A 57,671-nucleotide genomic window follows, 5' to 3' on the forward strand; every position below is an offset into this window, starting at 1 on the left:
CAAACCATTAGGCGCCGTTAAGCCGTTTGTTTTGCCATCTTGATTCACTGCGGCGCCAGTGATTACTGCATAGACTTTGTCCTTGTCCTGTAATGCCTTGGCAAGCGGTTTCAAAATAATGGCGCCTGCACCTTCTCCTTGCACGTAACCGTCTGCTTTGGCATCAAAAGTATGGCATTGTCCGGTAGGAGAGAGCATGGTTGCTTTGGCTAAAACTGAATGAATGGAAGGTAAAAGGTTGATATTCACTGCACTCACTAAGGCAGTATCACATAATTTTGCGTGCAGGTTTAAACATGCTAATTGAATGGCGATGAGCGAAGACGAACACGCCGTATCTAGTACCAGGCTGGGGCCACGCAAATCGAATAAATACGATAATCGATTTGCTGCCATGCTGATGGCGCTTCCTGTAGGAATAAATAAAGCATCCATATCTGAATCCAGTTTTTGCAGGTGGCTAAACTGACTTGCATACAAACTGGAAAAAACACCCATATTGGAGCTTGCTAAGGCATCAACGGTCAAACCTGCATCTTCAAGTGATTCATAGGCTACCTCCAATAAAATGCGTTGTTGTGGATCCATTCGCGTTGCTTCACGTGGGCTAATACCAAAAAAATACGCATCGAACGCGTCAATCTGGGGTAAATAACCACCCCAATAAGGCAAATTAACATCACGTTGTGCCATTTCTCGAGTTCCTTTCAGGAGCTCCCAGCGTGTGTCAGGAAGTGGTGAAATGACATTTTTGCCTTGGCATAATAATTCCCAAAATTCTTGAGGATTATTGGCTTCAGGTAAGCGACAGCTCATTCCAATAATCGCAATGGGATCAAATAATTTTTCATTCTGCTCTTGTAAAAGCTTCTTGAGCTTTTGGATCATTAACAATGATTTTTTTAAGGTAGTTGTATCATTCATAAGTCAGCTCTAATTCGTTTAATTCCAACTCAAGCAGTTCATTGAGCTGTGCTTCATTTAACAGATCCAGATCCATGCTCCCTTCCGCATTAATAAGTGGCGCAGGCACTGGTGCACAGTTGACTTGCACGCGTTGCATGATGTAATCAATTAATTGGTTTAAAGTAGGATAGCGATATAAATCCATCGGTGCGACGACATCAGGGAAATGTTTACCCAGTTGTTCGGTATAATCGATACCCGTAATTGAATCCATTCCGTACTGTTGGAAAGGTGTTTCTCTATCAATTTCAGTGACTTCTAATCCTAATACTGATGCAAAGCAATTCAAGACTAATGCAGTAATTTCTTCCTGATTCAATGAGGAAACAAATGCTGTTTGAGTGCTTGAGGCATACTCGGCAACAAAATGGGTAAAGAAATCAAGTTGCTTGGCTGTGGCATTCACGTGTAAAAATTTTTTCCATTGAATGTTACATACTGTAATTTCAGCGGGGTTAAGTCTCAGCAAGGCATTCAATAAAGCAATTCCTTCTTTAATACTTAGAGAGGCCATCCCTACAGCATCTAAAAATGCATCATGATTGTGTCTATGACTCATTCCTTTTTCTGACCAAGCGACCCAGTTAATACTTGATGCAGGTAATTGCATACTACGACGATATAAGGAAAGTCCGTTCATAAACTCATTCGCCACAGCATAAGCACTAAGTCCTGCCATACCAAAATGGGGAACTGCCGCAATGGAAGAAAACAGCACAAACGAAGACAAATGAGCCTGTAAAAAGAGTTCATGCAAGACTAATGAACCGTGTATTTTTACGCGTAATACGTCACGCCATAATGCCTCATTCATATTCTCAATAGTGACATTATCCGTAGTGATTCCCGCTAAGTGAAAAACACCGTCAATAGGTTGTTGCCAGGTTTTTTCTGCCTCTTTGATGATTATGCGCATGTGCTCTTTATCAGCAACATCAACCGCAGCGTACCGAACTTGTGCGCCTTTTGCTTCTAACTGTCGGAGCCATGTATTTTTTTCTGACGTATGTGGTGAGAGTTCTGTTGTTCCTGTAAGCAAAACAAAGCGGGTTCCTTGAGTGACGATAAATTCTGCTACTTCATAGCCTAAAGCTCCTAAGCCACCCGTAATCAAAGCTGCTACAGGCGCTTTCCAGGAAGGAATCACCTCGTGATTTTGCGGTAGTCTATGAGGAATGAAGCGAAAGGTGTGCCTTTCGGAAGCACGGTAGGCAATATGATTTTGTTGGGTTTGGTAAAGCCCTAACTCCTTAATCAGGATCTTGGCATTTTGTTCTCTGTTTTCATTCACATCCAAATCAAGCAATAAAGCCTGGTATTTTGCTTGTTCGGCGGCAAAAATACGGGTCATGGACCAGAGATGATGTTGCCAGATGTTGAGGGTATCCGAGGGGTAAACCTGCTGCGCCGATTGTGATACAAGACAAAAAGTTAATTGATGCGACCAAGAATGCTTTACCATCGCTTGAAATAAATAGAGTAATGCCAGACTTGGATCGGCATGGTTTTCTTCATTTGCATCAGATACAGAACATACATAGATGACGCCTGTTAAATTGTCTTCGTGTTGGGAATGAAGTGTTGTAAAAAGCAGTTCATAATCTGTTTTTTGTGAGGCATTGAGGGTGTACTCCTGATCATGAGTTGATGCAAATTGATTGCGAGCAAAACAATAAATCCCTGCTTGTTCACCAAGTTCCTGCTTTAATGCAGGTACTGACTCCGGTTCACAGAATATGAGCCATTTCCCCTTTTGAGGAATTGATGCAGACTGAGTCGTTTGCGGATTTTTCTCCCATTGAGTGATGTAAAGCCAATCTTGGACATCAACCTGTTCTGTATTGGTACTGGGAAGTTGAATCGCTGGTTGCAGCGTTGGCTGGGCTATAGGAAGTGTTTCTACCTCTTTTGTAGGTATCCAACAGCGTCGTTTAGTAAATGGATAAGTAGGTAACGAAATAAGATTAGGTAAGTGTTTGTATAATCGTTCCCAATCCACTTTCGCCCCATTAATCCAATGCTGAACTAATTCTTCATAGAGCTCGTTGCTGATTAATTCCTCTATGTGAGTAGCTGCTTGGTGGTTACTTTGAGTCGTGTAATTTATCCAGGTATTTGGGCCATTGTTATGAGGATAGTTTGCCAGTGCAGCAAGCAATTCGTCTGTATTTTCCGCAATTACTGCAAATCGTGCCGTCATGTGCTCTCGTCCTGTTTGTAAAGTAAAACACGCATCTCTGAGCCATTCTTTATTTCGTGTATGGCTGTTTTGCAGCACATAACGATGCATTTGCTGTATTTGTATTGCCAAACGTTCTTCATTTAATGCAGATAATAAGAAAACGTAGGGGCTATTTAGTGCACTTTGGGGAAGTATTGGGGGAATGTATTCTTCAATAATCATATGCACATTGGCGCCGCCAGCCCCAAAGGAGCTCACTCCAGCCCGACGTGGCGAATTATTATCGGGTTGCCAATCGCTTAGTTCTTGCTGAACATAGAAAGGGGAATTTTGAAAATCAATAAAAGGGTTTAATTGCGTGCTATGTAGTGTGGGTACTAATTTTTGGTGACGCATTTGTAAAAGTACCTTGGCCAATTGCGATATGCCTGCTGCGGACTCCAGGTGTCCAATATTGGATTTGACGGAACCTATCGCACAAAATTGTTTGTCTTCGGTGTAGTTTTCAAAAGCATCTTGTAAGCCGCGAATTTCAATGGGATCCCCCAATGCGGTGCCTGTGCCATGCGCTTCAATATAGGATACCGTTCGTGCGTCAATCTCGGCATTTTTTAAAGCCTGGAGAATTACAGCAGCCTGGGCATTAGGATTGGGAACAGTATAGCCGCTGGTTTTGCCTCCATGATTCATACTGCTTCCTTTAATTACCCCATAAATCCTATCATGATCGGCAATTGCATCAGCTAAAGGTTTTAATAATACAGCGCCAACCCCTTCTGCTGGCACATAACCTGTTCCCCCTTCAGCAAAACTAGCACACCGTCCTTGTTCGGACATAAAATTAAAACTGCCCAGGAAGTGATATTTACTGGGATGTAATGACAAATTAACGCCACCAGCGATCGCCATGGCACAATCACCACGCAAGAGGCTCTCACACGCTAAATGTATTGCCGCCAAGGAGGAGGAACATGCTGTATCGACAACGAAGCTTGGACCGTTGACATCAAGGAAATAAGAAATCCGGTTTGCCACTGAAAACGATTGAATATCCAGAGGCACCCGATTTCCTTTTTGCCACTCTTCCGCGATAAATAATGGGTAAAAATTATAAGTCACCCCAGCAAAGACACCGACTGAATTTTGGGCTTTACGTTTTAATTTGTCACGGGTATACCCTGCATCTTCCAAGGTGGACCATACGGATTGCATGAACAAGCGTTCTTGTGGATCCATCAGTCCTGCATCGCGTGGTGAAATATTAAAAAACAGGGGATCAAATTTATCGATATCAGGAATAAATCCCCCATGGGGGAAATAGTGTTCTTCTCCTCCAATTATTACAGGGTACTCTTTGTAATCCCAGCGATCAGCAGGAACTTCACTGACACAGTCGCGTCCGCAACTTAAGTTCTGCCAAAACTCATCCATAGAATTGGCCATAGGAAATGTGCCGCTTAACCCGATAATGGCAATATCACGAGATGAATGACTTATCTTGGGTGAAGCGGTTAGAGGCTTAACTGCTTTCGTTTCAAGAGGTGTTGCTAAGGGTATGCTCTTGCCCTCGAACACCAGTGTGGATAATTTTTCTTTATAATTTTTGAGCAAGTAGTTTGCTAAATCATTTAATCGATTGCGTTCATAGAGCAATGTTTTAGGTAAGGTGCCAAAATCTTTTTCCAATCGATTGGTAATTTCCAAACCAATCAAGGAGTCTACTCCAAAAACCTCATACGTTTCATCTGCTTGCATGAGTTCGGGAGAAGTACCTAATTGTTTTGCGAAGATTTGCTGTAAATACATCAGGGTTTGTTGATGATTTATCGTAGAGCCTACATCCCGCGTCTTGTACGCGGGATCCATGGATGCCGTGGACAAGCCACGGCACGTCGCGCTCATAGATGTTTGTGGCATAGGCATGAAATCGGATTCCAAATCATACCAGTAACGCTGTTTGAGGAATGGATAAGCAGGTAACGAACCCAAACGGTGTATCTTTTCTCCGTGATAAACATGTTGCCAGTCAATGACATAGTGTTTTGTATATAAATCCGCCAGAATAAATAATTTATGACGATATTGATCCGAATTTTCGGGCTGAACTAAGGCTTTAATTGTTGCCTGATATACTTCATCAAATGCTGGCCCTTGAATCGTGCAGGTTTGGCCTTCATTCATCATGCAATATTCGGGAATTTCATGGTTAACTAATAAGGTCAACGCATTCGCTAACGCATCAAGAGAATCGACCACCAGGGCACAACGGTAAATAAAATGCGCTCGCCCAACATTGAGCGTAAAACTAAGTGAAGGTAGGGAAACTGTTTCCTTATTTTGATTAAGCCATTGGTGCAGATCCACTATTTTTTGCTGTATGCTTTCCTGGCGTTTGGCAGAAAGCGTGATTAAATAATAGGGTTTGGCTTGCCGGTTTTCGGCCATTCGCTGATGGGGACGGCCTTCCTCGAGAATAATATGGGCGTTGGTTCCACCAAATCCAAATGAGCTGACTCCAGCACGCAATGGAATATCATTTCCAGCTTCATTTTTGATGCGCTGCCAGGTTTGGGTCTCTTGGGCAATGTAAAATGGCGTATCGGTTAAATTGATATAGGGATTTAATTCATGCAAATGCAAAATACCCGGAAGGGTTTCATGCGTCATGGCCAAAATCAGCTTAATCACTCCGGCAATTCCCGATGCAGGTTCTAAATGACCGATATTTGTTTTTACAGAACCTAAGGCAATCGAGTTTTGCTTGACTTCAGATGAAAGTAAGGTTGCAAATGCACGTTTTAAACCCTCAATTTCCACAGGATCACCTAAGGCAGTACCTGTCCCATGGGTTTCAATATAAGTTACCGTATCCGGAGCGAATTGGGCTTGGGTATAGGCGCGAATCAATAGCTCGCTTTGTGCGGCTGCATTGGGCGCAGTCAAAGATTGCGCTTTGCCGCCATGATTTACTGCGGTTGCTTTAATGACGCCATAGATATGATCCCCGTCTTCTTGTGCTTGCTTTAAAGGTTTCAACAAAAGACTGGCTACACCTTCTCCCTTAACGTAGCCGTCTGCGGTTTTAGCAAAAGTTTTGCAACGACCCTCTGCAGATAAAGCCCCCAGTTGGCTGGTGACTACCAGGGTATCGGGGCTCAATATGAGGCTTACGCCGCCTGCAACAGCCAAATCGCATTCGCCATGACGGATTGCTTGTACTGCACGGTGAATTGCAACCAATGAGCTTGAGCATGCGGTATCAATGGCTTCACTTGGGCCTTGAAAATTGAAAAAGTAAGAAACACGATTGGCAATCATGCTATGCGAATTACCCGTGGCGATAAATCCATGGTGTTCTTTTTGTTGTTTGGCAATTAAGGTCTGATATTCGCTAAACTCAACGCCGGCAAAAACGCCAATGTTCTGCGCGGATAAGGCAAAGGGGTCATAACCTGCATCTTCAATGGTTTTCCATACAATTTCCAAAAAGAGCCGTTGTTGCGGATCCATGAGATTTGCTTCTCGGGCGGAAATATTAAAAAAACCTGCATCAAATTGATCGAAATTGTTGATAAACGCGCCCCATTTGGAGTTACTTTGATGCGCTTGATTCCCATAATAATCACGCCAGTCCCAGCGTTCTATAGGGATCTCGGTCACTAAATCATCACCTGCGAGCAAATGCTGCCAAAATGCAGCAAGATCATCGGATTGTGGGAAAAGCCCTTGCATACCAATAATGGCAATCGATTCAGCTCCATCAGTTACTCTCTGCCTGGGTTTTATCGTAGGAGCATGAATTGGCAGTTGTGCTGCTTCATGATGTGCTTTAGCTATGGCTTCCGGAAATTGATTCATCAGGTATTGACCGATTGAGCTCACACTACTGTGTGTAAAGAAGATGGCGGGGGTAAACTCGATTTGGTAGCGTTCAGCGATCTTTTTAGCCAATTCAATAAAATGCACCGAATCCATCCCGTACTCACCAAGATTTTTTTCTAGTGCAATTCGGTGTTGGTTCATTTTCAATATTTGGACTACTTGCCGAGTAAGAAACGAGCTGACCTTGTCGATGAGTGCATTGTGCATTAATGGCGAATCGGTTTGTCTTTCCTGAATTACGCTGCATTGGTCCACATCAGAGTACCAGTAACGCTCCTTGGCAAAAGGATAAGTAGGTAAGGATATTTTTTTCCTGGATTCACCTGCATGGATTTGTTTCCAATCCAGCTCCTGGCCCTCTACATAAAGTTTGGCCAGCGCCAATAACGTTTCTTTATATTGGGAAGGCTGAGACGATTGGTGCATCAGGATGGGTAAGAGGGTGGGACTCAATAGCCTGGTTTCAGAGGTATTTGTTCCATCTGTTTGGAGAACCAATTGCGCAGGTTGTTGTTGTGCTTTAAATTGTTGTACACAGTGAATTGCTTCCTCTAGTGAACTGACCACCATAGCGCAACGACAATCAAAATGAGTTCTGCCTGTATTTAATGTGTAACTGACTTGCTCCAGTTCTGCTGCTGGATTGTTTTCCCACCAAGTTAACAAATCATCCAGACGTTGATTTAATGCAATTTCTGTCTTGGCAGATACGGTCAGCAAATAATGTGATTTATTCCTTGTTGGTCCATCCAATGTCTCTGGGGCTTCGGATAAAATCAGATGAGCATTAGCACCTCCTGCACCAAAAGAGCTGACTCCGGCAATGCGTGGTGCATTGGGTAATGGTTGTTGCCATTCACTTACGGTGTGTTGCACACGAAATGGTGTTGTGGACCAATTAATATTGCTATTTAATGGTTCAGAAAAAAGAGAGGGTACCAGAGTATGATGTTGTAATTGCAAGACCACTTTGGTGACCGCAGCAATCCCTGCGGCAGACTCACAATGGCCAATATTGGATTTTACAGAACCAATAGCACAGTATTGTTGCATTTTTCTTTGGCTAAATACCTTATTTAATCCAGCAATTTCAATAGGATCGCCCAGTGAAGTTCCAGTGCCGTGTGCTTCAATATAACTGATATATGCTGGGTCAATATTGGCTTTTTGGTAGGTTTCAGCAAGCAAGTCTGCTTGTGCATTAGGATTAGGTACTGTGTAACCGTTTGTTTTTCCCCCATGATTGAGGTGGCTGCCTTTAATCACTGCATAAATAAGATCGCCATCTGCAAGTGCATTATCTAGGGGTTTTAGCAGGATTGCGCCAACGGCTTCACCCGGTACATAACCATCGCCACCCTCGCCAAAACTACGGCAATGCCCATCACGTGCTAAAAATTTTCCATGGCTTAACAGGAGATATTTATTGGGATGCAGGGAAAGATTCACTCCACCAGCAAGGGCCATATCGCATTCGCCTTCATGTATGCTTTGGCATGCTAAATGGATTGCTGTAAGCGAAGAAGAACACATGGTATCCAGTGCGATACTCGGACCATGCAAATCAAAAAAATAGGATACTCGATTGGCAATTGAAGCAAATATGGAGTTTGTGGGAACAAATTGATTGGCATGTGTAGATTCGTTACCAAATAATTGATATTGCCCGTACATTACTCCCACATAGACACCTACTTTTTGCCCCGCTAAGGCGTCACGCGCATATCCGGCGTCTTCTACGGTTTTCCATGCAGTTTCTAAAAACAATCGCTCCTGGGGATCCATTAACGCGGCTTCGCGCGGTGAAATATTAAAAAAAAGCGGGTCAAACTGATCCACATCTGTTAAAAAGCCGCCCCATTTACTGTACGTTTTACCCGGCTGATCTTGATGCATATCAAAATAGTCCGCCAAAGCCCATCGCTCTGGAGGAATTTCGCGGATACAGTCTTTCCCTGCATAAAGATTGTGCCAAAATTCGGTTAAATCCTTAGCATCAGGATAACGTCCGCTCATCCCAATAATAGCGATATCCCTCGATTTTGATGGATTTTTTGTCACACTAAGTCGTTTGGGAGCGATTACCAAGGGATAGACTGAATTCGTTTTCGTTACTGCATCAGCAGGTAGGCGTTGAATTAATTCATGGGCATAATGCTCCATGAAGTAGTCAGCTAAATCTGCTACATTTCGGTATTCAAAAAATAATGTTTTGGGTAACTCCCTGAATTCATTGCCTAAACGTTGGTTGAGTTGAATGATCATCAAGGAATCGATGCCATAATTTTCAAAAGGCAAATTCCTATCAATACGCTCTGGTGCGCATTTCAAAGTCTCTGCCAGTATTTTTCTCAAAAAATCTTCAATATCCTTCTTTTGAAATTCTGCTGCAGAGGCGCATTGCTCCGTGCCTCCGCGCGCTTCTTTCTCTGCAATGAGTGTCCAAAGAGGTCTGGTTTGTGTACGTAAATTCGAATTGAGTTCCGGCGGATGAGTCCTCATAGAGTGTTTTAACACGGAATTATTCTGCAATGCGCTCAGGAGTTTTAGTTGATAGCCCGGGAGAACAATGCAATGTGCAGCATCATACTGCAAAGTCTGTAAGAATGCGTTAAATCCTTGTTGCGTGGATAAACTGATGATACCTAAGGTTTGCTCCAGCACCTGTTGGTATTCAGGGGCAATCTGCAATCCTCCTTCTTCCCAATGTGGCCAAGCAATTGAAAGCGTTCGGCCAAAGCAATGGCCCAAGGCTCTTTGCTGTTCCCGCTCGTGAGCAAATTCATCCAGAAAACAATTGGCATAAGCATATTCGCTTTGTCCCATGTTACCGAATACGGCGGCTACGGATGAAAAGAGGACGAAGAAATCCAAAGCCTCGTTACGTGTTGCAGTATGTAAATTGCAGGCGCCGTAAATTTTGGGTGCTAAAACCTTTGCGATTTCAGGCACTGTTTTATTTACAATAAGTCCATCGTGGGTAAGGCCCGCAGCATGAATAATGCCGTTAATCGCGCCAAAATGCTTTTTAGTACTTTGAATAAGGGCTAGGACTTCCTCGTAGGATGACACATCAGCAGGTATATAAACCACTGAGGCACTGTGCTTTTCAAGTTCTGTAATGCGCTTTTGAACGTGCTCAGACATAGGGGAACGCCCGGTTAATACGATTTTGGCCTGATACTCTTCTGCCAAATACGATGCGAACAAATAACCCAGTCCTCCCATGCCGCCAGTAATTAAATAAACCCCTGACTTTTTGAGAATTGGTGCTGGGGATATGGATGAAGGGAGGGCTTCATAACGTCGAATAGAGCGGTGATTTTGTTTATCGTAGCGAACTTCAATTTCATTTTGGGTTAATTCCTTTGCCAGCAGACTAAGATTATGTAATTCAATAAAACGACAGGAAATGTTGGATTGCTCTTGATGCAGGCTTTTTGCAAATCCGACTAAAGCACGTGAAAAAAGAGAAGGTCCTTTACTGATACAAATTAATTGGACTGGATTTTTAGGTTTTAGTTTACTGATTTGGGTCACCAACCGATGAACCAGATAATAGGTTTGCTCCAAGTTTTTTTGGATCTCTTTAGGCGAAAACAGGGGCTCATCAAATTCGTCCAGAGCAAGGATAATGTATTCGCTCAGTGAATCGATAATGACATTAGACCTCTTGTCCCACTCTACCTCCTCAGCCAGTTTGGCAGGAGGTCTGTCTGCAAAATGAGAATTTTGTATTCGTTGCCACGATGTCGCGTGATCAGCCAATTGTTCTTTTATTGAGTGTATTAACTGCTCATTACTTCCTAGAATCAGTATGGAGTCTGGGCGTTTTCCTGTTGCTGAATGCAATGGTTGAGCAACCCATACAGGAGAATAATAGGCGATAGTAGCTTCTTCAGGTTTAATCGAGTCTTGCACCGCACCTAAGGTAAATCCCGTAATGACCAACAAGAGTGCCCCTTCAGCATCGCTGACTTGAATATTAAAAACAGGCATATGGTGATTATCTGCAGGAGAAATCAGATGGGCATATACATAACAGGTATTTGCCAGAAGCTTATAAATATCCATCTGGGTAATAGAAAAAGGCAGATAAAGCACCTCACGATTTTTAAGCAAAGCCTGGGTTGTTTGTAAAATCCCATCGAACAAACAAGGATGTATTATAAATTCATCGTGCTGGGAAGGCACAGAGGAAGGCAGGGTAAGTTCGGCCAAGAGATGAGTCTCACTAAAATGAAGGGTCTGAATGACGCGAAAACTTGGGCCATAGGTTATGCCTGCATGTTTAAAATAAGTATAAATGGCCTCAGGATCTTGAGTATGGGGCAATACTGATTTTAATTCCTGAATGGGAAGTGGAGTATGGCGGCTATCGGGAGAATGGTCCCCATAATGAATGTCTCCGCTGACATAAGAAACAGTCGCATCTGTGTTTGTGATTGCAAATGAAACACCATCAGTTTCAGGAAATAAATGGACATGTACTGGATTGGACCAATCCGAAGTTTTTATCGGTTTTTTCCAGATAAGATTGCTTAGAGTAGCTGCATGTTGATTACTTGCAGCCAGACTGGCTGCAGCACGCGCCATTTCCAAACATACAGCGCCAGGTAGTACGGACTCATCATTTATTCGATGCTCACACAAATAAAATTCTTTCCCTGAAAATTGCTTACTAAAAATAGATGAGGAAAACGGAGAGAGATTTTCATCGAGCAATGCATGTACTTTGCGGGATAAATTATTTTTAATTTCCACCCAATGAGTTTCTTTGGCGAAGGGATAAGCAGGAAGGGAGATTTTTTCCTGATAATTACCATAGATTGTGCCCCAATCAATCGATTTTCCCTGTAGATAATGATTGCGGATATGATTTAAATCAGCAGGGCTATCATGATTTGTTGACTCTATCGCAACTAAATACTGCTCTAGATCTTCGCTGGATAGAATAGAGCCTAACTGTTCCTTTAATTCGGCAACAGTCTTGACGATGAGGCACAAACGCTTGGCAAAATGGCGTCTGCCTGCATTTAAGGTGTAACTGAGTGAAGCCAGACTTGGTAAATCCTGTTGCTGATCCAGCCAGCTAAGCAAATCAGCAATTCGTTGCTGCAAAGCGGACATTGTCATCGCCGATAAGCAAATCAGATAAGAGAAATGATTAGGGGATGGAGCGTGTATGCGTTCCGGACTTTCTTCAAGGATGATGTGAGCATTTGTACCACCAAAACCAAATGAACTGACTCCCGCTCTTCTGGGGGTTCCTGCTGCTTTGGGCCATTTAGTTGTTTTATCAAGGAGATAAAATGGACTGTCCTCAATTTCAATATAAGGATTTAATTCATTGAAATGCAAATTCGCGGGTAAAATCGCATGGCGCATGGCGAGCAGAGTTTTAATGATTCCTGCAATTCCTGCCGCGGATTCCAAATGGCCAATGTTTGTTTTAACAGCACCTAATCCACAGTACTGTTTTGGCAAGGCTTCGAGATTCTGTTCTAATGCCAAATGTTGAAATGCCTTTTTTAAGCCATTAATTTCGATGGGATCACCGAGTGGTGTGCCGGTGCCGTGGGTCTCGATGTATTGAATGCTGTCGATGGGTACTTGAGCGCGTTGACATGCAGTAATGATTACTTCTGCTTGGGCATTTGGGTTGGGTGCAGTAAGCGTATTCACATGTCCGCCATGATTCACCGCAGTTCCTTTGATTATCCCATAGATGTGATCGCCATCGCGCAATGCCTGCGTTAATTTTTTTAATAAAATGGCACCTGTACCTTCACCGCGTACGTACCCATTGGCGTTTTTATCAAAAGTTTTGCAACGTCCATATTCACTTAACATGCCGGCTTGATTCGCTGCAATAAAAGAAGTTGGGGTAATTAAAGTATTTACTCCACCTGCAAGTGCAAGATCACAATCACCTTGCAAAATCGCATGGACTGCCTGGTGAACAGCAACCAGAGAACTGGAGCACGCGGTATCAATTGTTTCACTCGGCCCACGCAAATTTAAAATGTAGGAGATCCGATTGGCAATCATACTGTTCATGGTGCCCGTCGTAAGATAGGCATCCATTACCTCATTTTTTTGCAATAATTCAGCATAATCATGATTAAATACGCCTACAAACAGGCCAGTTTTCGATGCTGCAAGGGTGGACGAGTTATATCCTGCATCTTCAATTGTTTTCCAAGCGGTTTGTAAAAATAATCGTTGTTGTGGATCAATTAATTCTGCTTCGCGAGGGGAGATATTAAAGAATGTTGCATCAAATTGATCGACATGATCAATGAAACCACCCCAGCGTACGGTTAAATTTTGCCAGTTCCAGCGTGATGAAGGTACTTCACTGATGCAATCTTTTCCCTGACATAAGTTATCCCAAAAGGTAGCCACATCGGGTGCTTGTGGGAAAACGCCACTCATTCCAATAATGGCGATGTCGTTTGTTTCCTTAATGGAGTGTTTTGCTTCCACCGATAGCGACTTTTCCGATTTTTTATCTAATAAATCCGTATAAAATTCTTCTAAAGTAGAATATTCATACAAAGCTGCAGGGGATAAAACGAGCTGATAGGTTTCGTTAAGTAAGGCTGTGAGCTGAATGATATTAATGGAATCAAAGGAATATCGGCTCAGGGGTGCATCCAAAGCAATTTCTTTTTCATTTATTTTCAGTACATTAGCTACCAGGCTTATGAATTGACTTTCCTTATCACCGTTTGCATTCTGATTTCCCGGGAGCTTTTCTGATGAATCCTGGGTTAATACGGCAAGATTTTGCTCATCAAATAATAATTGAGCTTTTTTTCGTTGCAGTTTGCCACTACCGGTTTTGGGAATTGCTCCTTTAGGGCTTAAAACTACTGCATGAACTTCCACACCATGATGTTTGGTAATGGCATGACGAACCACATTCCTGATTTCAGGCCATAGTGATGGAGGTGTTTCTTCCGACAGCTCCTGCACAATAATAATTTTTTCTTTATTCCCATGTCCTGTAGAAAATGCTACTTGGGGGAGTTTAATTTGGAATTTGGAAAGTGCATTGGCTACGGTGATTTCCAAGTCAAGTGGATAATATTTTTTTCCATAAATAACAATGACTTCTTTTAATCTTCCAGTTAAATAAATTTCGTTATCCAGGATAAATCCAAGATCTCCGGTTTTAAAATAGCGAAGATCACTGCCGGGTACAGTTGCATTGAACACTGTTTGGGTTTCATCAGGACGTCGCCAATAACCAAGGGCCAGTGATTTGCCGGATAACCAAATTTCACCCGTTTCCCCGGCAGTAACGGGCTGTTTTGTTTCTGGATCCACAGCAATTGCCTGCAATCCCGTTAATAATTTACCGCTGCTAACCAATCGTCGTTGCAGATTCTCATTATCTTGAAGTGCTATACAATGTGGTTCGCAACCAAAAGACGTCACCGCGATTGCGCCGGATAATTCAGACATACCGTATGCAGAACAAAATTGCTTTAATTGAAAACCACAGGAATGGAATTTGGAAACAAAATCCATAAGTGTTTGATATTGAACAATATCGCCACCATTGATTGCCACTTTCCAGTGTTTTAAATTAAGCCGAGAAAGCTCTGCTTCTTTAATATCGCGCACACAAACATCATAACCAAAGTTAGGACAACCACTATGTGTTACCCGATATGTTGAAATAGCAGATAACCAGGTAACAGGTCTGTTGATGAATGCAGATGGAGGTACAATAAAAGCGGGTGTTCCATGATAGAGTGGTACCAATATACCACATACTAGCCCATATACATGGGTATGAGGAGCCCAGGTCAAGGTGACACTCTTCTTAGTGTAATGCCAAACCTTAATGGTTTCTTGCAAACTATGCTGCAAGTTTCCATGGGTGATGATTGCTGCTTTAGGGGCAGAAGTTGAGCCCGAAGTATATTGCAAATAGGCTATGGTGTCCTCATTGATAGAAATTGATTGAAAATTTCGGGTCGATTGGGTCTTGAGCACATCAGTGGCCAATATCGGTACTTTTCTTTTTAGGATTGATTCAATACTTGAATGGTACTGAGACAGGCTTAAAACAGCAGCAATATCGGCATCTTCAGCAATGGCGTTCAGGAATGCCTCATGGTGTGTCAATTCATCCATTTTAGGGCAAGGTATTGGCACTGCGACCACACCAGCATACCAACATCCCATCAAGCTCGTTATAAACTCAACTCCTGTTGGGTAAAGAAGGATGACGCGATTGCCTGTTACCTGATAGGTTTGTAAATGCGCAGAAATAATTTGTGCTTGCTTATCCAGTTCACCTAAAGTAAGTTCTGCGGTTTTGTGTTCACCGTCTTCTAAATAGAAAATGGCTTTTTGATGAGGATGTTTTTGCGCCCTATTCTGTACTACACGAACAATATTCTGCATGAGCAACTTCCGTTTGCTAAGTCTATCATTTAATTTGCATCATGCTATCAATACTCCCAGATAATGTCATCTGGTATCGAGAGTTACATTTCTACTATCTTGGCCAAAATCGTTTGATTTTCTGTGCTCCGATGCTCACATACTTCATGTATGCTGCGCTTCGGTGCTCGAAAATCAAACGATTTTGGCTCAAGCTAGCGAAATGTAAATAGAGCTAAGTTTCTACTCTCCTGGTCCTAATGACCTGACTTTCTGTGCTCCGATGCTCACATACGTCAAGTATGCTGTGCTTTAGTGCTCGAAAATCAAACGATTTTGGCTCAAGCTAGCGAAATGTAAACAGACCCTGGTTTTGTATGTTTTTACCAATGAGTCAAAGCGAGGTAGGTATTTTTGGAATGGGTCTTTAAAAATTCAGTAAAATCTTTGGTATCTAAAGGTTTACTAAAGTAAAAACCTTGCATTATGTAACATCCGTTTTCTTTTAAAAATTTAATTTGCCCTAGCGTTTCCACACCTTCTGCCAGGCAATCAATATTCATCCGATGTGCCAATGCAATAGTATTAATTACAATGTTTCTGCTATCGATACTGACTTCAATATCTTGAATAAAGGTTTTATCAATTTTTATTTTATTCACTTTAAATAACTTAAGATTTCCGAATTCTGAATAACCCGTACCGAAGTCATCAATGGCCAGTGAGATACCCATCTCCGTAAATTTATTAATAATTGGAATGGCTTCATTTTGAAATGCATTAGATTCTGTCAGTTCCAACTCGAGATACTTGGGAGAAAGTTTTAGTTTATTTAAAATTTCCCCAATACGCTCAACTAAATCATGTTGTATTAATTGTTTGGCTGACAAGTTAACCGACAACGCTAATTGAAATCCCTTGTTGTGCCATTTCTTCAGCTGCTTGCATGCAGTATTTAAAACCCATTCACCAATAGGAAGAATCATACCGTTTGCTTCTGCTAAAGGAATAAATTCCATTGGAGAAAGCAATCCTAAAATCGGGCTCTGCCAACGTAATAACGCTTCTGCACCGCAAATGGTTCCAGTTCTCAAATCAATAAATGGTTGATAATTTAAAATGAGTTCGTTATTTTCAATTGCATGATGGAGGTGGTTTTCAATACTTAATTGTCTGGAGGCATCTGCAGTAATCACTGTATTGTAAATGCGTACGCAGTTTCCTCCCCGCTCGGTTGCCAGTGTGCGGGCTGCTTCTGCATTCGTAATTAATGTATCTACATCTCTGCCATCAGTCGGATATACACTAATGCCCATACTTGCGGTTAAGTTCAATTCTTGTTGGGCAACATAGACAGGATTTTCTAATACAACAAATAAATCTTGGGTACACTCCTCGATTTCTAATGCATCTTTGACTGGATAAATTAAAATAACAAAAACATCTTTACGTAACAATGAAATGAAATATTTTGAATTCTTTTCCGCAAGATGAGCAAAACGCTGAGCAATACGATGAATAATAGTGGCAGAAGCTTGATGGCCGATACTGTCATTAATTTTTATCATATTGTTTAATGAAAAACAGGCAATGGCAAATTTTTGATGATCGCGAATTGCTTTTTCAGTGACACCCTGAATGTGATCATAAAGTAAGCGCTCGTTAGGTAAATCTGTTAATAAATCATGTGTTGCTTGGTAGGTGACTAACTTCAGTGACTTCTCTAATGCTTCCGTGCGTTCGTTAACCCGTTGCTCTAAGGAAGCATTCATATTTTCCAGTTTCCGACTAAGTAATGCGTTTTCATAACCCAAACGAAATAATTTTAAAATAATCCTGTTTCCCACAAAGCACGCAATAAGCATAAATATCCCAAGTACTAAAAATGCACCTGTAATCGAAGTACTGACGTTGTTGCTCTTGGATTGGGATAAATCAATAATTAAATAAAGGTGATATAAAAGTGTAGGGGTAAGTAAGCATACAATACTGGCGATGCCCATTGTTAAATCCAGTGCGGTTGAGAAGGAAAAACAAATCAAAACAGCTGACAAGAAGATAATCGTAGTCATTTTTTGATCGATGCCATCATTCATAAACAAAATGCCAATGCTGCTCCATATCAGGCAGATTAAAATAACAATGTAGAGAAATCCTTGCCGACATTTAATGATTTCTCTGTGGGTTATATGGCTGTATTCAAAACGAAGAGCCCATAAGACATTGAGCAAATTTGCAATCACCAGAAGGATATACCAAGAAATGATTAATATTGGGCGTGTCGAACTATAGATTGCAAGAACATACAGAAGAGCACCAAAAATATTGGCAAAAGCACCAAGCTTAACCATGCTGTGAAATGACTTGGCAGTTTCAAACTCAATTTTTTGCTCAATTTTGCGTTGTTCGCTGGAGGTGAGTTGTGGTGCCTCGCTAAACTTATGTCCATTAGTGGGCTGTGACATAAAAGCTCCTTGCTCAATCATATGAATGAAAGAGTCATTCCCAATCCCTATAGTATAGTATAATTACTATTTTGTCTTATTGCTCAAAATTATTTAAATTGTTAAAATATAAAGCATAACTTCCAAAGAACGCTGATTTTGTATGCGTGCTGGAATTTTTTCTTGTTTTACGTTCTTAAACTGATTTTGTTCTGCCAATTTTTGAATGTAGTCAGGATGATGGCTGAAACGGGCACTTGTTTCAAGTGACCAGAAGGTTGTTGCGCTGATTTCAGTGGTAAAAATAAAATAGCCTCCAAGCTTTAGGTGTTGATGAATGGTATGAAATAACATATCAAGCTCGCCAAAATAGGGGAAAACATCCGCTGCAATGATGAGGTCATAAGAGGCTTTATTTTGCTGAAGAAATTGACTGATTTCAGCTTCCACCAAATTATCATAAATTCTTTTTTCTTTGGCTTGGGCCAGCATTTTTCCTGAAATATCTACCCCAGTTAAATGTTTACTTCGCTCACGAAGAACAATGCCTGTGAGGCCGGTTCCACATCCTAAATCCAAAGTATGAGCATTTTTAGGTAATTCCAATTGATGGATTTCACGCGCTATATGTTGTGGGATGGAATACTGTAGTGTGCTCTTCATGTGTTGATCATAATAAAGTGCATAGTTATTAAACAAATTATGCGCGTATTCAGGAGTGGTTGTTGCCTGTTCATCCCCAGTCAAGGCATGGAGCATATGGGCGCTGATTGTATCTTGAGGATTAATCGCCAGAGCCCTTTCTAAGTATTCTTTTGCTTTGTCTCTTTGCTCTAACTTCAGATAAATTGCAGCTAAATTATTTAAAGAGGAGGTATGGGTGTTTTCAAGCTCAAGGATATGCTCAAAAAGAATAATCGCTTCATTCAAATGCCCCAAAGCCATTTGCGCTACGCCGGAATTGTATAAATATTCAATATTATCAGGTTCTTTTTGAAGTAATACGTCATAATGCATGAGCGCATTCTCAAAGCGATCATGATGCATGAATGTAGCGGCCAAGTTATTACGCGCTTCAATATTTTCATTATCTAAGGCTAATGCTTTGCTGAAATAATCAATTGCCAATTGGTTTTGCTGTCTTTTCAAAGCAATGACGCCCAAATTGGAAAGGGCTTCTATTTGCCTGCTGTCTTGTTCCAAAACATTTTGAAATGCTTTTTCTGCATCAGCAAGGGCATTTTTTTCCAGATGCAACACACCCAGATAGAAAAGGGCTTCGGTATGAAAGGGATTTAAGGATACTACGTTATTAAATTGGACTTTGGCGGCTTCCAATTCATTATTTTGCAGCAGTAATAAACCTAAATTAAAATGTGCGGCACTAAAATCAGGTTCAGCATGGACTGCTCGCGTATAATGTAATAGAGCTTGGGCATAATTATTTTGCAATGCATACACCGTTGCCAGATTATTATGGGCCTGAGCATAATCTGGCTGCAGTTTGATGGCTTGCTGGTAATATTTAATTGCTTTGTCCAGTTGATGTGATTTTTTGTAGGCATTCGCAAGGTTATTCAACAGACCCGCATTATCAGGATTTAAGGAAAGTGCTTGTAATAAATAGAGAATTGCATTATCCATATCACCTAATTGAGCATAAGTGAGTCCTAAAAAATGCAACGTGTTCAGATGCTTGGGCTCCTGAGACAAGATTTGTTCATAGAGACTAATAGCTTGTGGCAACTGACCTTCATACTGGAATTTATATGCTTGCGCAAAGAGTGTATCCGTATCCATCATTAATTCTTAAGTAGAGCGCGCAATTGCTTTAATGCTTGTGCACGGTGACTGATATTATTTTTAATTTTAGCAGGTAATTGTGCTACTGTGCATTGAAAGTCAGGGATGTAAAATATGGGATCATAACCAAATCCACCCTCGCCCACGGGAAAGGTATGAATTATTCCTTTGCACCTGCCTGTGGCAATGATTGGCATAGGATCTTTTGCATGGTGTACCAGTGCAATCGCGCAATAAAACCAAGCTTCCCGTTGTATTGAGGGTACATGAGTCATTTTTTCCAATAATAAACGAATGTTTTCTGCATCGGTTGCATTGGTCCCCGCATAACGAGCAGAGTAAATACCCGGCTCGCCATTTAAAGCGGGTACTACTAACCCCGAGTCATCGGCTAAAGCAGGTTTACCCGCATGTAAACTGGCGTGGCGTGCTTTGATGAGTGCATTTTCTATAAAACTTAAACCATCCTCTAGTGCATCTGAAATTCCTAAGTTGGTTTGTGGAATGCACACAATTGGAGATAATAAATCACGCAATTCTTTGATTTTACCGGGATTACTGGTAGCAAGAATAATTTCTTTCATAATTTAGACCACAAAAAGTAGATAAAACGTAACTTGGAGCAGTGCAGCAGAACCCGTATTAAGTTGATATACTAATTTACCCCCCCGTGTTCTGTTCCTGAATCTCCATAGCGTTGAAAAGCTACAGCGCTATTCCGACGTCCCGCGGCTTGTCCGCGAGATCCAGATGATCTATGCTAAAAACTGAACCCCGCGGACAAGCCGCGGGGCGTCGGCAGAGATACGTAGAGGAGACAGCAACTCGTTTGAGGAAGAAGGATTTTCTATTGCGCTTCCAACCGATTTTTTAACTTTGTTATTTAAAGAATCCAGTTTAACGTGAGAGATTAAAAATAGAAATTAAATTTTTATTAGGTTATGCCGTTTAAAAAATCTTAATAGAGATCAAAATTTACTTTTTTTGAACATTTTACTGCTCAAAAAATGCACTAAATAAATGGCGTTATTACAGCACTTGGGCTAGAATATGGTTTTTGGCCGGAGCATGATGATGCCTTTTACACATCTTTTGTTGGCTCTTTTAGTTGTTGTGATTTGGGGGGTAAATTTTCTTTTTGTTTCCTTCGGACTGGAAGAAATTTCGCCTTTGTTACTCTGTGCCTTACGTTTTTTACTGGCAAGTATTCCAGCCATTTTTTTTATTAAAATTCCTCAATCTTCATTCAAATCGATTGTCCTCTATGGTTTTGTCATGTTTGCATTACAATTTGCTTTTCTTTTTATTGGCATGAATATTGGTATGCCTGCTGGAATGGCATCGTTGCTTATGCAAACACAAGTATTTTTCAGTATGTTTTTTGCAGTGATTTTCTTGGGTGAACAGCCTAATACGGGACAGATTCTTGGAGCACTTGTCGCTTTTGCTGGCATTGGTTTAGTTGCTATGCACTTTGATAGTGATATCTCTTTGGTTGGCTTTGTCTTCATTCTTGCCGCTGCAGCAACTTGGGGAGTGGGGAATTTAATCACCAAGAGAATTAAAGGAAGTAATACCAACATGATGGCAATTATTGCATGGGGAAGTTTTGTTGCATGTATCCCTATGTTCCTTCTTTCTTTGATGTTTGAAGGACCTTCGAGTTTTGTTTATACCTATGAGCATATAAGTTGGCGTGGGACCTTATCGTTGTTTTATATTGTTTTTGCCTCAACTTGGATAGGTTATGGCGTTTGGAACTGGCTCATTGCTCGATATCCAGTAGGAGTGATCGCACCATTTACTTTATTGGTTCCTATTGTTGCTATTTTGAGTTCTGCTTTAGTTCTGGGGGAACCTTTTCAACTATGGAAGCTTGCTGCCGGATTATTAGTGATTGGTGGTCTGTGTATCAATGTATTGGGTGCACGTTTCTTTGCAGTGAAAGTGCAATCAGAAGCTGCCTAAAAATGGATAAGCCCAATAATGTAGTCTGGGTGCAGCGCAGCGAAACACGGGTTCCGCTGCGGCACCCAGGCTACATTTTTATTGCAAAAATGAGATACTATATGTCTTTGTGATATATTGGCCCTTTAATTGTGATTAATTCGAAAACCATAATGTTGTGTGCAGATGATTTTGGTTTGGAACCCGGAGTTTCAGAAGGGATTTTAAAATTAGCACGCATGGGACGGTTGTCCGCTGTGAGCTGTATGGTGAATATGCCTGGTTTTATTCCTTATGCCAAAGAACTACTCAACGTAAAAAAAAGTAAACCCATCAAAGTTGGTTTACATTTTAATCTTACGGAAGGTTATTTAGCATCTATTCCAGAAAAATCGTGCTTTTCTTTACATGAATTGCTCATTAAAACGCATATGCGCTCGATAAAATTATCCTTCATTGCAAAAGAATTTTTGGCGCAACTGGAACAATTTACAGAAACCATGCAACAACTTCCCGATTTTATTGATGGCCACCAGCATGTCCATCAATTTCCTGTAATACGGAACGTTATTTTAGATCTCTATGCACAAAGATTGAAAAGTCATGGCACGTCAATTCGTTCCACTTGGCCTTCCATTAATTTGCCTCAATCTCGGTTTAAAGGAAAAATATTGAGTCTTACAGGAGGTAAGGCTTTGTTGAAGCAACTCATCGAATTGGGCATCCCCCACAATCGTTACTTCTCAGGTATTTATGATTTTGCCCCGGCAACAAACTATAGAGAATTATTCAGGAAATGGATGAGTTTAGCCAGGGATAATACTCTAATTATGTGTCATCCAGGGGGAGGCTCCAACACTACAGACCCTATCGCGCATGCGCGCCTTAAGGAGTATAATTATTTTTTAAGTGACGAATTTTTAAAGGATTGTGATGAATTTCAAGTGCACTTTGAGCAGCACGAGAATTTATTATAAGACAAGTTCAAGATAAATTTACGCGCCCAATTTTTTTATGTATTATCTTCTAGCGAGATGTCAACAAACTCTGGATAAGTGTAATCTGTTTAAATAAAAAGGAAAAAAAATCTTGAATGATTTTTTGTGGATCTCTTTGGGTGCAATCATTGGCGCAAACTTGCGTTATCTTGTGAGTCGTTTTTCCGCTAAGTATTTATCGGCAGATATTCCTTTTGGAACATTCATTGTTAATCTTACTGGAAGTTTTATTCTGGGTTTTTTTCTTGCCTGGACTTTAGAGCGAGTGGAGGTTGATCCGCGATGGCGTTCGTTTGTTGCCGTTGGGTTTTGTGGGGCTTACACCACGTTTTCAACCTACAGTTACGAAACCTATATGTTTCTGGAGCAAAGTGATTATGGACTTGCTGCACTAAATTTTATTTGCAATAATCTTTTTTCACTATTGGCAGTTATTGCGGGCATAGTACTCGCTCGGGCAATTTGAAATGAATCATGTAAAAGTTTCTATCTACATTAATGAATCGGACAAATGGCAGCATCGTCCCTTGCACATTGAGCTGTTAACTATGCTCGATAAAAATGAAATTGCAGGGGGAACCGTCTTGCGTGCAGTTGCTGGATTTACATTTAAAAGTCCTGTTGTATCTGCCTCATTGGTGGATATAGGTAGTAAGCTTCCTTTAGTTGTGCAATTCATTGATACAGCAGAAAAGATAGAATCCATATTACCTAAAGTGAAGGAAATGGTTGGAAAGCGCCTCATTATTCGCGAGCCTATAGAAATAGTTAGTGGGATTTATCCTGACTCTTATTAACATCTATTTTCTAGCATGACCGAACATATCAATGCAAAAATAAAATGCTCTGCACATTGTATATAATTCAGCCCCGATTTTACCTGAAACTTTGAAGCGCAAATTTGCAAATTTTTTTCTATATGGCAAATTGTAACTTACTCTTTTCCAGATTGAGTTATTTCATGCCATTAAGTTGCTTGTAAAAATCTATTTATATACTATAATAATCTATAAATAGAGGGTTTTTACCATGAATCATTTGCATTTGGCATCTTTAACATCTCAAGATTTAAGTGAAGACGTTCTAAAACGTAATACCCAGAATGTGATTATGCTTTTTAAGCATTGGCAATTAAAAAACGAAGAGGAGTGTGAGCTTTTAGGTGGGATAAGCCCCGCACAACTTGCCAAATTTAAAAGAGGAACGGCGCATATATCTGGCAGAGACACGATCGAACGAGTAGGTAATCTCTTAGGAATTCATAAAAATCTGAGAATTCTCTATCCCTACAATCGAGAAATAGTCTATCAATGGATAAAAGGGCGAAATCAAAAACTCCATAATCTTTGTCCATTGGATATTATGTTGGAGCAAGGTTATATTGGAATTGCTCAAATAAGACGACTTACTGATTTTATGCGAGGTCAGTAACGTGTCATTATTTGATGCTGTCAGAGAATATTCACAAGATATTTTTAGAAATATAAGAGGCATAAAAGTTTCTCAGGATTTATTCGATGATCTCAGTGATGATCCAATCGATTGGGAGGCGGCCAATACCATAGAAAGTCATACTCATCCTGCGCTAACCAATCAATCGTTAATACAACGGGCATTTGATTACAGTAAAAATGATTTTATTGATTATCCGTTTGAAAAAATAACGCGCTCACGTTACAGCGATGGTGCAATTGCTTGCTGGTATGGATCAGAAACGCTGAAAACGACAATTTATGAAACAAGATATCATTTTATTCAGGAAATCAAAGATTCCTGGGAAATTTTTCAAACCCAAGATACAGTGATTATCGATAGACGGGTTGCGAAAGTTTATTGTCAGGGATTAGGTCTTGATTTGACAGGGAAAAAAGAAGAGTTTCCCTGGCTCGTTGATCCGGATAATTATACGCAATGCCAAGAAACCGGGAGAAGAGTCGCGCATGAAGGACATCCATTATTGATTGTTCCATCCGCTCGGGATCCAAAGGGAATTAATCTCGTAGTTTTTAATCCCGCGTTGCTTTCTAATCCCAGGGAGTATTGCAGGCTACAGTATGTCTTTGATCTAAAAAAGAAGAAAATACAATGTCTTAGAGGGGAAAAGGAAATCATACTGGAACAAAGTAACGTGAATATTTAAAAATCGTAATCTATTTTATTTTAGCAGAAGGGAGATTGTAACAGCTCACGGAGGACCTTCACATTGCTTGGATACTATGCGGTGGATCTGTGGGTATTTTTAGGAGGAGATTTTGAATTTAAAGCCGAATGGCTGTTTCTTGGGCGGGACTGATCGCTTACTCTAACGGCACGCCCAAAATCTTGATATGACGAAGCTATAAATCGAAACAAATCCCAAAACAAGAAACAAAGCAAATAAGTAATTTAGGGCAGTATAACGTAAAAGCAAGAAATAAAGCATTTCATTAATGATTCCTGCAGAAGCTGCAACCAGAAAAAAATGAGGTAAGCTCAAATTTTTTTCATTATGCAGTTGAGAAAAGGTTAAATATTTGTGGCCTAAAAAGCTGACATTAAAAGCGATCAGAAAGGCAAACACATTCGCTACGAGCGCCTGGAAATGTATAAATTTCACCAAATGGAACACAGTAAAAAGATGCACGAATGCGGCAACACTACCAATGCCTACAAAATAAATTAGCCTATGTCTTAATTTAAGTTGTGCTGTCATTAAAACTGGCTTCCTCATCAATAACATAATGAGGCCTGTGTTTTACCTCATCAAAGACTCGGCCTATATATTCACCGACTACGCCCAAGGCAAAGAGTTGCAAACCGCCAAAAAAGGAAATCGTGGTGACTATGGTTGCCCAACCGGGTGTTTCTATACCGAAAATCAAGGTGCTTATTATAATCCAAATGCCATAAAGAATCGCCAGGGTTGCCACACCAATTCCACCAATAGCAATCATACGCAATGGAAATGCAGTAAATGAGGTAATCCCAGTAATTGCCAAATCCAAGAGTGAGTAAAAATTCCATTGTGACGTACCTGTTTTGCGAGGTTGGACTTCAAAAGGAACAGCAATTTGTTTAAATCCAACCCAGCTGTATAAGCCCTTCATGAAACGATTCCTTTCGGGTAATTTTTGGAGTGCTTTGACAATCTTGCGATCTAAAAGTCTAAAATCGCCAGCATTTGCAGGGATATTAATACGATTTATCCGTGAAGTAAGCTGATAAAATGCCTTGGCACAAGTTCTTTTTAACCAGGATTCATCCGAACGGTTTTGCCGAACTGCATAAACCATATCATATCCCTCTTCCCACTTGGCGATGAACTGGGTTAAGAGTCCTAGGGGATGTTGGAAGTCCGCATCCAGCAGAATCACTGCATCACCCTGGGCATGGTCAAGCCCAGCACTTATGGCGTTTTCCTTGCCAAAATTTCGACTAAAACGAATGCAGCGAAGAGAAAATTGAGTTCTTAATTGCTGAATAATTACCGGTGTATTATCCTGGCTGCCATCATCTACAATAAGTATTTCATAGGCATAGCCAAGATTTTTTATTGTATCAATCAATGCGGCAATAAACTCGGCAATTCCTGCTTCTTCATTATAAACCGGGACAATGTAGGACACACGTTTTGTATGATTTGCTGGTTTGGACATATCTGGATTAATCGTTTTGATGTTATTGCTACTGTAAATAAATGCTTATATAGTACCTTGAATCGTGAATTCTCGTAAGTAGGATTTAAGTTTTTTCTTTATTAGAGGCTTTTTTAACCCCATGTGCTTCTTCTGTGCAACTACATAAATCCCCCTTGCTTTATAGATAAATGGTCTGAAATAACGGTGTCAGGCCTGGCATTACCATAGTCTTTTATGGTGTTACTTAAAAAAAGATTAACCTTACTTTTTGTAAAAAAACTGAGGAGATCGTTTCCTGGATCAACGATGTCGATGTTTTTGTGTCCATTGTGATTTACAGTCTTTTGCCAATTATGAATAATGTCTTTTATTTGAATGTTTGCATTATCTTTATTAAATAAATTGTGGAGTAACAGTCCCCACGCTTGTATTTGTTGAGTTCGCTCTAGAGGTTTGGGATTCTTGAGCGTAGTACTTAAAACATCTGTAAGTAAATTTTTAAAAATTTTCCCAGCAACCGTAGAATTTAATTGTTGTAGTTGTTGATCAGATAAATTTAAGCCAAGAATTTCCCTGGTTAACAAATTAGAAATTTTCTGGTTCCCCATAACAGTAGCTATCTCAAGGGGAGTCGAGGCAACAATAGAATTGTTGCCTTCATTCTCTTTAATTAATTCGTTCATTTCATCAGTTTTATTATACGCTGAGGCAAACTGTAAAAGAGTATCTTTATGATCGATACATATGTGCAGAGGATTCACTTTTTTTGTCTGTAATAATACCTCAACTATCTCAGGAAAATTATTTTTTGCAGCAATATAAAGCGGACCATTCCCATTTTTAGTGAGTACATTAGGATCTGCATTAAACTCAAGCAGTAACTTTACAAGTTCTAAATTACCTTGAGAACATGCAAAATAGAGTGCTGAGTAATGGCTCCCTGGAGAGGGTTGATTAGGATCTGCTTGTGCCTCAAGTAAAAGGCGCACAACGTTCAAATCTCCTTGTACGCAGGCGCGATATAAAGCGGTAACTCCCGACTCTTTATGGATTTGATTCACGTCAGCACCATGATCAATAAAAGCTTTGACCACATCCGCATTTCTTGCCAATATAATCTCTGTAAAGCAAGAGTTTGAATCAACGCCGGCTTCTAATAAAAAATTTACAGTTTCAAATTGCCCAGCCCTTCCTGCTTGACGTAGAGCAACTTCCCCTTCCTTCCCATATCCATTACTTGGAGAGTTCCCTCCCATTTCCATCAATAAAGTTAATTCATTAATAAAGCCTCTTGCAGCAGCTACATGAAGCCAGCTATGGCCATTTGAATCGGCTAATTGTTTCTTTTCATCTGTTATAGTATGGATGCGTTTCCACTCAGGATGTTCTTTCCAATGATTAATGACTTCTTGTATTTCATTTTCTGCTTCCTTGCTTGCAAAAATTTCTGATGAAAATGTAGCAACGCCATTTTTAGAAAAAGCAGAAAGAATGTGTGTTGCCATTTCTTCTGTGCTCTCGAGATATTGAGTTGGCAAACGATTCGAATCAATGAAAAGCAACTTTTTATTCGGATCATAGCCAATGGTAATAGCATGCCCCACGCTGTTTAAATTAAAAGCTATTGGATTTGAAACAGGTGGGTGTTTATCATTAATAGCTGACTGGAGTGTATCCAGATAAATTTTTAAATCCTCAGCTGAATAAGCTCCGCAGAAAAAGTCAATCCGGCTAATTCCTTGTTTTTCCTGTAACTTATTAGAAATTACAGTCGGTGAAGTAGCAATGCCATGTTGTATTTTTGGACCCATTCCTCCTTCGAAAATCTCAGGATATCTACCAGGCGCAAAATAAATAGATATTCCTTCAAAAAATGGAATTATATCTAGGATTTCATTCATCTTATATTGAGTGTTTCCTATTACTATAGGATCAGCTTTTTTTAGATGAAAATTTATATATTTTTGTTGTAAAAATGAAAATATGAGTTGTTCTCTTCTTTCGTTCAATTCATTTAATTTATTTTCGTCAAGCTGATTATCTCTTTCCAATTTTTCGATAATTTTGTTTAATTCATTAAGTTTTTCTACAAGTATGGGTTGCTTTTCAATTTGCTCTCTTTCCAGCTTTGTTAAAGATAAAAATGCCTTTTTTGCTTGTTTTTTGGCATTTTGAATAATAACCAACGACTTCTGTTTGGCTTCATTAATCGTGTTTTCGAATTGATCGGTAGGAATTTTTGCAATGAGCGATAATCGTCGATTAAAGGTATCTAAGTCATTTGCAAGAATAGCTTGTACCGCCATATAAGCTAAGCCATAGCAAACACCGTCCGGATCCGTATGGTATCCCAAGCACTGCATGCGCTCCATAAGCCAGCTTTGGCCGGGAGAAATTTCTAATTTAGAATCAGTCATAATTTATCCATAAATTATTGAATAATTATAGATCAGTTTGCTTGATTTTACTCGTTAAAGTAGGAACAATGACTTCGAAAGAAATAGGGTAGTGTCGCGGACGACTGTAAATAAATGCGTATATATTAATTCCCGGGAATTCTCATAAGTTGATTTGATTTTTTTTCTTTTTAGGGGATTATTAAGCTGATATTATGTTCCTATTTTTGCTTCCAGCTCTATGGACAAGGCATGAAGTATATTGATTTTGAAGTATTGTGGAAAAATCAGAAGGGACCAATTTTCCTGGATGAAAAAATTGCTAAATTTTTATTTAAACAAAAAGAGGGAGTGAATTTCTTATCCCCTTTGTCCGGCAGCTTGGGTTCAGGGAAATCATCCAAAATAAGTATCTTTAACAGCTCGCCCCCATTTATCTTTAGTCATCAATTAGTCCTATCCGGTAAGAATCAGTGGCATGTTATTGATAATACGCACAAAGGCAAAGGGGGGTTTGGTTCAGTAAACGAATCAAAATATAAAATTGTGGTAACTCGTGATGCAAAAAATAAGCGTTATCAAGCACGACTAATCCCTGTAAAGGATGTAGTCAAAATTCAAAAACCTTCTAAGGATACACCCTATCCTGAACTATTGAAGCGAACGACAAAAGAAGCGTTCAGACAAAAAAAACATGGAGTCAATGTTGTTGGGGTAGTTGGAACAGGAGATATGGTGATTACCATTCTTGAGGATTGTGGTACCAGCCTGGATAAGCTGTTACCGTTTACACCCAGCTACAACTATACGTTTCAGTTTCGCTTGGAAGTGGCGGGGCGTATAGCCTGCGAGATGCTTTTGTTACAACAAAAGGGAGTTGTACATCGTGATCTTAAGCCCGCAAATATTTGTTATAAGAAGCTGGAGAATGGACAATTTCTTATAATTTTTATTGACTTTGGTTTGGCCGAAGACGTTGATTCCAAAAATAATCTGAAAACTTCAGGAACACTGGCTTATATGGCTCCAGAAGTAATTTTGGGGAAAGGCAGTACTTATCAATCGGATATGTATGCATTGGCAGCAATATTGGGTGAGATCTTTGGTGCACGACATATTTTAAAATATAAGGAATTAGCAACGAACCTAGCCGATATAGCTGAGGCTCCCTATTGTTTTGATGGTTTATTTGCAGGTTATGATGTATCTGAGGTTGATCCTTATCTTTTAGAAGATATAAAGACTTTGCTCCATTGTTTGCAAAGTGGAAACCCTGAAAAACGGCCAACGATTGATCACGTCAATAAATTTCTTATTACTTTGCCCTCCAGGATGGACGCATATAAAAATTTCAATGATCAATGGGCTATTATGGCCACGAAGTTTGCGGAATTTGAAGCGTATCATCAACAAATGAATTTATTAAAGTCAAAACATGATTTACTTCCATTTAGAAACAAGCTATTGCATGTTCCTAATCCAGTAAGCCATGTATTTAATGGAGAGATGCTTCGCAAAAGAGAGGAAATTTATAAAGAAATTTCAACTTTTGCTTTACCTCGATCTCATTACGAATTATCAAAAAAATTGATTGCAGAAAATCGTAGAGCAGATTTTGAAAGTGAAGATAACCCTTACCCTAATTTGGAAAAAGTAATACACATGTTAGCACAGGAAAATTTAAACTTTAAAACCGCAATACGCAGTTTTAATGAATGCGTCAATGTGATTCTAGATGGCAAACGATTAACAAGAAAATTTATTACTACGAACAGTACGGGGATGAGAAAAATTGCCGGCATTTTAAGTTCTAGACTATCTCCTTTGGAACAGTTAGAAAAATTACAGCAAATTGGTCAAGCAAAGACAACAGCAGGATTATTTTACTTTTTCAGTCATTCGAAGATTCTTGGTAAAGGTCGACATGAGAATATGGAGAAACTTTATCAGAAACTTGCTCGAATTGATCCCCAAAAAGAACAAACGGAATATTTGGCAAAAACTCAATTGGACGAGATTACCCAATTTATTCAGAATACAAGGAAGTTTACGCATTAGTACCTTGTAGCTTAGGTATGGCGTATAATCGCGGTATTATTGATATCCATAAGGGTTTCGTTTTTCGCCGTTTGCCCTTTTTTCAAAGTGTTGGTAGTCCTGAATATCATACCAATTTCCGGCCCAATCCCATCCATGTTTTGTAAACTCCTGATAGACGAAATCACCTTTAATAATTTTTCCAGGCGCAGGTGTATTGCGATCCATATAAAGAGCACCTTCCGGGGGATATATCGTTTTACCCTTGACGTAGGGGTTAATCAGTGGATTAATGTCAATTGCGCGCCCATAGCTGTGCTGCGAATACTCGCCGGGGCGACCAGTAATGGGGCGACAATTAAAGGCTGAGGTATTATTTGCTGTCATTGAGGCATTATCATCCCCTTGATATTTATCCATGAGTTCCATGCTTTGAATGGGAAATTGATGGTGAAAAAGAACCTTAAAAATGGTAATTACTTCATCGGCGAGTTCTTTGTTGACAATTAAAGTTCCTGTATGCGCCTTTTTATCAAACCCCCAATAAGAGAGGCGTATATAAGCTAAATCTTTCATGCTTACAGGACAACCTTGACGCCAGGTAAATTGATGCATTTTTTTCTGGATTCTTGGGGGAATAGGGTGAATGCTGCTGTGAAACATTGGACTTTTCCCTGCTTTAGCAAAAACAAGTGATGAAAATAACAGTGATGAAAGTAATATGGAATATAAACGTTTCATTTTTTTCTCATGTTTGGAAGCGAGAGATAATCATCATGATCCAAACTACAATTGCATTGATAATCGTAATAAAAACTGCGGCTGAACCGAGATCTTTTGCTTTTTTAGTTAGAGGATGCCATTCGCGACTTATTCGATTCAAAGTTATTTCGATTGCTGAATTCAATAATTCGGCAATTAAGACTAAAAATAACGTGCTAATTAATAACGCTCGCTCAACGTAAGTTTGTCCTATAAAAAAGGCAAGAGGCAAAGCAATGATGCCAGCCAATAATTCAAGACGAAAGGCGAATTCGTCTTGAAAAGCAGCTTTTAATCCATAAAAAGAATAACGAGTGGCTTCTTTTAGTTTCAGAATTGTTTTAACTATGAGTTTGGGCATTCGAGTAATCCTACAACGTGTTTTAAATTTTTTTAATGCTTGTTTCCAGTTCTACTGTTGGGTCAGGACATTTTGGCCAAGCAAGGGGAATGTAAAATAGACCCTAGTTTGTCTGAGATTGCTGTACTTTTCAAATAGATATTCCATAATAGACTTCTTTCAAGACGCTATTGCAACGCGTTTCGAAAGAAATCTAATAAAGCGAATAAGAACGTACTGATGTCAGTTCTCTATGAGGTTCAGTGTCATTATCTTAGATTTAGGGGTGTGGTATGGAGGAATGTTCTTACACAAGTCTGGTCGACTTACTGGAAAAAAAAGCAGAGAAAAATCCGGATTTTCCACTCTATACGTTCATAAACAAAAAAATGCAGGAAAGTAAGAGTCTGACTTATCAAGAGTTGGCAGAACAAGCAAAGAAAATAGCAAGTGTTCTCTGCGAAGTAACATACCCTGGTGATCGGGTATTAATTATTTATCCTCCCGGCCTTGATTTTATTGCGGCCTTTTTTGGTTGTTTGTATGCAGGGGTTATTGCTGTACCTTCATATTCTTCTACTACTACAGATTGGGGCAAAAAATTCCAACATATTATTAAAAATTCCAATGCACGTGTTGTCCTGACCACAAAAGAGCTAGAACAACAAATCAAAAAATATAAAGATTATGAAGAGTTAAGATGTGTCATCACAGAAGATTGGGTCAATGTAATTGAGACATGGAGCCCTCCGTCTCTTAAGGAAGATCATCTCGCTTTGTTACAATACACTTCCGGATCCACCGGAAAACCCAAGGGAGTGATGATCAGTCATGGTAATTTGTTGCATAACTTATTTGCAATAGGAAAAGCAAATAGCCTCACTGAAGAAGATATTAGTGTTTCTTGGTTGCCTCATTATCATGATATGGGACTTATCGGAGGGATATTACAACCTGTTTTCAGTACGATTCCTGTAAAGCTGATGTCGCCATTGACTTTTTTGCAACGCCCAGCAATTTGGTTGGAAACAATGTCACACTATCGAGCTACAGCAACGGTTGCTCCTAATTTTGCTTATGATTTATGTGCAAGTAAAGTCACTGAGGAAGAAAAAAGCAGATTGGATTTAAGCAGTTTGCAATGTGCAATGAGTGGCTCAGAATCTATTCGCAAGACGACCCTCGAGCGTTTTCTTCAACGTTTTGCTTGTTGCGGCTTTTCGCCTGAGGCTTTTTATCCTTGCTATGGGCTTGCTGAATCCACCTTGATGGTCACAGGTGGACGTCGTAAACAAGGAATAAACAGTCAATGGGTAGATAAAAAAACACTAAATCAGAACAAGGTGCTTTATTGTAATGAAACGCATCCTGATGCCCGCAGTTTGATTAATTGCGGACAGCCCGTTGATAGTTGTTATCTTGCTATCGTGAATCCTGAGACTTTGCAGGAGTGTCCAGAACGAGAGGTTGGAGAAATATGGGTCGCAAGTAAAAGCGTTGCCCAGGGGTATTGGCAATCGCCTAAGGATACAAAACATAGTTTCAACGCATGTATTGCCAATAAAGAACATTCTTATTTACGCACAGGGGATATGGGTTATATGGATCAAGGGGCACTCTATGTAACGGGGCGCCTTAAAGATCTGATTATTATTCGTGGATGTAATTATTACCCACACGATTTGGAAGATACCATCCATACATGTCATCCTTATCTGCGTGAGTATGGCTGTGCCATTTTTTCAGTAGAAGAAAATGATGCGGAATTATTAATTATTGTTCAGGAAATTAAAAAGAAAGTTCAGACACTGAATTTAGAAGAAATCATCAGAACCATACGGAGTAATCTGCTGCAAATGCATGGGATTGATGCAGATATTGTGGTTCTTGTTGCTCCTAAATCAGTTCCCAAAACCACCAGCGGAAAAACGCAGCGTTTGTTATGTAAGAAAAAATACCTGGGAGGAGGTTTAGATATTATCTGTATCGATAAGCTCGCAAAGAATGAAGCAGAGAAGCCTGTAAAGACAATGAATTCTGAATCTTCAGATATTGATCAGATGCTCAAACCAATTTTTAATGAAGAGATTACGGTCTTAGATAAAGAAAAAAAGCTAAGCGAATTGGGGTTAAATTCAGTGCAATTGGGGGAGTTACACTATGTGCTTTCAACATATGCTGATAAAAACATATCCATTGAATTCTTGCTCGGGGATCCAAGCTTAGGCGAAATTATGGATTTATTCGCAGGGAAAACAGAGCAACAAAAACTGCATGAGCATCCCCCGATTGATCTGATTGCTGAGTTTAATCAATATAAAAGCATATCACCTCATATTACTTCTTTGCCCAAGGCTATGCCGCAACATGTATTGTTAACCGGGGGTACAGGTTTTTTAGGAGCTTATTTGCTGCGCGAGCTTTTATCCAATACGAGCTGGCAAATTACGTGTCTTGTTCAGGCCAGTTCACCCACGGCAGGGATAAGCAGAGTGATTAAAAACATGGAACACTATGGGGTGTGGAATCCGGTTTATCATGATCGAATTAACATCGTTTTAGGCAATTTGGAAAAAAACAACTTGGGCCTAGCTAAGCACGATTGGTATTATTTGGCAGATACTGTTGATCTTATTTTTCATGGAGCCGCAGTACTTAATTTTATTTATCCTTATCAAAAACTGGCAGCAAGTAATGTTTTCGGGACAAAACAACTCATCGAATTCGCTGGGTACAGACGGCTGAAAGCGCTGCATTATATTTCAACTGTGGGCTATTTTATGTCTGCTGATTTGGCAGATGATGTGGTAATCAATGAACGAACCGAGCTTGAACCAGAAGATGGAATTTATGGTGGCTATAATCAAACAAAGTGGTTGGCTGAGCGATTGGTATTTCATGCTCGTAACTCTAATATTCCAACAGTGATATACAGACCGAGTTTGATTACAGGGGAAAGTCAAACAGGATTCTGGAACCAGGAAGACGTGGTGTGTCGTATCCTCAAAGGATGTGTCGAACTGGGCGCGCGACCTTTATTAGATGTGGGTTTTAATTTTGTTCCAGTGGATTATGTCGCAAAGGCAATTGCTCGATTTGCTTTGGAAAGACCTTATCAATCGGATACCTATCATTTAATAAATCCGCAGGAAGTCGATGTCGATCAATTATTTGGATATGTTAAAGCCAAAGGTTTTAAGATAAAGGATGTCGCTTATCCTGATTGGGAAAAAATGATTAAGGAGAAAAACCAATTTGATCTGAATCACCCATTTTCTCCATTACGTCCTTTCTTTACGGAAAAAATATTACATAAAAACAGTTCGTTGTTTGATTTATATCTTCACAACAATAAGGCGAAAATTGATTGTACCTATACAAAAAACCAGTTAGGCAATCACGAAATTTACTGTGAAAAAATAGATGAAACGGTATTCAATAAATACCTTAATTATTTAATTCAGTGCGGATATTTAACCTAACACATCACTTACTTCCCGCTGCTTGTCCGCGGGATCCAGTTTTATTGCAAACTCCCTGGATCCTGCGGATAAACCCTGAGAGATGGTCACAAAAAGTGACCATCTCTCAGGCATAAAGCGCGGTACGTAGAGAAATTTAAAGCAGTACGTAGAGAAACTCAAGTGGTACATGATAAATTCAAAAAACTGACGATCATTCAGGGTCTGTTTACCTGCGGTATCGTCAGTTTTGAGAAACCTCCACTAAATTTTTCGCCTACGTACCGCGCTTAATTTCTTAGTCTACGTACCGCGCTTTATGCGCGGTATCCAGGGGATCTTGCTATAGAAATGCTCAGCGGCATCTTAAAATATCGTTCTGGATACCGCGCATAAAGCGCGGTACGTAGAGAAAGCGGTACGTAGAGAAATTTAAAGCAGTACGTAGAGAAACTTAAGTGGTACATGATAAATTTAAAAAACTGACGATCGTTCAGGGATAAACCGCGGGACGTAGGGTAAATTGAGGATATCGTAGGTTATTTAACTCAAGTCACTGAAGAAGCAAAGAGTTAAGAAGTTTGCTGTAGAATTAAGCGAGTGGTAGCGTAAAAAGAAGGAACAGTCTATGTGCTATATTTTTACAGGAGCATGTTGATTAGGAAAAAAGTATGCCACGTATTCAACACATTACATCATTGCCTAATGATAAAGGGATTGATGTGTGTGAACTTGTAAAAGAACACCACTTTGGTTTGTATGAAACCATAGGCGCGCGTCCGAGCCAAGAGGATGCTGCCTTTGCATGTTGGTATGCACGAGAGCATTTTAAATACCTAACCCCCCAAGAGATTGGCCGTCGGTTGTGGACGAGTTATCATCTGGTAAATATTTTAGGACGTAATATGATGTATGGGGGGACTACCGCATCAACGACCGTGTATGACGGACATGGAGCTTTGATCACCGCTACATTGGCGGACTCTCTCTCTTTTGCAGCGATTTTCGACAAGCAAGGGGAGATAACAGGTGTAGTACGTTTAAATAATATTATTCATCATCCCAATGTTGAGCTAGAGCGTATCCAAAGAGCAGGAGGGACAGTCTTTTTTGATCGCATCAATGGCCAGTTGGCTGTATCCCGTGCAATAGGCGATTTTGATTATAATGCTGAGGTAGTTTGTGCTGATGCAAGTATCGATGTCAATTACCTCGATGAGATCTATGAACATATAGGTATCTCCAAAGAAAACGTAGGAAAAGTGCAATTGATTACGACATGTGATGGTTTTACCGAGCCTTTAGCGTTCCAGACTAAAAAAGAGCATGAACAATGGCTTTTAAATTGTTTAAAGGAAATACCCTCAGCAAGTGCGCTAGAGGAACAGCTATTAGCAAAAATGCTTGCCAATAAAGCCCTCGAATGGGGCTCACGAGACAATATTTCAATTGCTGTACAAACGCTTTCTCTAAATGTACCTTTTTTGGTAGGGATCTATGATGGTCACGGGGGAAAAGGTGCTTCACGCTACACCGCGGAGAATATTGGCGCTATTTTTGACTATCAGTGTTCTTTAACTCAAGAGGCCTACGCACAACAATCGTTGAGTGCAGATAAAAACTTCACGATATATTATCGCGATAATAAAGATCGGGAATGGTATGAACCTTTAGCAGATGCCGCTAAAAAAGAAAGAGAGTCTGAACTCTCTAAATCTGGGGGTGTGCGCGCGCAAATGCAATTATTGATGAAGCAAGCTGAAGCATATAAAGAAAAAGAAGCGGATAAGAAAGGGGGAGAAGTTTTGGCAGCTGCTGTGCAAAATTTTTATGAAGTGATGGATGTACTGTGTCATCACTATACTGATTTAACTCTAAGCAAAGAAGAGTTGGGTGAATGCGTGAGCTACATTCTCAGCTACGATACACCCTATCAATTTACCCCTGCGCGGTATTCATTTTTGTCACTAAATTTCAAAAAATGTAAGGAAGATGCAGAACTAATTAAAAAGAATGATTTGTTCCTGCAAATAATAAGGAACTTAACCCGTGTAGTTTGACTCCATCCTGCAAATCCAGAATTCCTGACACGTTCATGCGGAAAATATCAGGTGCGCAAGAGCTCTAATAATTTAGCCACACCATTCGTGTTATAATTATTTTTTATCATTTTATGGAGAAATATGGTGCAAGAGTTTTTATCGATTAGCGTGTTAATTATGTTAGCGGCAATTTCTCCAGGTCCTGATTTCGCTCTAGTCACCAAGAATTCCCTACTTTATTCCAGACGAGCAGGAATCTATACCGCTCTTGGTGTTTCAGCGAGTCTATTGATTCATGCAAGTTACTGTATCTTGGGATTGGCTTTTGTGATTTCGCAATCATTACTTGCGTTCAGTATTATCAAATACTTAGGAGCAGCGTACCTTATTTATATAGGTATCAAAAGCTTATTAGCTAAGCGTGAAATGATGAAGCTGAATGCAAATCATTCAAGGTATTCCATCACGGGTTTGCAGGCGTTTAAACAAGGTTTGTTGTGTAATCTTTTAAATCCCAAAGCAATCATGTTTTTACTGGCATTTTTTACTTTGGTTGTAAAACCGGGGCATTCCATTATCACGGAATTGGGTTATGGAGTAGAGATCGCTTTAATTCATATGATTTGGTTTTCCAGCCTTGCCTACCTGCTTACCCATCAGTATGTCCAATCCAATCTGAATCGTTTGCAATATTATATTGTTAAAATTATGGGAGGTTTACTGGTTGCTTTTGGCATAAGGATAGCAAGCTTAAGTCATGCCGCTATGGGGAGATAGTATTAACTGAGTAGTTTTACCCTGTTCCTGCCATGGATTCACTTGTGCCCATGTTATGGAAGACTTGGATATTCATTGCCTTGCCCCACGGGGATTTTTCGAGGCTCCGATCGCAGAATAGCGATGAGCGTGGCAAAAGCACAAATCAATAGGTATAGAGCGGGTGCTTCAGGTAATTTCAAGGCCTGGATGAGTTGAGTAAAAGCAAGAGGGGCAACTCCCCCAAATAAGGCAATACCCAGACTGTAGCTGAATCCAACCCCAGAGTAACGTAAATGCGCTGGGAATGACTCACTAATAAGGACTACATAACTGCCATTGATCATTGCACCAAATAAAGCGAAACATAAGGTGAAAATCCAAATAAAAGACTCACCAAAATGATTCAGACCGTAAAAAAGTGGGTAACAGGATAAAATCAACAGTAAGGCGCCAATCATAAGTAGTTTTTTACGATTCCAACGATCCGATAGGCTGCCAAAGACCGCAGTGAGTACTGCAAAACTTAAAAAACTTACTAAATTAATTAAATAAGTATGTGTTACCTTAAGTTTCACGATAGAAGTAAGATAGGCGGGCAAATACAAAAAAAGCGAAATAATGCTGGACGAAACGGCAGTAAATAAAAAAGCATGGAACAATTTTTCCCATGATAAGGTCCACAATCCCCAAAAGGGCTGATGATGTATTTTTTCTTCTTTTACCATAGTTAGAAAAACAGGAGTTTCAATCGACTGTCTGCGAATAATATAGCTAATAATCCCTAAGCCAAACCCAATTATAAAAGGAATACGCCAGCCCCAGGCCATCATTTGCTCCTGATTTAATAGTAATGTAAGAATAAACCCTACTAATGCTCCCAGACTATTACCAAGGGTAATGCACATGAATACAAGACCAATAGCAAATCCTCGCTGCTCCTGAGGAACGTGTTCGATCGTAAATACGGCGGCTCCAGGAATTTCTCCACCAACAGAGAATCCTTGCATCAATCGTAAAAAAATTAGGATGATGGGAGCGGTAACTCCAATGGATTGATAATTAGGTAAACATCCCATAAGCAAAGTTGCGGTTGCCATCATAAAAACGGCAAGTGAAAATGCAGATTTTCGACCGAATTTATCGCCTAAGTGACCAAAAACCATACCCCCTACAGGTCGTGCTAAATACCCGAGCGCAAAGACGGCAAAAGTATTAATTAATCCAATAAGGGTGTCAGTGTTTGCGAAAAAATTTTGACTAATGTAGGACGCGAAGAGTGCGTAAATCGTAAAATCATAAAACTCTAATGCGCCGCCTAAGGCCGTAAGTGCTACAATTTTATATTGCTCTTTATTCATGATTTTTTCTTTATTTTGGGTGCAAAAGGTGTAACTCATTCCATACATAACCATAATTAATCGTGACATCTGCTATCGGTTTATCCCGTCAAGCTAAGAGTATTTAGTGTTTAATTTACTCAATTAGCAAGTGCATCTGTCATCCGCCGCAGGCGGGGATCCATTTATATTTGGCAATGTTGCTTAATCATGGATGGATTCCTGCATTCGCAGGGACAACATCCGCATTTTTCTTAGATTAACGGCCATTGAGCTATCATGTTGCATTGATTTTGACCTCGAGATGTTTTTTTTACAAGAGAGAATTGAAAATTAACAGCATAATTTTTTTTTGAGCTTATGCCATTAAGTGAGTATTGATTGACTGAACTTCTTCATATACTGGGTGAGTGGATTTCCGGGACTTGAATATCCCGGAGTTCAAGACTAGCGTATTTGCAGGAATTCGTTGCAGGCAGCTACTGGCTCATCATTACGTTCTGTAATAGATTGAAATATACTTAATCGATGGAGTTTTTTTGAACTAATATGATACTAAGAATAGTTTTGTTTCTATGCGCCCATTTTTTGGGTATGAAATTTAAATAAACAATAACACTTAACTTTTTGATCTAATTAGCAAATAATCTTAGAAAAAGGAGTCGGAACTTTCTTTTTCTAGAAAAATAAAATGAAACGAAATAAAAGGAATTGTAAATGCAATCAAAAATGGATAAACCTCATATTCAATTAGCTGCCATGTCACGTTGGTATGTCGTTTCACGCGCATTGCATGCCGTAGCTAAATTAGGTGTAGCAAATCATTTGTCATCTGGGCCTAAACGGATTGAAGAATTGGCCAAGGTTACAGAAAGTAAGCCGGAATTGCTCGATAGAGTATTAAAGTTTCTAAGTGGTTATGATTTATTTCATTACGACAAGGGTTTTTATTCGTTGACTGAATTATCCAAACCGCTGTGTGACGATGACCCTCATTCCATGCGCGATGTATTGTGTATGGTGGATGATACTTGGTGGCAAGCTTTTTCTCAGCTGGATGTGAGTCTTCATACTGGAAAGCCAGCATTTGAAATACAACATGGCGATGATTTTTTTAGTTTTCTTAGTAAAAATTTAAAGAAACAGCAGAATTTTGATAGAGGAATGGCCAAATTATCTTCTTATGATGAGGCAGCGATTAGCCATGCATTCAACTTCTCTGTATTTTCCAGTTTAGTTGATATGGGTGGGGGGCGCGGAGGACTGGTGCAAGCAATTACCAACCAATACCCCGAATTAAACGTGATTCTTTTTGATACCCCAGCAGTTATTTGTCAATTGGATTCTAATAAGTTCTCCAGTAAAGTCACGCTTCAGGAAGGAGATTTTTTTGCAACAATCCCATCAGCAGATTCCTATATTTTTAAAGGAGTATTGCATGATTTTAATGATGAAATGATGCATAAAATATTAAAAAACTGTGCCGATCAAATGTCCGAAAATGCAACTTTATTTATTGCTGAACAAGTCATGCCAGATGATGACAAACCACATCCAAATAAAACAATGGATATTGTGATGATGGTCTTATTGGGAGGTAGACAACGCACCTTATCTGAATGGCAGAAATCAATTGAACCGGCAGGATTTACTTTTAAGCACAGTTATCCGACGAATAGTTTATTTACTTTAATGGAATTTAAACCTAAGAAGTAAGGCGGGTGAAGACGAAACTTCTTAGGGTAGGCATCCTATTGGGGAGAAGTGATTTTCTGCACAGCTCTTTCTATAGGATTTAATTGGGTGATTAATTGCATTTAAACTAAAATTTAGTTTTTTACAGAGGATTTTTATGACAACTATTTCATTTTCGCAGTTGAATTGGTTTGATAATGTGAATGATAGGCCACATCCTTGGCCCGGATTAAATTGGTTAACAGCCATGTTAGTGGTTGCGGATGTAAAAAAAGCAATGAATTTTTATGCAGAAGTTTTTGGTATTGTGCCAATTTTTGAATTACCTGACGAAGCGGGGCAAGTTGTTTTTGCGCGAATGCGTTATCGAGGAACAAATTTCACATTAAATCAGGAAGGTGCATTTAACTTTGATGGTAAATCTCCTGTGGAAACGAATACCACTCCACCATTTATCTTTTATATCTATGTTGATGATGTAGAAAAAATTTACACTAAGGCATTACAAAAAGGGTGTAAATCAATGGAAGAACCACACATAGAATTTTGGGGTGATAAAAAAGCTCGCCTTAGAGATCCTTTTGGCTATATCTGGGATATCGCTTTTAAAGTGGGCGAATGAGTTAAAACTATAGTCTGAGTCATTATTCAATCAATAGTGCACTACGTCCCGCGGCTTGTCCGCGGGATCCAGTTTTTATTGCAAACGTCCTGGATCCCGCGGACAAGCCGCGGGACGTGGGAATAAGGCGTGGGAATAAGGCGGTGGGAATAAAAAGATAAAACTGACACGTGGAACTCGAGTTTCCCTGCACTGCTACACTAATCATGATGTAACATAGAGCAAAAAATATTGTGCGGATCATAGAGTTCCTTTAGTTTAAGCCAATCAGCGTATTGCTCTTCGAAATGTTTTTGCCAAAATTTTTTATCTGGAGCGTCTCCTAAATATCCGGAAAGATAACGCTTGCCGCCTTGGGGTAAAAACAGCGCGTCCAGTTGTTTAATTGTTTCTAAACAACTCGGAATCAATGCATTAGGTAAGCCGGGATTAAGGATCATGAGGGCGAAAATATTTTTGTCTTTAGGAAGTTGTAAAAAACCAACAGGAGGATGGGACGCGATCTGTGCGAGATGTACTACTGTAGCGTAGTGTAAAGGCAAAGCTGCTAATAACTCTTCCAGATTATTTAATTGTGAACCGGGTATAAAACACTCATACCACGGATGTTGCAATTCCCATTGCCCGGTCATTTTCATTGCATTAAAACGAGAATCATGACGATGTAAATAAGAGTGGATTGATTCATCCTGGGTATGGAGTAAACGCCAGGGCTTTAACCCCAAATCATGAAAATCAGGTGGCAGAGTATCATGCTCTAGAGCTACATGAATGGAATAAAACCATTGGGCAAAAGGCAATCTCCCTTTTCCGGATAACTTCGCGCCTTGTAGGGCGGGGGTGCAAAATGATTCTACATAATCTGCTTTTGTTTGACATAAACGCAAATCATTAAGCCATTCGTCTTTATCCAAATAGATCAAGAAGAAGGTCCTGACATTATTTAAACAAGGTCTTAAGGCAATGCAGGCTTTGGTAATCAGACCAAAACGTCCTTGTCCACCCAAGCATGCGTGCATTAAAGAAGATTGTTCGTCTGCTTTTACCAATTCTCCGTTAGCTTTCAATACCTCCAAGGCTTTGACATGGGCAATTACACTACCGTATTTACATGATGAGGCACCCATCCCTCCTGCAGAGAGCACGCCGCCCACTGATAAATTACAATTATGAGGTACTACGTAAGGAATGAGAGATTGCTTTAACGAATTATCCAATAAAGCAGCCCAGGAAGTATTTGCTTCTACCCAAATGGACTCTGAATCAGCTTCCGATGCATGATCGAAGTGCTTCATATTGAGGATCACCCCACCGGGAACTGCAAGCGATTGGCCGCTTTGGCTCATGCCATTGCCGCGAAGCGTTACCGGTAATTGATTTTCATGAGCATGGTGAATGAATGATTGCGCCTCCTCAGTAGTCTCGGGTTCAAAAACAGCTACCGGAGCGGAATGAATCAACTTGCCAAAATCTTCACGAAAAAAAACAAGCGAATGCTCATCACTGAGCATCGCTTGTCCAAACTTTTTCTTACACTGCTTTATTTGAGATAAGCTCCACTGGTTCTTTGTTTGCCGCATCTTGCTGATTCCTTTGTTTTGCCAATTCAAGTCTTCGATTACAAGCAATAATCAAGCCATCGAACATTTTGTTAAACGCATCATAACAACGGTCAACCAATTTTAATGCTTCGCGTCGAGTATGGACTGCTATTTGTCTTGAAAACAAAGAGCGCTCCATTTCTTCTTCGAACAAGGCATGAGCCATTTCTACTTCCAAATGTGATGTGGAGAAATATTGAAGGTTTTTATCTTCCCCAGTTTTTTTCACTTGTTTTGAAACTTTTTCAAAGAAAACGTGTCCGGATGATTCAATAGTTAAAAGGAGAACAATATTCAGAATTTCATCATTTGCTTTATAAACCTCGGCTAAAATAGCATAAGCAGCATCGCGAGTGAGTTGGGTTTCTTTGCTGTAGAGCCAACTTACATCGTTCGTATCATTCACTGAATCGATATTCACTGCCCCCATATATTTTTTATCATGTAGAAACCATTTTTCATGGCCTGCATCTTCGAGCCTGTGATGACGGGCAACTTTTCTTAAGTATGGGTCAGTCACTCGTTCTTCGTTGATTCTTAGAATATCTTGGAAGGTCATAGCCCAAAAAGTAAGTTCTGGAACAAAGTAACTCAATTCTTTTAAACTTTTCAATTGTTCAAGTATTTCAAAAAAAGGATGATTCATGAATTCTTGTTGTTTGGAATCAATATAATCTTGTATGATTTTCATAGCCATCTCCATGAGAATTTTGTTGGACACTTTGAACAATGCATGACGCATACCAACTTTTTCCTCTTTATTTCTCGCAAAAACTATGAAAAAAGGATATTTTTGCTTTTTTTCATAGAAAAAAAGCGTGATCTGCCAATAAAAAATGCGCAAAAAATACCCCGTGTGTCAAATTTTTGACAAAGTAACCCCTTGAATTTTTTGCCTATTTTAAAATTCAAATCAATTTAGCCAATTTTTTGTCATATTGTTTAAGTTCTTTCTCTACTTTAGTCCAATCTATCTCTTCAATTCGCTCCACTTGGTCAGATATTTTATTTAAAAACTTCGTTTGTAACTCCCCGTGTGCTTGTGCTTCAGCATAAGGAGTATTAGTAAACATTACCAAAACATGCTTTGAAATATAATCTTCTGGATACCGATGCATTAATTCGAGCTCCAGTTGTTTTTTTAAGTTGAATCGTCTATCTCTGATGTCGACTTGAATTTCATGGAAGTTATCCATAGACATTTGCGCCACTGCATCAGTATTTACTTTCCTTGATTGATAGAAAGCGGGCATTACCTTCTTCCAATCATCATGATATTTATCTAAAAGCTCGTTTAAAATACGACAATCTTCAAACGCACTATTCATGCCTTGACCAAAAAAGGGTACAACTCCATGCGCGGCATCTCCGATTAACAGGCATTGATCCTGGTAATACCATGGATCGCATTTTATAGTACTCATATTACCTGTAGGATGTTGGGTAAACTCTTCAATTAAGTTGGGCATTTCAGCATATGCATCTGGGAATGTTTTTTTAAAAAAAGCTTTAATTTTCAACTCATTATCCAATTCTGCAAAGCCATTTTTTCCCTCATAAGGCAAGAATAAGGAGCCTGTAATTGAGTGATTAAGATTAGGATTGCCTAACAACAAAAAGGCATCCCTTGGCCAGAGGTGTAAATGTTCATGAATAAGATGATTTTGAGCAGGCTCACCAATTGAGAGCTCTTTATATCCATAAGGCAAGTAAGTACGTGATGCATGCACTAAGTGATTTGTATGAAGTTGTTCACGCACTGCAGAACCTGCCCCATCAGCCCCAATTAGAAGTTCATAGTTTCGTTTTAAAATGGTGCCATCAGGTAATTTAAAGAGGACGATTTTTTTATCGACATTCAAATCGATGAGTTTCGTGCTGAAATTGAGTTTAACTTTAGGATATTTTTCTGCTTCATTTAGCAATAACTTATTGAGATCATTACGTTGAATTGCATTAATGTATTCATTTTGATGTCGGCCAAAAGATTGAAATTTAATCTGCCCCTGCATTTCATGAATCGCACGAGCACGCATGGGAACCATAAGTTTTTTCACCTGCGGCATGATGCCTACACCTGCCATGCCGGTAATGCCGCGACAGGACAAAGCCAGGTTAATTGAACGCCCATCATCTGTACGCATGGCCCTAAGATCTGGCCGTGCATCAAATAATTCAAGTTTATATCCTCTTTTTGCCAAATAGAGGGCGAGTAAGCTCCCTGCCAAACCCGAACCAACAATGGTTACCTCTTTCATTCCAGTCTCCTTAGAACGATTGCAGCCTTAAATGAAGCAGGGATTTAACCCGAGTTTGAGTTACAAAATCCTCAAGACCCATTCTATTCACTACATTCAGGCGACAGACAATTACTACGACTGCATTAAAATTCTTTATAACCTTCGTTATGCTGTTTCTGCTGTATTCATTTACTGCATGGAAACTTCTAACTTCTCGAAACAGCGATAGCTTGTACTCAAGCAAAATCTACCGGTTACACAAGAGTTTCTATTTAATAAAATCAATTCAACATAAAAACACTCTAAATACATCGCATCGTAATTTTTTCACAGCAAAAATCATACCGACTTGAAAAGAATTCGTGAAAAGGATAGGAAATCCCAACTCGAGGTTAGGAAAATTTTTCTAGGTTTAAATATGATGCATAATAAAATCTTTTAATTCTTCCGCTTTTTGTGGCATTGCAAAATAATAGCCCTGTGCGTAGTCACAGCCATGCTGCATAATAAAGTCTCGTTGTAACTCTGTTTCTACTCCTTCAGCTAATACTTCCAAATTTAAGCTATGACCCAAATTGATAATTGCTTTTGTGATCGCGGCATCATTTTCCCGATTGACTAACTCACTGATAAAAGAACGATCAATTTTTAATTTATCAACAGGAAATTGCTTGAGATAGGATAAACTGGAATAGCCAGTACCGAAATCATCAATCACTAATTTTGTTCCCATGTCTTTCAATTCATACATTGTTTCAACAGCATGTTTTACATTATCAACAAGTAAGCTTTCTGTGAGTTCCAATTCCAAAAATTTAGCAGGTAAACCTGTTTCAAGAAGAATTTTTTCGATTACCTCAGGTAAATGCGCTTGACGGAATTGACGACCAGAGATATTTACCGCAACAGTGAGTTGGTCATAACCTTGATGATGCCAGCGTACAAGCTGACTGCATGCTTCTTGCAAAACCCACATGCCAATATCAAGAATTAAGCCATTCTCCTCAGCCATGCCTATAAAATCATTGGGAGGAACATCTCCTAAAATATGGCTGTGCCAACGCAACAATGCCTCGAAGCCAATAATTTTATTTGTAGTTAAATTAATGAAGGGTTGATACACCAGATGGAATTCATTTCTCTTGAGCGAATCACGTAATGCATTGTCAAGTTGCATGCGATTAATGACACGCATGTTCATTTCTTTATCATATGTGCGATATGTATTGCGTCCGTTATCTTTCGCATGATACATCGACAAATCAGCACTCTTCATTAAAGATTCATAACCATCGCCATCTTTAGGGTAGTAGCTTATCCCTATACTGCCCGTGATTTTTAAATTATGCTGATCAATCTGAAAGGGCTTGGCTATCGATGTAAGTATTTCTTCCGCTTTTTGTTCTGCTTGCATTTCGGTGGCAATGTCCTGCAACAAAACAACAAATTCATCGCCTCCTAAGCGACAAACGGTATCAAAATCATCAGTAGCAAGAAGCAAACGGTTAGAGACGGCCTGCAAAAGCCTGTCCCCAATGTTATGTCCCAAAGTATCGTTTGTCATTTTGAAGTGATCCAGATCAAGGAATAAAAAGGCTAATATGGCCCTTTTTTTCTTGGCTTGTAAAATTGCTTGATCTACACGGTCGATTAATAAAACGCGATTGGGTAATTCTGTGAGCGAATCATGAGTTGCTTGTTGAATTAATTGTTGTTCCAGTTCGCGACGCTGAGTGACATCATTAAGAATACAGACATAATGTCTCACGTTATCGAATGAATCTCTGACAGGAGCAACACCTACTTCAGCCCAAAAAACTTCGCCACTGCGCCGGTAACTTTCCAATTCTACCGTTTCTTCACGTAACTCTTTTATTGCCAGGTTTATCCGCTTCTGGTTCACATGTTCTATCTTGCTTCCATGCAAAAACGCAAGATTTTGTCCTAATATCTGTCTTTCACTATATCCCGTAATGCGTTCAAAGGCTTTATTCACATAAATAATAGGCAAATCAGGTTTAGAAATATCAAGAATCGCAACACCATGTGTACTTGCTTCTATGGCGCGCTCTCGAATGCGAAGTTCATCTTCTTCCATCAATTTCTGAGTTATATCCCTGAAACTGTATACTCTTCCAACAATTTCGGAGCCTATTCGCTGTGGTTGGGTGAACCGTTCAAAAATTCGTCCATCTTTAAAATGCAAAACGGGTAATTCTCCTTGCCATTCCGGATTTTCATAAAGATATTTCACATCAGCAATTACTGCTTCAGGATTGCTTAGTTGTTGTAAAATATATTCAAAACCAATACTCTCGGTACCTGATTCCAGCATATGAGAAGGAATTCGCCACATTTCTACAAATTTTTGATTCCAATCGACCACTTGTCCTTTGCCGTTTACCATCATGATACCGTCTGCGGTGGACTCAAGCGTGGCACGTAACAGGGATAGGGATTTTTCCAATTCTATATTTTTTTCAAGAATATCATGGGTTTTTACATTAATATTTTCTGAAAGGGGGGCTTTAATAGAACGCTGGAATTCGGGTTGGGCGTGATACCATTTTTCAAGAAGGATAGATAAGTTAGGCGTTGGTGTAATCATTCCTAATTCTTCACATACATTCGTAAGCGATGGCTCGCGGCCTTGCTTTTTAACATGTTCTGCAGCCTGGGCCACTTTTTGGTAATCTATTTGACGTCTCGCCATGTTCCCTCACCCGTTCCCTCTAGACTTTGTAAATGAATCTCTATTGTTCTAAGTTAGGTTATTAAATTATATACCTTTAATGCATTTTTTGCTTAAATAGATTCCAAGAAGAAATATAAAAGAGAAAGGGTAAGATTGGTCGAACGAAAGACGATTCCCGCTTTCGCGGGAATAACACGTGACCTGCTTTATTTTGGTTTTTCTGGAGCAGACGGGGCAGGTGCTGGTTGCATGCCTTGTTTACTTGCTAATAGCTGAACCTGTGAATTCACAGTTTGTATTTGGGTCTGTAATTGGCTTTGAGCGGCTTTGATCTGATTCTGCAATTGGGTATTCACTGATTGTATTTGTTGTTGTAGCTCAGATTGTACTTTTTGAATTTGCGCTTGCAGTTGAGCGTTCATTTGTTGTGTTTGCTGTTGTTGTTGTGCCTGTAATTGTTTTAACTGATTTTGGATTTGTGTATTAAATTGTGATACATCATCAGCAAAAGCAATATTGGCCAAAAAGACAGAACAAAAAAGTGATTTTGCTAAAATTTTCATTACTATTCCCTTACGTGAAAAATAAACCGGATATAATACTTTAACCTAATAATCTATAAATTGACTAGGGCTTGTTTCCATTTAACGTTTAAAGCCTAAGTAACTAAGTATTATCCCAAGAATTAGCTCAAACCCTGCTGCGCTGTATGCCATACTTGTATCTTGCATAAAAACAAGAGTTGCTCTATCAACATAATGTGGATAAAAAATCATGCTTGTCCCTTTCAGGAGTATAATCCAGCCAATAAGGGTAATTAAGAGCCGCCAGTTCCATTGCCAAACATTATGGCTTACAACCATAAGCAATCCTATAATAAGAGTCCAAAAGCCGGTGACAAGCATTAATGGGGCATCTTTAAGTAACTCTTGAACATAAATGGTAAATTGCTGCAGGTTGGCAAACATAGCTAAGCTGACTATGATCAAATAAATTCCAAGCACCTTGCTTAAAAATTTCGATTTGTCCATTTTAGATCTCTCATTTTTTACACTGCTTATAACTCAAGTGTAGTCGTGGATTAGAAGAAGTTCGATGTTACCAGGAGTCGCGCCGGAGAGATCGCCTGTTTCGATTAGAAATTTTGATAGATTAACCATTATTAACAAATAGTGTACTTTACATCTCACGTCCCGTGCTGGTCCGCGGTATCCAGAAGATCTGCGCTAAAATACCGGACCCCGCGGACAAGCCGCGGGGCGTAGGACGAGGTATGATCAAGAGACAAGCGCTGCAACCCAGGCACAGTGAATTTAAGCGGTATTAGTTTAGTACACCAATACTTCCTGCCTGTTTTGTTCTTCCTCTGCTATTCTCATCACATTTCGTGGGTTCGGAAGAGGGAATAAGCTTTGATTTTGTGCATAAGTACGCGCTGAAACTGGGGTGTCGGTTTTTTTGCTGCGTCTGCTCGGAAATTTCTTTTACAAAATTTATATATTTTTTTCGCCAATCTTTATCCATATTGGGAGGAGTATCAAATGACCATTCAACTGCACTGGTAAACATTCGATTAACGAGTTCAGAATAATCCAGCTCAGTAAATAGTTCATACAAATCCAGGGTGATAAAATTGATAAAATAAAAAAATGCATCGGGGAAGTTTAAAATTTTTGTACAAAGATCATCGAATCCATGGCTATCTAAAAAAGTAACACGATCGGGAATGAGATTTAATTTTTTTAACTGAGCGGCTTCTTGTGATGGCAGTTCACTATATTGAGCATGAATGTGGGCAACCTGCTCTACATCCTCTATTTTTTTTAATCCCTCTTTAGTGGGAAAATATACAGAAAAATTATCTTCGATTAATTTTTTAATAATGCGCTGTTTGAGGTAAAGATTTTCAGAGGTTTCACTTAAGTCAGTTTTAAGAACTATTGCTTTTTTTTCGAGTTGAGATGAGCCTATTGCTATGGTATCCCAACATTCGGGATTATCCGCAAGAACTTTATCAAGGTTTAGAATCCCGCCATTGGGTTCAACAGAAGACTCAATAGTTGGTAATTGATTCTTTTCATACAATAAGCCCAGATTTTCGAGGATTTCTGTTTGGGGTTTCATTTAATTTCCTGATAATGATTTGATATTCTTTCGTATTTTTAATTAATAAGGTGCGTTATTATATATCTTTTGGTTTGTTTTATGTGCATTTTTTTGCGATGGAAAGGATCCGCGTACAAGGTACAGACGAATTCTTATACTTTAAAGGCGCATTGCCAAATATTTATCGATCATTTGACGCGAAAGGCTAATGGGTTTGGGCAATTGAGGCAGGTTTTTTATTGAGAACCATTGGGCATCTTCAATTTCAGTTGCATCGATTTGAATGTCGCCGCTGTCGTATTCTGCAATAAATCCTAACATTAAATTACTTTGAAATGGCCAGGGTTGAGAGGCAAAATAGTGCAAGTTTTTTATGTTCAAACTTACTTCTTCTTTTACTTCGCGCATAACCGTTTGTTCCAGCATTTCTCCGGGTTCTACAAAACCTGCCAAGAGGCTATAGATTCCAGGCATAAAATGAGGAGAACGTGCGAGCAAGATTTCATCATCCCGCCAGATTAATACCATCATAACAGGCGCAATTTGCGGGAAAATTAATGAATTACAGACTGGACATACTTTGGCGCGTTCTTTAGTACTGTATTGGGTTTGATGGCCACAACACCCACAAAACTGGGTACTATTATCCCAATGCAAGAGTTGCTTTGCTTTGGAAACAAGTAAAAACAAATCTTCATCGCGCAGAAGTTCATGGGCTTGGCGAATATGCTGAAAAGCCATATTCGGAGGTAATGTGAAAGGTTGTGCGCTGATCTGCGCTGCAAAACATGGCGTATTGCCGTAGGTTCCTAAATAAATTTGCCGCTCAATAGAAAGATTGAGGGCGTTAATATTGCTCAATTGAGGTATGGTATGGTTCTGTAAAAGAATGTCTTCACCGTGAAAAATGAACCAGAATGGGGGTTCAACAAATGATGCAGGAGGATGAATTTGTGAGATAAATGGTTTTGACATAACGGAAATCCATAAGTGGCACATATTAAGTGTATATAATGGTTCTGTCAGTGGTCAAATTTCGTAATTTTCTTATGTTTTCACCTTCTCCCATTATAGGAGAAGATGTTTGCCAGGGAAGATGAGGAGCGATTCCTAAAACATTCCGTTACTATTGGCTGACTCAGCAGGAATGGGTTGAATAACATCCCAATGCTCGTAAATTTTATTGTTTTCCAGACGAAAGATATCCACGATGGCTCGTCCTTGAGTGCCAGGTTCTAAAACAGAATGGACATGCACCATGACATAATCTCCTTCAGCAAAAATACGTTTAATTTCACTATGCGATTGCGGGTACGTGCTTTTCAGATAGTTAATGTAATTTTTTAAACCTTCAATCCCATCTTGAGCCATAGGATTATGCTGGATATACCAGGCACCCAGGTAATTTTGTGCCGCATCAAAGTTCTTTTCATTCAATGCTTTTTGATAAAATTGCGAGACGATGTGTTTGTTGGTCTCCTGAATTGCTCCTGCAATTCCGGAAACTGAGTGAATCAATAAACCACTGGTAATGAGTGATAACAGTATTTTGTTCATTAGGGCTCCTTATTAATCAAACAAATTGATTATAAATGGCTATTTAAATTAAAAAAGCGCATAATTTTGACTAAATATATCTAATTTTTAGATGTATTCAGTTTGGGGAAATAATGACTAAAGTCACTCTTGAACAATGGCGCGTCTTACAAACGGTAATTGATGAAGGAAGCTTTGCTAAAGCAGCGATAAAACTGCATAAAAGTCAATCGAATATCAGTTATACGATAACCAAACTTCAGGAAATGCTCGGCTTGCAATTACTACAACTTGAAGGGCGTAGGGCGGTGCTGACTGAACAAGGTGTGGAAGTGTTAAAGCGATCACGGCAAGTTACCCGGGCGGCAAAAAATTTAGAAAATGCAGCACTTAATTTAAAATCAGGCCATGAAAAATCATTGCGACTCGCTATCGATGAACTCTTACCCTCTTCTTTATTGATGGCTGTGCTGCAAGAGTTTGGCCAAAAGAATAAACATACCAAACTGATTATCAATCAAGGGTTATTATCGGGACCAAGTGATCAATTAATTAATAGCGAAGCTGAGTTGGCTCTTATTTCAAAAATTCCAGAAGGCTATACAGGGAATAAGTTAATGGATGTTCATTTTCTTCCTTATGCTCACAAAGACAGTCCCTTACATCAAAAACAGGTTACTCTCGAAGATCTTTATGATGAGCGTTACCTCATTGCTCAGGATTCTGGGCTCAATAAAAAACGCAATGAAGGTTGGTTAGGCTCTGAATTTTACTGGAAAGTAAGCACTTTAGAAATGAAGATTCAATGTGTGGTGCATGGGATTGGTTTTGCCTGGTTACCGCAGCAAATCGTTGAAGCGCGAAATTTACCCATTCTTCCATTGAACATGGAAGAAAATAACATAAGAACCTATCCGGTTTATTTAGTGCATCACCAACCTCAAGAAGTGGGACCGTCAGCAAAACTTTTAATTGATCTCTTTAAAAAATATGCGTACAACAAGTAGAACAGATTATCTGTCAGCATATAAAAATGATAGATAGAAACATATCCATTCCATTAATAAAGAGAAAAATATGAGAATGTCAAAAGTGTACTTCATACTTAGCGGGTTGATGATTTTGTGTTCCATTACGGCACATAGTATGACCGAAAATATGTCGCAATCTGAATCAGATGCCGCACGAATTTTCATGTTGGAAAAGGCGCTGGCTCCGCAAAAGTTGGATGAAGTTGCAACCTTATTTGCAAAAGCCAATAAAGAGCGTAATGGCGCAATCCAATTTATGTTGTTTTCGGATGAACTCAAAAGCAAATTTAAAGACAGTTGGCCTTCTTGGGTTTCTGGAGTTTCCAGCCCATGGATTATTGCGTATGAAATTAAAAAAACCGCACAAAGTAAAAACTCCTGGAAATTTAAAATTACCTATCAATGGGCTACAGCTTCTGGACCATTTAGTCCCCCTCTAGTCCAAACAATCGTCGTTACTCCTGTCCCCCAAAATACAAACTCGTCGCAAAAATTTTGGATCACTTCATTTAATGAGCCGTAGTTCGTGGGAAGTTTTGAATTTAAGAAGCATATTTATCAAAAAAATAGGAGAAATTCTCAGGTTTCCAGCTACTATAATTAAGTGAAGTATCAGTTTAAGGAATAAACAAAATGCATAACGGAGAGGATGTTATACATAAAGATTTTCAAAATATTTTACTGAGAAATGGGTTCTCTGCCCATGAATTTAAAATCACGATAGAGAATGGCTCAAGTTATGATCCCCACCAAATAGTAAGTACGCAAGTGTGGATAACAATTGAAAAGAATTCTATAAAAAAACGATATGGCCTATACCGGACTAATTGGCCCAACGATTTTGAAGCGGACTTAAAAAAGGGTTATTTTAATACGTAATCAATGGAATAGCCTGGGTGAATCTCCCAGGCGTACCCAATCAGTTGGATATTAAAACCAGCATCTCAATGCAGTTTTTTTCTATTTTCTTGATGCAACGATTCCTAGTGTAGCAACTACGGCTAAGGCAGCTATTCCTACAGTCGTTGAACTGAAAAAGCTGTATCGATTTTCTTCTTTTTCTGACTTTACTGAAGATACATGTTCAGTACTTCCTTTTTCTTTTTCGCTTTCCAAAGATGCAGATTGCGTACTCTCTTTGGGTAACGTCATTGTAGTTGGCGTTACTGTTTTTTCTTCAGACAAGATTTTTTGTATTAACTGGTCCGCTTTGCTGTTTGATGTTGACGGTTTTACTTTGGAGGCTGATTTCTCTCTTAAAAGCTTACGTTGTTCTATTTCTTCTGCAGAAGCATAAAAAATTGGATCAGAATATATAAATACAGGTATTTCTTTCCCGCGTGCGTATGATGATCCTACTTGCATGGATGATTTCCCAAGTAGAACTGCTGCTTCAATTTCTGTATAACCTTGGCTGACTAATTTTTTGAGATCTTCCTCCACTACTGCTTTTTTAAAAGAACTCGCTGTTCCTTCTGTAACATAACCTTCTTCTATTTTATCCTCAGTTTTTCCATCATTCCATGTCACTTTCTTTTTACGTTCTGTTTTTGCAGGAACCGATGGTTTTTCAGTAGTAATTTTAGGTGTTGGCACTTCCTGATCACTTTCTGCAGATACAGATTGTATAGTACTTCGTTGCTCAGTATGGTTATTGGGTGTTGAGGGCATTAGCGTGCGCCTTCTTTGATCTCTTTGCTCTTTTAAAAGCTGTATTTCTTCTCTAGAAGCATAATAAATGGGTTCATTCAGAATACTTTTTTTGGTGATTGGTGTAGTTTGCATTCCTACCAAGGCCGTTGCTTCAATTTCTGTATAACCATCCAAGATCAATTTCATAACTTCCATGACTGCTTTTTCTGGCGGGAGGGATGTGCCTTGTTCGCTTATGTGCCCGGTGTTCCGCTCTTTCTTTTGTCCCATTGTTGTGAATTGGTATTTTTGTTGCATTTTAAGCCCTATTATCATTACTAAAATTTAGGCAATTTTAGCAATAAATAATTAAGGGAATATGAAATCGAAATTAAAATTGATATTTATTTGGCCATTATGAAATAAAAATGCATTGGTTGTGGGATTAACCTCTCTTTACCTATATAATGTCGCCAAGCGAAACCTGTAGATTCTTGCCCTATTTCAATATTCGGATTTTCTTAGATTGAATCAGGATGTGCTGCAACCCCTGATTTGTTTAATTCAACTATAATGAGGAAATAAAATTTTCTATGAGATTAATTAAATTCATTTCAAAATTATATAAAGAGGAATCAATGCGTAATGGGGAGGACATGTATGCGTGTCGATAGGGGATCCTATGCAGCGAATGTCTCGATTCGCTCACCACTATGGCGAGTTTATGGCATTCCCCTGTTTCTATCCTTAATTTGTATTTTAGCTGAGTATCAAACCAACCTTCTAGTTTTTCATACTCTTACTGAATTTTTTTCGGTGGTTATCGGATTAACTGCAATGCTCGTAGCAGCTACAACCACCCATTTCACAAAAAATCAATTTGTGATTTTTATTTCCCTGGCTGCCGGTTGGTGGTCATTTATCGATATCGCGCATATTTTGGCTTATAAAAAAAGCTTATTGCCTCATGGTGGAGGTAATTTAGGTACTCAACTTTGGATTGCTGCACGTTTTTTTCAGGCTGCGGTTTTTCTTTTTTCCATTTATTTTTTCAGGCATACGTTGAGAATTTGGATAGTGAATCTGGGCTTTTTTTTAATAACCCTAATTCTTTTTACCGCCATTTTTTCAGGTCATTTTCCTACGACATATATTGATCATTATGGAGTAACTTGGTTCAAACTTTATTGTGAATGGGGCGTTATCCTAATTTTAATCATCGCACTAATATTGTTTTGGTATGAGAGGGCAATGATACCGAAAGAGTTATTATTTTATATGAGCCTAAGCATGATTACCCTGATATTTTCCGATTTGGCATTGTCCGATTATAAAAGATTATTTGGTTTAGAACATGTAGGGGGGCAAATATTAAAAATATTCTCAATTTGGTTTATCTATGTTGCTTTAGTAGAACAAACTTTGCGTCGACCTTTTGCGATGCTGACACGTGCTGCGACTACTTATGATAATATTCCAGATCCTACGTTAATAGTTAATGCAGAAGGTATTATCCACCAAGCAAACAAAGCTGCAGGCACAATCGCCCATTTAAAACCTGAAGAATTAGTCGGTTTATCTTCCCACACACTTTTTCATAATAAGTCTATAGAGCAGAAAGAATGTCCAGTGTGTTCTCATTTGACTCTTTCAAAAGATAAATTCATTGAGGAAGTGAAGACCGGAAAGAGCGGGTGGCTTGAATGTAGTTTGTCCCCTATAGATTCGGTTTCATTTCCTAATTCTTGGATACAAACAATAAGAAATATTACCTCGAGGAAGAGGGTGGAAACAGAACAAAAAAGATTGACCTACGATTTAGGTGAACGCGTTAAAGAACTGCAATGTCTTTATCAGATTTCAAATTTAATTGCACTTAGAGACTTAAGCATTGAAGAGCTGCTCACAAAAACAGTCAATTTATTGCCCGCTGCATTTCAATTTCCAGAGTGTATGGCAGCAAAAATAGAAAGCATTTGGGGTGAGTTTTATTCAGATCCCAAAGCAAAAAAATTGCCTTATCAATTGGAAAATGAATTTAGAGTTAAGAATGGATCTCGGGTAAAAATAAGTGTTTATTATTGTGTTCAGCCGCCAGTATTAAAAGGTATTTTTTTACCCGAAGAATCGACTCTTTTAGACTCGATAGCTACTCTGTTACAGGATGCTTTACCTAGGCTTTAAGCTTTACCTCGGCTTTAATATGAGACAAACCTTCGGAATATCAGTATAGTAAAAACTATTTACTTTAATTCAAAGGGGTCACTATGTTTCGAAAAACTGCTCCTTGTTTTTTTGCAGTGGTCATTGATGCTTTAGGATTTGGGCTTGTATATCCAGTAATGACGGCAATATTTACAGCAGATCATAGTCCTGTATTGAATGCCGATGCGAGTGTGGCAGCGAAACATTTTTATTTGGGATTAAGCTATATGCTCTATCCCTTATGCATGTTTTTTGGTACCTCATTCATGGGTGATTTATCCGATGTTTGGGGGCGCAAAAAAGTGTTGCTGCTGTGTATGTTAGGAATAACCATCAGTTTTCTGTTAATGGGGGTAGGGGTTGCTTTTTCTTCCTTAAGTTTATTACTTATCGGGCGAGCCCTTTCCGGTTTAATGGCTGGTAGTCAACCTATAGCTCAAGCTTCTATTGCCGATTTAAGTACTCCTGAAACCAAGGCATTGAATATGAGCTTGATTTCTCTGAGTTTTAGTTTTGGCTCGGTTCTTGGTCCCTTGCTTGGCGGGGTCATGTCGGATAAACAATTACTGCCTTGGTTTACTTTTACTACTCCTTTTTTAATGGCAGCGCTCCTGGCTTTTATTGCTTGGATATGGATAGAACTTGGATATCAAGATACTGTGTTAACTTTATCGCATAAGAAAATATCCATTTTTCGCCCGGTGCAAATTTTTATTGAAGCATTTCAGCATCGCTCGGTCCGTATTCTGGCATTGGTGTTTTTATTGATGCAAATGGGGTTTAGCCTTTATTTTCAGTTCATCATTGTGCATATGAAAACAGCTTACCATTACACCAACTGGCAATTGGGTGCAGTACAAGGCATGATCGGTTTAGGTTTTGCTATCGGCATCCTGATTGGAATGCCTTTATGTGTGAATCGATATAAAGTA

At 39.3% G+C, this 57,671-nt stretch carries 37 protein-coding genes (2 of these 37 running past the window's edge); 16 read left to right on the forward strand and 21 right to left on the reverse strand.

Translation table 11 applies throughout. The features are described from left to right. The 5 genes from FOLKNPGA_RS02025 to rdgB all read right to left on the reverse strand — a co-directional run. Nucleotides 1–924, reverse strand: partial view of a beta-ketoacyl synthase N-terminal-like domain-containing protein gene (locus FOLKNPGA_RS02025; RefSeq protein ID WP_182351514.1) — the 5' portion only. Its footprint begins 3,030 nt before the window's first position; the window shows 924 of its 3,954 coding nt (coding positions 1–924); it begins with the start codon at nucleotides 922–924; its stop codon lies off the left edge, out of view. Further along, entirely contained in the window at nucleotides 917–15,454 is a 14,538-nt protein-coding gene (locus tag FOLKNPGA_RS02030) for an SDR family NAD(P)-dependent oxidoreductase (RefSeq protein WP_182351515.1), read from the reverse strand. The genes FOLKNPGA_RS02025 and FOLKNPGA_RS02030 overlap by 8 nt, the downstream gene beginning before the upstream one ends. Before the next feature lie 362 nt (nucleotides 15,455–15,816). Continuing rightward, nucleotides 15,817–17,898, reverse strand: coding sequence for a bifunctional diguanylate cyclase/phosphodiesterase (locus FOLKNPGA_RS02035; RefSeq protein ID WP_182351516.1), 2,082 nt, complete (start codon nucleotides 17,896–17,898; stop codon nucleotides 15,817–15,819). Between the two features lie 93 nt (nucleotides 17,899–17,991). Beyond that, nucleotides 17,992–19,677 carry a tetratricopeptide repeat protein gene (locus tag FOLKNPGA_RS02040; protein ID WP_182352731.1) on the reverse strand — a complete coding sequence of 562 codons (1,686 nt, stop codon included), beginning with the start codon at nucleotides 19,675–19,677 and terminating at the stop codon, nucleotides 17,992–17,994. Between the two features lie 2 nt (nucleotides 19,678–19,679). After that, nucleotides 19,680–20,264 carry an RdgB/HAM1 family non-canonical purine NTP pyrophosphatase gene (gene rdgB, locus FOLKNPGA_RS02045; RefSeq protein ID WP_182351517.1) on the reverse strand — a complete coding sequence of 195 codons (585 nt, stop codon included), beginning with the start codon at nucleotides 20,262–20,264 and terminating at the stop codon, nucleotides 19,680–19,682. A 490-nt stretch (nucleotides 20,265–20,754) separates the two neighbouring features. On the opposite strand from rdgB, the gene FOLKNPGA_RS02050 reads away from it, so the two are divergent. The 6 genes from FOLKNPGA_RS02050 (at nucleotide 20,755) to FOLKNPGA_RS02075 (ending at nucleotide 24,765) form a co-directional block, all read left to right on the forward strand. Next, on the forward strand, nucleotides 20,755–21,648 hold the full coding sequence (locus FOLKNPGA_RS02050; protein WP_182352732.1) for an EamA family transporter: 894 nt from the start codon (nucleotides 20,755–20,757) through the stop codon (nucleotides 21,646–21,648). Between the two features lie 131 nt (nucleotides 21,649–21,779). Beyond that, complete coding sequence (locus FOLKNPGA_RS02055; protein ID WP_182351518.1) at nucleotides 21,780–22,604, forward strand: ChbG/HpnK family deacetylase; 825 nt, start codon at nucleotides 21,780–21,782, stop codon at nucleotides 22,602–22,604. A gap of 112 nt (nucleotides 22,605–22,716) precedes the next feature. Continuing rightward, nucleotides 22,717–23,091 (forward strand): fluoride efflux transporter CrcB, encoded by a 375-nt coding sequence (crcB, locus tag FOLKNPGA_RS02060; RefSeq protein WP_182351519.1) that lies wholly within the window; start codon nucleotides 22,717–22,719, stop codon nucleotides 23,089–23,091. Nucleotide 23,092: 1 nt separating this feature from the next. After that, entirely contained in the window at nucleotides 23,093–23,422 is a 330-nt protein-coding gene (locus FOLKNPGA_RS02065; RefSeq protein ID WP_182351520.1) for a DUF190 domain-containing protein, read from the forward strand. 232 nt (nucleotides 23,423–23,654) lie between these two features. Further along, entirely contained in the window at nucleotides 23,655–24,056 is a 402-nt protein-coding gene (locus FOLKNPGA_RS02070; protein WP_182351521.1) for a hypothetical protein, read from the forward strand. A gap of 1 nt (nucleotide 24,057) precedes the next feature. Beyond that, nucleotides 24,058–24,765 carry an RES family NAD+ phosphorylase gene (locus FOLKNPGA_RS02075; RefSeq protein ID WP_182351522.1) on the forward strand — a complete coding sequence of 236 codons (708 nt, stop codon included), beginning with the start codon at nucleotides 24,058–24,060 and terminating at the stop codon, nucleotides 24,763–24,765. Nucleotides 24,766–24,927: 162 nt separating this feature from the next. Here FOLKNPGA_RS02075 and FOLKNPGA_RS02080 read toward each other — a convergent pair whose 3' ends face one another. From FOLKNPGA_RS02080 to FOLKNPGA_RS02090, 3 genes are all read right to left on the reverse strand, one after another. Beyond that, complete coding sequence (locus tag FOLKNPGA_RS02080; RefSeq protein ID WP_182351523.1) at nucleotides 24,928–25,317, reverse strand: GtrA family protein; 390 nt, start codon at nucleotides 25,315–25,317, stop codon at nucleotides 24,928–24,930. After that, on the reverse strand, nucleotides 25,301–26,260 hold the full coding sequence (locus FOLKNPGA_RS02085; protein ID WP_182351524.1) for a glycosyltransferase family 2 protein: 960 nt from the start codon (nucleotides 26,258–26,260) through the stop codon (nucleotides 25,301–25,303). Before FOLKNPGA_RS02085 ends, FOLKNPGA_RS02080 begins: the two co-directional genes overlap by 17 nt. 140 nt (nucleotides 26,261–26,400) lie before the next feature. Next, complete coding sequence (locus tag FOLKNPGA_RS02090; protein ID WP_182351525.1) at nucleotides 26,401–28,659, reverse strand: ankyrin repeat domain-containing protein; 2,259 nt, start codon at nucleotides 28,657–28,659, stop codon at nucleotides 26,401–26,403. 231 nt (nucleotides 28,660–28,890) lie between these two features. Here FOLKNPGA_RS02090 and FOLKNPGA_RS02095 point away from each other — a divergent pair, with 231 nt between their 5' ends. Then, nucleotides 28,891–30,696 (forward strand): protein kinase, encoded by a 1,806-nt coding sequence (locus FOLKNPGA_RS02095; RefSeq protein WP_182351526.1) that lies wholly within the window; start codon nucleotides 28,891–28,893, stop codon nucleotides 30,694–30,696. A gap of 36 nt (nucleotides 30,697–30,732) precedes the next feature. On the opposite strand, the gene FOLKNPGA_RS02100 is transcribed toward FOLKNPGA_RS02095, so the two are convergent. Together FOLKNPGA_RS02100 and FOLKNPGA_RS02105 are read right to left on the reverse strand one after the other, a co-directional pair. Then, a complete protein-coding gene (locus FOLKNPGA_RS02100; protein ID WP_182351527.1) occupies nucleotides 30,733–31,416 on the reverse strand; it encodes a M15 family metallopeptidase in 684 nt (227 codons plus the stop codon). A gap of 7 nt (nucleotides 31,417–31,423) precedes the next feature. Continuing rightward, nucleotides 31,424–31,798 (reverse strand): diacylglycerol kinase, encoded by a 375-nt coding sequence (locus FOLKNPGA_RS02105; protein WP_182351528.1) that lies wholly within the window; start codon nucleotides 31,796–31,798, stop codon nucleotides 31,424–31,426. A 272-nt stretch (nucleotides 31,799–32,070) separates the two neighbouring features. Here FOLKNPGA_RS02105 and FOLKNPGA_RS02110 point away from each other — a divergent pair, with 272 nt between their 5' ends. The 3 genes from FOLKNPGA_RS02110 to FOLKNPGA_RS02120 all read left to right on the forward strand — a co-directional run bounded on the left by FOLKNPGA_RS02110 (nucleotide 32,071) and on the right by FOLKNPGA_RS02120 (nucleotide 38,057). After that, nucleotides 32,071–35,259 carry a thioester reductase domain-containing protein gene (locus FOLKNPGA_RS02110; protein WP_182351529.1) on the forward strand — a complete coding sequence of 1,063 codons (3,189 nt, stop codon included), beginning with the start codon at nucleotides 32,071–32,073 and terminating at the stop codon, nucleotides 35,257–35,259. A 650-nt stretch (nucleotides 35,260–35,909) separates the two neighbouring features. Beyond that, the gene (locus tag FOLKNPGA_RS02115) at nucleotides 35,910–37,298 is read left to right on the forward strand and encodes a PP2C family serine/threonine-protein phosphatase (RefSeq protein WP_182351530.1); all 1,389 of its coding nucleotides are present in this window, start codon (nucleotides 35,910–35,912) and stop codon (nucleotides 37,296–37,298) included. A 123-nt stretch (nucleotides 37,299–37,421) separates the two neighbouring features. After that, complete coding sequence (locus tag FOLKNPGA_RS02120; RefSeq protein ID WP_232890450.1) at nucleotides 37,422–38,057, forward strand: LysE family transporter; 636 nt, start codon at nucleotides 37,422–37,424, stop codon at nucleotides 38,055–38,057. Between the two features lie 53 nt (nucleotides 38,058–38,110). On the opposite strand, the gene FOLKNPGA_RS02125 is transcribed toward FOLKNPGA_RS02120, so the two are convergent. After that, nucleotides 38,111–39,466: an MFS transporter gene (locus FOLKNPGA_RS02125; RefSeq protein ID WP_182351531.1), complete on the reverse strand. Its 1,356-nt coding sequence runs from the start codon at nucleotides 39,464–39,466 to the stop codon at nucleotides 38,111–38,113. 627 nt (nucleotides 39,467–40,093) lie between these two features. Between FOLKNPGA_RS02125 and FOLKNPGA_RS02130 the strand changes: the two genes are divergently transcribed. After that, on the forward strand, nucleotides 40,094–41,092 hold the full coding sequence (locus FOLKNPGA_RS02130) for a methyltransferase (RefSeq protein ID WP_182351532.1): 999 nt from the start codon (nucleotides 40,094–40,096) through the stop codon (nucleotides 41,090–41,092). A gap of 136 nt (nucleotides 41,093–41,228) precedes the next feature. Further along, complete coding sequence (locus tag FOLKNPGA_RS02135) at nucleotides 41,229–41,693, forward strand: VOC family protein (protein ID WP_182351533.1); 465 nt, start codon at nucleotides 41,229–41,231, stop codon at nucleotides 41,691–41,693. Between the two features lie 200 nt (nucleotides 41,694–41,893). Here the strand turns inward: FOLKNPGA_RS02135 and FOLKNPGA_RS02140 are convergent, their stop codons facing one another. The 9 genes from FOLKNPGA_RS02140 to FOLKNPGA_RS02180 form a co-directional block, all read right to left on the reverse strand. After that, nucleotides 41,894–43,273 (reverse strand): FAD-binding protein, encoded by a 1,380-nt coding sequence (locus FOLKNPGA_RS02140; protein WP_182351534.1) that lies wholly within the window; start codon nucleotides 43,271–43,273, stop codon nucleotides 41,894–41,896. Beyond that, complete coding sequence (locus tag FOLKNPGA_RS02145; RefSeq protein ID WP_182351535.1) at nucleotides 43,224–43,985, reverse strand: hypothetical protein; 762 nt, start codon at nucleotides 43,983–43,985, stop codon at nucleotides 43,224–43,226. Before FOLKNPGA_RS02145 ends, FOLKNPGA_RS02140 begins: the two co-directional genes overlap by 50 nt. A gap of 217 nt (nucleotides 43,986–44,202) precedes the next feature. Beyond that, nucleotides 44,203–45,552: an NAD(P)/FAD-dependent oxidoreductase gene (locus FOLKNPGA_RS02150; RefSeq protein ID WP_182351536.1), complete on the reverse strand. Its 1,350-nt coding sequence runs from the start codon at nucleotides 45,550–45,552 to the stop codon at nucleotides 44,203–44,205. Between the two features lie 394 nt (nucleotides 45,553–45,946). Continuing rightward, the gene (locus FOLKNPGA_RS02155) at nucleotides 45,947–48,247 is read right to left on the reverse strand and encodes a bifunctional diguanylate cyclase/phosphodiesterase (RefSeq protein ID WP_182351537.1); all 2,301 of its coding nucleotides are present in this window, start codon (nucleotides 48,245–48,247) and stop codon (nucleotides 45,947–45,949) included. Nucleotides 48,248–48,435: 188 nt separating this feature from the next. Further along, nucleotides 48,436–48,792: a hypothetical protein gene (locus tag FOLKNPGA_RS02160; RefSeq protein ID WP_182351538.1), complete on the reverse strand. Its 357-nt coding sequence runs from the start codon at nucleotides 48,790–48,792 to the stop codon at nucleotides 48,436–48,438. 81 nt (nucleotides 48,793–48,873) lie between these two features. Beyond that, nucleotides 48,874–49,260, reverse strand: a complete 387-nt coding sequence (locus FOLKNPGA_RS02165; RefSeq protein WP_182351539.1) for a hypothetical protein — start codon at nucleotides 49,258–49,260, stop codon at nucleotides 48,874–48,876. Nucleotides 49,261–49,552: 292 nt separating this feature from the next. Continuing rightward, nucleotides 49,553–50,353: a hypothetical protein gene (locus FOLKNPGA_RS02170; RefSeq protein WP_182351540.1), complete on the reverse strand. Its 801-nt coding sequence runs from the start codon at nucleotides 50,351–50,353 to the stop codon at nucleotides 49,553–49,555. A 141-nt stretch (nucleotides 50,354–50,494) separates the two neighbouring features. Next, nucleotides 50,495–51,310 (reverse strand): NAD(+) diphosphatase, encoded by an 816-nt coding sequence (nudC, locus tag FOLKNPGA_RS02175; protein ID WP_182351541.1) that lies wholly within the window; start codon nucleotides 51,308–51,310, stop codon nucleotides 50,495–50,497. Between the two features lie 135 nt (nucleotides 51,311–51,445). Further along, nucleotides 51,446–51,892, reverse strand: coding sequence for an ester cyclase (locus FOLKNPGA_RS02180; RefSeq protein WP_182351542.1), 447 nt, complete (start codon nucleotides 51,890–51,892; stop codon nucleotides 51,446–51,448). A 113-nt stretch (nucleotides 51,893–52,005) separates the two neighbouring features. On the opposite strand from FOLKNPGA_RS02180, the gene FOLKNPGA_RS02185 reads away from it, so the two are divergent. Next, the gene (locus FOLKNPGA_RS02185) at nucleotides 52,006–52,878 is read left to right on the forward strand and encodes a LysR family transcriptional regulator (protein ID WP_182351543.1); all 873 of its coding nucleotides are present in this window, start codon (nucleotides 52,006–52,008) and stop codon (nucleotides 52,876–52,878) included. A 70-nt stretch (nucleotides 52,879–52,948) separates the two neighbouring features. Then, entirely contained in the window at nucleotides 52,949–53,425 is a 477-nt protein-coding gene (locus FOLKNPGA_RS02190; protein ID WP_182351544.1) for a hypothetical protein, read from the forward strand. Nucleotides 53,426–53,862: 437 nt separating this feature from the next. Here FOLKNPGA_RS02190 and FOLKNPGA_RS02195 read toward each other — a convergent pair whose 3' ends face one another. Next, nucleotides 53,863–54,852: a hypothetical protein gene (locus tag FOLKNPGA_RS02195; RefSeq protein WP_182351545.1), complete on the reverse strand. Its 990-nt coding sequence runs from the start codon at nucleotides 54,850–54,852 to the stop codon at nucleotides 53,863–53,865. 342 nt (nucleotides 54,853–55,194) lie between these two features. On the opposite strand from FOLKNPGA_RS02195, the gene FOLKNPGA_RS02200 reads away from it, so the two are divergent. Continuing rightward, nucleotides 55,195–56,718, forward strand: coding sequence for an MASE3 domain-containing protein (locus FOLKNPGA_RS02200; protein ID WP_182351546.1), 1,524 nt, complete (start codon nucleotides 55,195–55,197; stop codon nucleotides 56,716–56,718). 83 nt (nucleotides 56,719–56,801) lie between these two features. Further along, nucleotides 56,802–57,671, forward strand: partial view of an MFS transporter gene (locus FOLKNPGA_RS02205; protein ID WP_182351547.1) — the 5' portion only. Its footprint extends 342 nt past the window's final position; only the first 870 of its 1,212 coding nucleotides appear in the window; it begins with the start codon at nucleotides 56,802–56,804; its stop codon lies beyond the right edge, outside the window.

The organism is Legionella sp. PC1000 (assembly GCF_014109805.1).
Classification (GTDB): Bacteria; Pseudomonadota; Gammaproteobacteria; order Legionellales; family Legionellaceae; genus Legionella; species Legionella resiliens.

Bases quoted from the DNA above. Each gene is read 5' to 3' on its own strand.
- FOLKNPGA_RS02170 (WP_182351540.1), bottom strand. From the start codon at position 50,353: ATGAAACCCCAAACAGAAATCCTCGAAAATCTGGGCTTATTGTATGAA.
- FOLKNPGA_RS02190 (WP_182351544.1), top strand. From the start codon at position 52,949: ATGAGAATGTCAAAAGTGTACTTCATACTTAGCGGGTTGATGATTTTG.
- FOLKNPGA_RS02155 (WP_182351537.1), bottom strand. From the start codon at position 48,247: ATGGCGAGACGTCAAATAGATTACCAAAAAGTGGCCCAGGCTGCAGAA.
- FOLKNPGA_RS02085 (WP_182351524.1), bottom strand. From the start codon at position 26,260: ATGTCCAAACCAGCAAATCATACAAAACGTGTGTCCTACATTGTCCCG.
- FOLKNPGA_RS02110 (WP_182351529.1), top strand. From the start codon at position 32,071: ATGGAGGAATGTTCTTACACAAGTCTGGTCGACTTACTGGAAAAAAAA.
- FOLKNPGA_RS02165 (WP_182351539.1), bottom strand. From the start codon at position 49,260: ATGGACAAATCGAAATTTTTAAGCAAGGTGCTTGGAATTTATTTGATC.
- FOLKNPGA_RS02065 (WP_182351520.1), top strand. From the start codon at position 23,093: ATGAATCATGTAAAAGTTTCTATCTACATTAATGAATCGGACAAATGG.
- FOLKNPGA_RS02180 (WP_182351542.1), bottom strand. From the start codon at position 51,892: ATGAACAAAATACTGTTATCACTCATTACCAGTGGTTTATTGATTCAC.
- FOLKNPGA_RS02030 (WP_182351515.1), bottom strand. From the start codon at position 15,454: ATGCAGAATATTGTTCGTGTAGTACAGAATAGGGCGCAAAAACATCCT.
- FOLKNPGA_RS02200 (WP_182351546.1), top strand. From the start codon at position 55,195: ATGCGTGTCGATAGGGGATCCTATGCAGCGAATGTCTCGATTCGCTCA.
- FOLKNPGA_RS02105 (WP_182351528.1), bottom strand. From the start codon at position 31,798: ATGCCCAAACTCATAGTTAAAACAATTCTGAAACTAAAAGAAGCCACT.
- FOLKNPGA_RS02195 (WP_182351545.1), bottom strand. From the start codon at position 54,852: ATGCAACAAAAATACCAATTCACAACAATGGGACAAAAGAAAGAGCGG.
- FOLKNPGA_RS02130 (WP_182351532.1), top strand. From the start codon at position 40,094: ATGCAATCAAAAATGGATAAACCTCATATTCAATTAGCTGCCATGTCA.
- FOLKNPGA_RS02090 (WP_182351525.1), bottom strand. From the start codon at position 28,659: ATGACTGATTCTAAATTAGAAATTTCTCCCGGCCAAAGCTGGCTTATG.
- FOLKNPGA_RS02080 (WP_182351523.1), bottom strand. From the start codon at position 25,317: ATGACAGCACAACTTAAATTAAGACATAGGCTAATTTATTTTGTAGGC.
- FOLKNPGA_RS02140 (WP_182351534.1), bottom strand. From the start codon at position 43,273: ATGCGGCAAACAAAGAACCAGTGGAGCTTATCTCAAATAAAGCAGTGT.
- FOLKNPGA_RS02040 (WP_182352731.1), bottom strand. From the start codon at position 19,677: ATGGATACGGATACACTCTTTGCGCAAGCATATAAATTCCAGTATGAA.
- FOLKNPGA_RS02050 (WP_182352732.1), top strand. From the start codon at position 20,755: ATGCCTTTTACACATCTTTTGTTGGCTCTTTTAGTTGTTGTGATTTGG.
- FOLKNPGA_RS02160 (WP_182351538.1), bottom strand. From the start codon at position 48,792: ATGAAAATTTTAGCAAAATCACTTTTTTGTTCTGTCTTTTTGGCCAAT.
- FOLKNPGA_RS02135 (WP_182351533.1), top strand. From the start codon at position 41,229: ATGACAACTATTTCATTTTCGCAGTTGAATTGGTTTGATAATGTGAAT.
- nudC (WP_182351541.1), bottom strand. From the start codon at position 51,310: ATGTCAAAACCATTTATCTCACAAATTCATCCTCCTGCATCATTTGTT.
- FOLKNPGA_RS02115 (WP_182351530.1), top strand. From the start codon at position 35,910: ATGCCACGTATTCAACACATTACATCATTGCCTAATGATAAAGGGATT.
- FOLKNPGA_RS02125 (WP_182351531.1), bottom strand. From the start codon at position 39,466: ATGTCACGATTAATTATGGTTATGTATGGAATGAGTTACACCTTTTGC.
- FOLKNPGA_RS02095 (WP_182351526.1), top strand. From the start codon at position 28,891: ATGAAGTATATTGATTTTGAAGTATTGTGGAAAAATCAGAAGGGACCA.
- FOLKNPGA_RS02035 (WP_182351516.1), bottom strand. From the start codon at position 17,898: ATGTCACAGCCCACTAATGGACATAAGTTTAGCGAGGCACCACAACTC.
- FOLKNPGA_RS02070 (WP_182351521.1), top strand. From the start codon at position 23,655: ATGAATCATTTGCATTTGGCATCTTTAACATCTCAAGATTTAAGTGAA.
- FOLKNPGA_RS02100 (WP_182351527.1), bottom strand. From the start codon at position 31,416: ATGAAACGTTTATATTCCATATTACTTTCATCACTGTTATTTTCATCA.
- rdgB (WP_182351517.1), bottom strand. From the start codon at position 20,264: ATGAAAGAAATTATTCTTGCTACCAGTAATCCCGGTAAAATCAAAGAA.
- FOLKNPGA_RS02150 (WP_182351536.1), bottom strand. From the start codon at position 45,552: ATGAAAGAGGTAACCATTGTTGGTTCGGGTTTGGCAGGGAGCTTACTC.
- FOLKNPGA_RS02120 (WP_232890450.1), top strand. From the start codon at position 37,422: ATGGTGCAAGAGTTTTTATCGATTAGCGTGTTAATTATGTTAGCGGCA.
- FOLKNPGA_RS02145 (WP_182351535.1), bottom strand. From the start codon at position 43,985: ATGAAAATCATACAAGATTATATTGATTCCAAACAACAAGAATTCATG.
- FOLKNPGA_RS02185 (WP_182351543.1), top strand. From the start codon at position 52,006: ATGACTAAAGTCACTCTTGAACAATGGCGCGTCTTACAAACGGTAATT.